Source organism: Mycobacterium sp. RTGN4 (genome assembly GCF_033804635.1).
Taxonomy (GTDB): Bacteria; Actinomycetota; Actinomycetes; order Mycobacteriales; family Mycobacteriaceae; genus Mycobacterium.
The window spans coordinates 1-57,671 of record NZ_JAPZLB010000015.1; the positions used below are offsets into that span (position 1 = coordinate 1).

Here is a 57,671-nt window from a genome sequence, read left to right on the forward strand (position 1 = left end):
TGGCGTCATTCCGAATGTCGCTGCTCAACAGCAGCATTCGTGAACCCAAGCGAAGCTCGCCCGGATGGGCGGCAACGGCTGGCTGATTCATCAGATGAAAACGGCGGAGTTCTTCATGCATAACGAATGTTATCCATCAACGGTTTGTGGCTTGAGTAGCCAGGTACACCCGGTCCTGGCTCGGATACCGAACTAAGACGCGAGAGTGGGCGTCTGCAAACTCTCCAGGAAGGGGACCTCGGATTGTCGAAAATATGGCCTATGTAGATGATCACCGTCGCGTATCACCCGCAACTGTCGCGGCTGCGGCAAATCCAACATTATCGGTGGTGGTGGTGGCCTCCTGCGACTGCCGTCCACACCCGATCCGCGCGAGGAATGTCGATTTGAGCCAGTATGCGGCGAAATGCCGGGATCTTTGCCCTTGGACCGCCTGTGTGCAGTCCACTGCCCCTACTTGGCCCTACTTGGCCCGCGTGTCGAAGTCCACCGCTTAGCGGTGCAAACATGCGCGAGCATGCTCGACGGTGTCAGCGGCCACTTACACCCTGTCCTGAGATACCCGAGGTCAGGGTCCTGGACATTGCTGGCATTGGCTGGGGGTGAAGGCCATGACGCGGTTCAATGCTGGAACCCGGTATTAACAAGCTGGAAATGCGACTCCTTGACACTGGTCATCAGACCACCTGATCACCGGAGGACCTAAAGATGCACGATGGCTTCATTGCAGGCAACAAGTTGTGGACCGACGAACAGCGCGACCGTGCCGAGAGCGTCGCCGCGCATGCCCAGGATCTGGGCTTACGCCAGATCCGCATTGCGTGGAGCGACCAACACGGCATCTTGCGTGGCAAGACCGTCGAGGTGGGGCACTTCTTGTCTACCTTGCGTGACGGGAAGGATTTCCAGACCGCGACGCTCATCTTCGACACCACCAACAACCCGGTCGTCGCGCCCTTCGGCGCCTCCGCTTTGGGCGATCCGCGGATGACTGGCTTGCCCGACGGCGTCCTGGTGCCGGACCCCCTGACGTTCAAGATCCTGCCCTGGCTCGACCGGACCGGATGGATTTTGTGCGATCTTTACTACCAGTCCGGCGAGCGGGTTCCGTTCGATACCCGTGGCGTCCTGCAGACCCAGCTGCAGCGCCTGGCCGCGGACGGGTTCGAGTACGTCGCCGGCATCGAGCTGGAGTGCTACATCACCCGGCTGGTCGACCCCAAACTGAGCTTCGCCGACTCGGGTTACCCGCCGGAGCCGCCGGAGGTCATCGCCGTCTCGCACGGCTTCCAGTACCTGACCGAGAACCGCGGTGACGAGATGGACCCGATTCTGGGTCTGCTGCGCGACAACCTGGTTGAGCTCGGCTTCCCGTTGGCCACCGTCGAAGACGAATGGGGTCCGAGCCAGGTCGAATTCACCTTCGACCCGATGGTCGGAACAGAGGCCGCCGACGCCGCCGTCTTGATCCGCGGCACGATCAAGCAGTTGTGCCGTCGCAACGGCTATCACGCTACTTTCATGGCTCGGCCGAGCTTCCCCAACGCCTTCTCCAGCGGCTGGCACCTGCATCAGTCACTGCGCAGCCAGGACACGCCGAACGCATTTGCGGCGCAGGACGATGCGTTGCTGTCTCCCACCGGAATGCATTTCATGGGCGGCCTGCTCGAACACGCCTTGTCCTGTTCGGTGCTGACCACACCGACCATCAATGGCTACAAGCGGTTTCGACCGGACTCGTTCGCACCGGATCGGGTCGCGTGGGCCGAGGAAAACCGCGGCGCGTTGATCCGCGTCGCCGGGAGCCGCGGGGACGCCACGACGCACCTGGAGAATCGGATCGGGGAACCCGCCGCAAACCCGTACCTGTACCTGGCTTCCCAGATCGTCAGCGGCCGTGATGGATTGCGCCACAAGGCCGACCCGGGACCCTCTGCCGACGAGCCATACCTGGCCGATGCGCCGAGCCTGCACGCGACGCTGGAGTCGGCGGTCAACAGCTTCGAGGGCAGCGACCTGCTCCGCGACGAATTCGGATCGGCGTTCGTGAACTACCTCAGCGCCATCAAACGGCACGAGGTCGCCCGGTTCAACGCCTACGTCACCGATTGGGAGCAGCGCGAGTACTTCGAGGTCTACTGACGTGGCCGACAACGACATCGCGGTCATCGCCCGTCATCGCACCCCCGACCCGGATCCCGCATCGATGGTGACCGTCGGAGCGGCGCAGCTCGGCGGACCTTGGCTGAACCCGGCGGCCCGACTGGCCAAGGTCATCGCCAGCAGTGAGGCCGCGGCCAGCGAAGGGTGTGACCTGGTCGTGTTCCCGGAGGCGTACCTCAACGGATATCCCTTCTGGCTGCCCCGCACCCAGGGTGCTCGGTTCAACGACCCGGCACAGAAGGCCTGCTATGCCTACTACCTGGATTCAGCGGTCGAGATATCTGGCCCCGAAATCGCCCAGATCGAAGCCATGGCAGGCGATCTCGGTCTGACGATCCTGCTGGGCATGACCGAGCGCGGCGTCGGAAACGGCCGAGGCTCAACCTACTGCACGCTGGTGATCGTCGATCCCAAAGCGGGCTTGGTCGGTCACCATCGCAAGCTGGTGCCCACCTACGACGAACGGCTGGTGTGGGCCAACGGCGACGGTGCAGGCCTGCGTACCCACGCCGTGGGTACGGCCCGTATCGGCGCACTCAACTGCTGGGAGAACTGGATGCCGTCCGCGCGGCAGGCGCTGTACGCCGGTGGTGAGGACGTGCACGTCAGTATTTGGCCTGGCACAACGGATCTGACCACCGACATCACCCGGTTCGTCGCACTGGAGGGGCGCGTGTTCAGCGTGGCCGTGTCGGGCCTGTTACACGCCGACGACGTCCCCGACGACTTCCCGCTCGCCGCGGAGCTACGCGCGCACTCGGCGGCGACGTCGTTCAACGGCGGGTCCGCGGTGGCCGGCCCGGACGGTCGATGGCTGATCGAACCGGTGCCCGACACCGAGGGGCTCATCGTCGCCGAACTCGACCTGCGCGAGGTGTCCCGGGAGCGACTGACGTTCGACCCCACCGGTCATTACAGCCGTCCCGACGTGTTCGTCAGCACCGTGCGCCGCGACCGCCGCACTGCGGTCACCTTCATCGACGACGCTATCGACATCCCGTAACTCCCGTTCCAAACCACCACCACCCGAAGGGAATCCAGCATGGCCATCGAACCGACCATCGAATCCGCGGCCCCACCCGGCGAGGGCAGCCGCACCGCCCTGGCCCCCGCGGCGATGGGGCTGGGTGGGGTGATCTTCATCCTGCTCGCCGGCGCCGCGCCGCTCTACGCCATGCTGTTCAACGTGCCGCTGACCGTAATGGGCAGTGGCTATGCCGGGCCCGCCGCGTTCATCGTCGCGACCGTTGCACTGTTGATCTTCTCGGTCGGCTACATCCGGATGTCGCAGCGGGTGCGCAGCGCGGGCGGTTTCTACAGCTTCGTCACCGCGGGCTTGGGCAAGATCCTCGGGCTGGGCAGCGCCTACGTCATCAGTGTCTGCTACATCGTGTTCTGCGCGGCCATCATCGGCCCGACGGCGTACTTCACCCACGGCAGCCTGCAGCACTGGTTCGACATCGACGTCCCGGCGTGGCTGCTGCTCTTCGTGATCCTGGCGAGCTCTTCGGTCCTCGCCTATTTCCGCGTTGGTCTGACCGCGCGTGTCCTGAGCGTGCTGATGTGCCTGGAACTGTTGGGATTGGCCGTCTTCGTCGTCGCGGTACTGGTCCGTGGCGGCGGCCCCGAGGGCGTGAGTCTGCGTCCGCTCAATCCGCTGGCGCTGTTCGGAAACAGCGATGCCGTGGCGGTGTTCGGCGCGGCCGCAGTCGGAGTGGCACTGTTCGGCGCGTTCTGGTCCTGGGTCGGATTCGAGATGGCCCCGAACTACGCTGAGGAGAGTCGCGATCCGGCCAGGGTCGCACGGCTCGCCATGTACGGCAGCGTGATCGGACTCGGCGTGATCTACACGGTCGTGGCGTTCTGCTTCGTCAACGGCTGGGGCGTCGCCGGAGTCGCCGAGGCGGTCAAAGCGCAGTTCGACGGCCAGTACGATTCGGCGTTCTATCCGCTGACCGATCACTTCGGCACCCAGGCCCTCACCGAGTACTTCCGGGTGCTGACCATCACCAGCGGCTTCGCGGCACAACTGGCCTTCTACAACACCGCCGCCCGCTACCTGTTCAGCCTCGGTCGCGAACGCGTCCTGCCCGCATGGCTGGCCGGAACCCATCCACGGCACGGCAGCCCGCACCGCGCGAGTCTGGTCGTCACGGTCGTCGTCGCGGTCTACATGCTGTGCTTCGTCCTCGCTGACAGCTCCGATGCCGCGGCACTGACCAAGCTGGGCACCTGGAGTCCGCTACTGGGTGTTCTCGGGCTGCTGGCCATTCAGGCCCTGGTGTGTGTCGCCATCATCCGCTACTTCCGAGTCAAGGCGCCCGAAGCATTCAGCCCATGGGCGACGCTGATCGCGCCGTTGCTGGGCGCCGCGGCGATGGTTGCCGCCGTCGTCATCCTGCTGATCAACCGCACCACACTTTCGGGCGCGGGTGACGCCATGTTCGTGCGGGCGCTGCCCTGGGTGATCGGCGGGCTCTTCGTGATCGGCGTCGTCACCGCGGCGGTGTTCCGGCAACGCGCACCGCAGCGCTACGCGGCCATCGGCGCCTTCACCAGCTTCCACGACTGAGCGGGTCGTCGGTCCGGCGGCCTGGTTCGCCGTCGGCCCGAGGCATCAGCGGTAATGTGGGCGGAAAGACCGACTACCTGCGCGACGGGACGTACATGCCGAGCTCTGCTGCAAAACGCGCGCCGCTCCGCCCGGTGAGCCGCAAGCCCATCTACGAGCAGGTCAGCGATCAACTGCGAGAGTTCATCGACGTCAACCAGTTGCAGCCCGGCGACCGACTGATGACCGAACGCGAGCTGGCTCAACAATTGTCGGTCGGTCGATCCTCCATCCGCGAGGCGGTCACTGCGTTGCGCGCGCAGGGCATCGTCGACGTTCGGCACGGCGAGGGAATCTATCTGCTGCGCCGACCCGAGGACCTGATCTCCTCACTGGCCGCCGAGCTCATCGAAACGCACGCCGATCACCCCTATATATGGGAGACGCGGCAGGCGCTGGAAACCCAGTGCGCACGGATCGCCGCGGCGCGGGCCCGTCAGCCTGACCTCGACGAGATGGAGGCCGCCCTAAGGCTCATGGCCGCCGAGATTGCCGATGGTAAGCCCGGCCTGGATGGCGACCGGCGCTTCCACATGGGTGTCGCCGCGGCCTCACACAACCCCATCCTCATCGAGCTGCTCAACGGCATTCGCGGGTCGCTGGACCGGACCTCGGAAACGTCGCTGACCCGGACCGGGCAGCCGCCACGCTCCCTCGACGACCACCGGGCCATCCTGGCCGCCATCGCGGCGGGCACTCCGGCCGAGGCCGCCGACGAGATGTTGCGCCACCTGGTGAGCACCTGCGACGGTTTGTTGGAGGATCGGCATCGCCCCACCAACGGCTAATCCGCGACGGGTGCAGTGTCCGCACCCGAACGGCGTCTCGCGACTCGAACGTGGACACCTCCGGCGCCCGAAGGCCGTCCTGGGGACGGCAACTGCCAGGGGTACAGCTTTGAGCGGAACGTAGCCGTGAGCCCGGTCGCAAAGTTCCCGCTCAACTCCCTCTTTCATGAGTTTGGGCATGTGATGCGCGGGCACACCACTGACAGTGCGGAGGGCGAGAGCCCCTGCAGCCGTGGGGTCGCGAGTTCCAGGCAGAGCCGGTGGCCTACCTCTGCGCACACGAACTCGAGTTGAGCGCCATCCCCTCTCCGGCACGACCGTATAGGCGGCCCGATCATCGGCTTGCTAGCAAGCAGATGATTGCCAGCGTACTCCGGAACCCAAACCCGCGATCTGATGAAGTGTTTCGAAGGGCCGCGCCCCGCGATCGTGGCGGCGCGAGTGGACGGCTTTCCGTGTCGCCGCACGGGTCCATTCACGTTCGTGGTCAACCGCTTCTACAAGGCGTCGCCGGGCCACATCGAGGATGTGTGTACTCCACCAGGATCGTGGGCTACTCGTTGGACTTTGCAGGGATCCAGATCGCGCGACGATGGTCGCTGCGCGGCGCTGCGAGGTTTGGCAAAGCACGCCTGGGTGGGCTTGCCGGGTGCTACACAGGCGCCTGGTAGTGCGCCGCGGAGTTGCGCAGCTGCCAGATCTGGCCGGGACACAAGATGCCGACGGCGTTGGAAACCACGTAGTTGGCCGCCTGTTCGTCGTTGGGCATGACGTCGAACTTCACGTCCGCCATGACGCTGCCATATGGCTCACCTAGGCCGACCTTGTCGCAGATCCCATAGCCATAGCCGATTGCATCGTTGTTGGGAAAGTCGAAGTGCCGCCGCACGATGACGTCGTAGGTGTATTCCACTTCGGGTCCAGGAACTGCGTGCGCCGACGGCGCCTGCACGACGCTGCCGAGGGCCGTGGCCATGGCCGCCGCGGCGATGGCCGCGTTACGCTGCTTCATGTAGCACTCCTACTAGCTGGTTGTGTCGTTTGTCGTCGGAGGCAGTTGGCGATCAGCCACTTCCGGAGTGGTCACATCGTCTGGCCGTAAGACGCTGAGGCAAAGGAGATGTGCGAGGCGGCAGCATCGAGGTGTGCGCCCGTCGGCGAAGCCATCTGTGCGAAGTGGGGGCGCACCCGTCGTGGACGTTCGTCGTGTGGCGTGGGCCTGGTATCTGGTCGGACGTCTGGTGACCCGAGTGGGTCGGGCATCCGCAACCCTGCCATCAGGGTCCGCAGACGTGGTTCGCTGTCGCTGCCAAAGTATCCAGAAACCCAGGCCCACAACGGCGGCGAGAGTTCTGTTGGTATCTCGACATCGTGTTGGGCGAAGACATCCAGGAGCTCGTTGATGGCCTCGACCTGATCTCCGGCACCGATCTTCACGCACAGCCAGATCTGCGCGTCGGGTGAGAGCGCCGCCCTAGCCACGTCGACGAGCGACCACACGAGGAAGGTCTCTTCTGCTCTGTTCATTAGCCGCCGCTCCGATTGGTGACGGCCATGGACGAAGACAGTTCGTCGGCAGAACGGTGTCGGGCGCCTGATCGCGCGAGGAGTGCCTGGGCGGTGTAGGTGTGGGCGCCTTCGAGGTCGTCGCGGATGGCTTCCTGGGCGGCCGGGGGCAGGGTGTGCAGGATCTGGCGCACCCGCTCCTGGCGGCGGCGCACAGCGTCGCGCTCGGGGATGCCCGGGGTGACCGTCAGCTGCGGGGGCACACCCACGATCTCCTCGACACCACCGTCGTGGTGACCGGCGTCGACCAAGGCCTGCTCCTCGGCCATCGTCGACTCGTCCTTCTCCTCCGACATACCGATGGGCCCGATGCGGCGGCCGTTGAGGAACTGGCGCACCACCGGCTCATCACTGGTCAACAGCACCTCACGCGGGCCGAACATGACCAGATGCTTGCGGAACAGCATGCCGATGTTGTCGGGCACCGTACGGGCGATGTTGATGTTGTGCGTCACGATCAGGATCGTGCAGTCAATCTGAGCGTTGATATCGATCAGCAACTGGCTCAGATAGGCGGTACGCACCGGATCCAGGCCCGAGTCGGGCTCATCGCACAGGATGATCTTCGGGTCAAGCACCAGCGAGCGCGCCAGCCCGGCGCGCTTGCGCATACCGCCGGAAATCTCACCGGGGAACTTGGTCTCATCCCCGCCCAAGCCCACCATCTCGAGCTTCTCCATGACGATGTTGCGGATTTCACTTTCCTTCTTCTTCGTGTGCTCACGAAGCGGGAAAGCGGTGTTGTCGAACAGGCTCATCGAGCCGAACAGCGCACCGTCCTGGAACATGACGCCGAACAGCGTGCGGATCTCGTAGAGCTCCTTGGCCGAGCACTCGATGATGTTGGTGCCATCGACGATGATCTTGCCCCGCTCCGGGCGGAGCAGACCGATCAGCGACTTCAAAAACACCGACTTACCGGTACCCGACGGGCCCAGCAGAACGCTGACCTCACCCGCGGGGATGTCAAAGGTGACGTTTTCCCAGATTCGCTGGGAACCGAAGGACTTCGTCAGCCCTTCAACCTGAATGCCGATACCCATTCACAACCCTTGCTGCTAGTGAAATTGGTCGATCAACGGATGGAGGCGGCCAGGTCACCGGACATCGCGGCCAGTTGCGGTCCCCAACTGCTCCAGCCGTGGTCCCCGCTCGTCGGGAAGTCGAAGTGCCCGTTGCTACCTCCGTCGCCGCGGTAGGCCGCATAGAACGACCGGTTGCTGCCCTGGGCTTGGTCGGGGTAGCCGATCATCGTCGCCGGGTCACTGGCGGTCAGCGTCTGTGGCGAGAACACCCATAGCCGAGTGCCGTTGTCGACCAACAGCTGTGCGTGCACCATTGGGTCGTGCCACTTCCACCGACCCAGCTGCGCGGCTCCCCACATGGCCTGGGTGTTGACCCCGCCGTACTGGGCCATGCCGGCGGCGATGGCGCCGTTGAGCGCGGTATAAGACGGGCTCAAGAACCCCGACATCGACCCCGCATAGCGGTAGCGGTCGGGGTGAAACTCGGCTAGCGTCAACGCAGCGGTGCCGCCCTGCGACGCGCCCACCACCGCGTGCCCGCCCGGAGCTAGTCCCCGGTTGGCGGCCAACCAGTCCGGCAACTCACTCGACAGGAACGTCTCCCACTGCTTGGAACCATCGGCCTCCCAGTCGGTGTAGAGGCTCCAGGCTCCGCCCGCTGGGGCAACAACCGAGATGCCCTTGCCAGCAAGGGTATTCATTGCATTGCCTCCGGACACCCAGTTGCTGACGGAGTCGCCAGCATTGAAGGCGTCGAGTAGCACCACCGCATGGGGGCCGCCCGATTGGAATGCAACGGGGATGTCGCGACCCATGGATGCGGAAGGAATCATTAAGTACTCGACGCCGGCCGCTCGGGCCGTGGCCGCATTCCACAAACACGCGGTGAGCACCGCGGCCAATGCTGCGCGAAGAATTATGGTGGTCAACCTCATCGCGAATCGATCCTTCGTCGGGACTCTGCTGGACGGTCCGCGCGTCCCTGGCGCGCTTGGACACTGGGGATTGTTAGATCGGGGGGTAGGCCGGCGGCGGATAAACACCGCGAAGCGCCCAGGGCAACCAGCTGAAGAAGTATTCGAGCTCGTCACTAGCGTCGTAGTCGGGGTTCGGATCCATGTGGATCGGTCCTCTCGGGCTGGCGTCGACGTTGCACTGCTTTTGCGTCAATCCTGGTGTTAGTTCCGCGGTTTGGGCCTCCTCGTGGGCGCTTTGCGTGCGGGTCGGATCATGTTGAGCGACAGACGCAGTCATCGTGCCGGTGTACCGTAGACGGCCACCACCACGCTGCGGTCGAGGCTGTTCGCCGACCACACCCCGATCGCGGTGTGCGCGCAGTCGGCCATGATGGCGTAGTACGCCGGGTTGTAGTACCACTGGTGTAGGACTTCGAGGCCACTGATGGCCAGGGCCGGATTGATCGCGACGGTCTCGGCGACGTCACCGTTGAAACCCGCGGCCTGCGCCCGGCTTTGCGGCGTCGAGCCGTCGGAGCCGGTGTCTCCGTCGAGGTCGTGATTGTTGAGCACGTCATCGGTGTGCCGTTCGGCCGCGCGCTGCAGCTGCGGGTTGACTTTGACGTCGGTGGTGCAACCGGCTTGGTGCTGCAACGTGTAGACGTTGATGGCGACACCGCTGTTGAGGCGTGAGTTGTCGGCGTGCGCGACGGGGCTGCACAGGACGGCGGCGACGCTCAGTGTGGTGACGGCGGTTAGCGCCGCGCAGGTGCGAAGTCGGCTCTCGCTCATGGGATTCCCTCGTCGTTCGGTCGTGGCGCTCGGTCGATCGTCGTGATACTTTCCGCTGCCCGGAGCAGCCGGGCGCGTCCGGGGTCTAGACGGGTTCGAATTGCGAGACGAGCCATCGGTCACCGACCTTGTCGAGGGTCACGCGCACACTGGACAGTGAAGCCGTGGGGGCTCCGGCGCCGATGGTGGTCGTCTGGTCGACGAAGACCAGCACGACGGCGTGCTGCGCGGTCGCCGATATCGACGCGGCGGCCGGCACGGTGGCCACCGCAGAGATTTGCTTCGCCTTCGAACCGGGGATGACGACATCGTTGATCAACGTCGTGTAGTCGCCACGAAAAGAACCGGTCAAGCGATCGGCTGCGGCGGTGAGATCCTTGTCGACGGTGTCCGGTTGGTATGCCAACATCGCGATCGTCGATTCGGTCGCCACTTGCACGGACTGCGCGGCGGCCTGGCGCGACAGCTGAGCCGACCCGGCTTTCCACTTGAGATAGCCTGCTCCGACGGCTAAGACCAGGGCTAGCCCCGGTAACAGGGCAAAAGCAATGGCGCGCGTCCACGAGATCCGACCGAACCGCGACCGCGTCGACGTCGTGGCACCGGCGTCGGCAGTGTCGCCAGTGGTGTCGCCGCGACGCGGCGTGTCGTCGATGGCCTCGGCCGCAACGGCGGAACCTCCGTCCTCGGTCGTCGCATCCGACGGCGAGTCGTCGGCAACCTGGTCGATGTCCAGGGACATGGTGAATTCCGTTCAGTTGGTGATCATTCCATTGACGATGTGATGTCAGTCGGTCTTGGTCATGGCACGAACTGCACGTCGGATACCTTGATAGCGTTATCGGCATTCTGAACGTCGATGAGCATCCGCCAGGCGCGCGGTTGTTGCTCTTGTGCACCCACATTCGACGTCTTCACCGATACGGTAACCAGCACTCTGGCGGTATCTCCGTCCTGCGACTCGAGGCCTGCGGCGGTGACGGTGCCCTCCGACTTTGACTGTGCCTGTTTGACCACGTCGACGAAGGGCTTCGACCGGTCTTGGAAGTCCTTGCGGAACGTTCCCGTCGACGCATCCAAGATCCGCTGTATGTCGGCGTCGACCCTGGTGTAGTCGATGGAGGTCAGGTCGACGGCGCCTTGCCGCGCGGCGTCGATCATCGCGGCGCGGGTTGCCTGTGCTCGGCGGTCCGCGATCACACGGTACCCCAGCCACCCGGCTACCGACCCCAATGCGATCACGATGACCACGCCGACGGTGATCGCAGTGGCCGTGGTCGACGGGCGTCTGCGCCCGGTCGCCTCGTCGGCGGGAGCCGGTGTGTTGTCGGATTCGGCTCCGGCGACGGATTTGGTTGCCGCAGTGGCTGACTCGTGCTCGCCGACGACGTCTTCGGTGTCGACGCTGCTTGTTTCGCTCAGTTCGGCGGTGTCAGCATGCTTTGCCATGTCTTCCCTCGATTGTTGGGAGCCAGGTTCGACTGGGTGTAGACGGGGCCGTCGGGGTCTTGGTGGCTGCCGGACGCGGGGGCGTAGTACGCTCTCGCGGCTTCCTCTCCATCTCGTCGATCACCGCGGATGCCGGTACCGCCCGCGGGCGCGTTGACCCACCGGTCGTTCGCAAGCTCGATCATCATGACGTCCTCGTGTTTCGATGGCATAGAACGGCCGATGCAGCGACGGATCCGCTTAGCTGACAGGATTGTTGGCGTGTAGCTGTGCCAGGGCTGCCGCAGTCTCGGCTCATCGGCATACGCAGTCGAATCGGCGATGACTCTCGCGTGGCCCATCGTCGGCGTGCTCGTAGGTGCATTTGTTTCCTCCGACTTCCCGGCATCAAGATGGGGTGACTGTGACGAGCAGCGAACTGGCCGCCACCGTGCGCGGGGTCACTTACGACTGCCGATACCGTTCTTGACACGCTGGAAGCATAACTTGCTTGCAAGCAAGTAGCTAGAGTCGGTGGGCAGACGATCGGGAGAGCGTTCCGCGCGCGGGTTTCCTGGACAATACCGCCGATTTTCGGAATTACTTGCGCGCAGGCAGATAAGCCGAGTAGCTTGCGCTTATGCAAGTTGAGATGCAGTCGGCAATGATCCGTCGAAGGTGAGGCTCCTCACACTGCGTTACCTGTATCCCGCGGCTACCTCGATGGCTTCACCAGAACGACGGGCCACCCTCCTGATCTGAACAACTGCTTCCCCCAACTCAGCTGTCACGTACGTTCTCAAATCCAAGAGAGGCACTAGTCGATGCTCACGTTCACGTGCTGTGGCAACGCCTTCGGATCGTTCTTCTCGGCTATCGGGCTGTGCTCACGCGGTTGTCGGCGATGATTGCAGGGCACGACGCGGGCGCACACCGAGGACTTTGGGCCACCGGCCTCATCACTGTCATCGTGGTGTTCGTCGCTGCCTGCTTCCTGTCATTTCGCGGTACCTTCGTGCGTTCAGTGCCTGTCACTGTCACCTCGGACCGAGCCGGACTTGTGATGGAGGCAGGCGGCAAGGTGAAAATGCGCGGCATCGAAGTCGGCAGAGTGTCGACTATTGATGCGCGTCCTGGTGGCGTTGAGTTAAAACTCGCTTTGCAACCTGACGCCGTCAGACTCATGCCGGCCAACATCCAAGCCCAGATCCGCACCACAACACTGTTCGGTTCCAAGTACGTCGATCTCGTGATACCTGAGAAGCCGGAGTCACAGCAATTGCGCGCGGGCTCAGTGATTCGCTCCCGCAATGTGACTACGGAGGTGAACACCGTGTTCGAGAACTTGACGACACTGCTCCGACAGGTCGAACCGGCCAAGCTCAACGCCGTTGTCTCTGCAGCCGCTGATGCAGTCAGAGGCAAAGGAGATCGCATTGGGCAGGCTACGACAGACGCGCTTGACGTCACCAGGGCGCTCAGTGATCGTACTGACGCTTTGCGCAACAGTCTCAATTCTTTGACCGGCGCGACCGACGCTTACGGCGCGGCCGCCGGCGATATCGTTAGCACACTGTCGGCCCTGTCAACGACATCGAACACGATCTCCAGCCAAGCTGACGACCTTCAGGCGGCGCTGTTGAGCGCAATTGGATTGTCCAACAGTGGTATAGAGCTCCTCGGGCCGACGAAGGACAACTTCGTCAACGCCTTCAGTAAGCTCACCACGACCACCGATCTGTTGCATAAGTACAGCCCGACCTACACCTGTCTGCTACAAGGTGCGTATTGGATCCTGTATGACGCCGGGGGCAACTCAACTAACGGGCGCAGCGCCATCACCGATGCCGGACTCGCTGGACTGGCCCAAGACCCATACCGCTATCCGGAGAATCTCCCGATAGTCGGCGCCAAGGGCGGACCCGACGGCAAACCAAGTTGCGGTGCGCTACCGCGCCCGGATCTCAACATGCCCGTGCGATACCTCGTCACAAACACCGGGTTCGGCACGGGAATGGACATCCGCCCAAATCCCGGCATCGCCCATCCGTGGCTGATGAACTTCTTTCCCGCTACAAAAGCCATTCCCGAGCCGCCGAAGATCTACGGTGCTGGTCCACCCGCCATCGGACCGGTTCCCTACCCGGGGGCGCCGCCTTATGGAGCCCCGCTATTCGGCCCGGACGGAACACCGCTGTGGGCACCTCCGCCCGCCGGAGCAGGTCCGCCGCCTGTACCGGGAGTCCCAATACCTCCAGCCCCGTACGGTCCTGGCCCGGAACTCCCTGGCCCGACCGAGTCGGCCGCCCCCGAAACGATCGCCCCCAATGACGGAGCTGGGCAATGAAGTCCAGTACGGCAAACGCGGCGTGGCGGTTTGCCATCGTCGCAGTGATTTGCCTGCTCGTCGGCTTCGGCATGGTCGCTGTCTTCGGGCAGATGCGGTTTGCCCAGGCGCGGACCTACAGCGCCGAATTCACCAGCGTGAGCGGATTGCGTAGCGGCAATTTCGTGCGCATCGCCGGTGTCGAAGTAGGCAAGGTAAAAAGCATTGCCATCAAGGACAATCGGACAGCCGTCGTCGAATTCGATACCGTAGATGAGGCGGTGCTCACCGAAGGTACGAAGGCTGTCGTGCGTTACCAGAACCTCTCGGGTGAACGCTATTTGGCGCTGCAGGAGGGTGCGGGTAGCACCAAGATTCTTCCCTCAGGCGCTACCATTCCATTGGACCGCACAGCCCCGGCACTCGATCTTGACGCCTTGATCGGCGGTTTCAAACCGTTGTTCCGCGCCCTGAATCCCGAGCAGATCAATTCACTTACCGGACAATTGATCCAAGCGCTGCAAGGGGAAGGTCCCACGATCAATGACTTCCTCAGTCAGGCGGCCACATTCACCAACACGCTTGCAGATCGTGACGAACTGATCGGCCAGGTAATCACGAATCTCAACGTCGTCATGGCTTCAGTGGCTGATCAGAGCAAGCAGGTTGACAGCGCGGTCGTATCACTGTCCAATCTGGTTGATTCGCTTTCGGCGCGCCAGGTCGACGTGACCAACTCGCTGGCGCACCTCAACGGTACCGCTGCGACGCTCGCCGATCTTCTAGTCAAGGCGCGTCCCCCGCTGGCCGATGTCGTAGGCCAAACCGACCGCGCGGCCGGACTGGTGGTTGCCGACCACGACTATTTCACCCACATGCTCGACGGTCTACTTCCTAGCTATACGGCCTTGGCGCGCCAAGGCTTGTACGGAGACTTCTTCAGCTTGTACTTGTGCGAAGGCCTGCTCAAGGTGAACGGCAAGGGCGGTCAGCCCGTGTACGTCCGACTCTTCAACCAGACGACGGGGCGGTGCGCACCGAAGTGATGAAGCCAATTTCGCAGTACAACCCCAAGATCGTCGGCGCGGTGGGTTCTCTCGTCGTCGGGCTGGGCGTCGTGGTGGCATTGCAGTACGACCGATTGCCGATTTTCAACTCAGGCCACACGTACCAGGCATATTTTGCCGAGGCCGGCGGATTGAGCGGCGGCTCGCCCGTCCAGGTCGCCGGTTATCGCGTAGGCCAGGTGTCCGACGTCAAGCTGGACGGGCCGCGAGTCCTTGTCAGCTTCAGCGTGGACAAGGGAATACAGCTCGGCGACCGCACCGAAGCGGCCATCAAGACCGAGACCCTGCTCGGCTCCCGCCTGTTGGAAGTGTCACCGCTCGGCGAGGGCCGCCTGTCCGGCCCGATTCCATTGGGCCGCACCACCTCTCCGTACGAACTGCCAGAAGCTCTTGGCTCTCTATCCAAGTCAATCGAGACTCTGGACACTGCGAAGTTTGACGAGGCGCTCACCACCTTGTCGCAGACTTTCAAGGACACTCCGGTCAACTTGCGACTGGCCGTGGCCGGTATCTCCAGATTCTCCGAAAGTGTGAACAAACGCGACATGGAGCTGCGCCATCTACTTTCCGATGCCAAGACGGTGACCGGGGTGTTGCGGGGGCGCAGCGACGAAATCGTGAAGCTAACTATTCAAAGCAATTCGCTGCTTTCACAGTTGCAGACCCAAAGCGCCGCCCTGAGCGATATCTCCTCGAATGTATCTGCGATGGCACAACAGGTCTCCGGGATCATCAACGACAATAAAGACCAACTTCGCCCCGCGCTTGAAAAGCTGAATGGGGTGCTGACCATGATCGACGACCGAAAAGAAGAGCTGAAGAAGTCCATCTACCTGGTGAGCAAGTTTTCGCTGTCTCTCGGCGAGTCGCTTGCCAGTGGGCCGTTCTTCAAGGAATACATCACAAACTTGGTTCCCGGCCAGTTCATGCAGCCATTCATTGATGCGGCTTTCTCTGATCTTGGTCTGGACCCCAGTGTGCTGCTGCCCTCTCAGCTAACCGATCCCCAGGTCGGACAAACCGCGACGCCGGCTCTACCAATTCCATTCCCGCGCACCGGACAGGGCGGTGAACCGAGGACGACGATGCCCGACGCGATCACCGGTAATCCGGGTGATCCGCGATATCCCTACCGCGAAGAGCCTGCGCAGCCTACGCCCGGCGGGCCCCCTCCGGGGCCGCCCGCAGGCTATGACCCGGCGGCGCCGACGTCGACGTCCTTGACCCCCACACTCACCGAGGTGACGACACCTCAACCCGTGCCACCGATCCCGGGGAGTCCCAATGAGTAGATCCGCGCTCCGACGGGCAGTGGCCACAACGCTTGCCGGCTTGCTTGCCGCGAGTGCATTCGTCGCGGCAAGCGTATCCGACCGTATGGATCGGGTGCACGTGACCGCATACTTTTCCAGCGCCAACGGCCTCTACCCGGGTGATCAAGTGCGCATCCTCGGGGTACCGGTAGGTGAAATCACAAGCATCACACCAGAATCAGACGGATCGAAGGTGACTTTCTGGTTCGACCGCCGCTTCAAGGTTCCTGCCAACGCCGAAGCCGCGGTTCTGTCGCCGGCGCTGGTCAGTGCACGCGTCATCCAGTTATCACCGCCCTATACCGGCGGCGACACTATGACGGAGAACGCCGTCATTCCAAACCAACGCACTGCTGTCCCCGTTGAATACGATGAGCTGAGAACGCAACTCGCCAAGCTGAGCGAGAGTCTGCAACCAACCGGACCCGGAGGTCTCTCCGCCGCAGGTTCGATGATCAACACCACGGCAAACAACCTGCGCGGGCAGGGGGCCAATATTCGGGGCGCCCTCACCGAACTATCTCAGGCTTTGTCCGCACTCGGAGACCATAGCGACGACATCTCAGGCACCGTAAAAGACCTGTCGGTCTTGGTATCGGCTCTGAGGTCCAGTTCCGATGTGCTTCAGCAGCTTAACGGCAATCTTGCATCAGTTACAGGCTTGCTCGCGCAGAATCCCAACGCCGTCGGTGCGATGTTGCGCGATCTGGACGTCGCGGTGCGCGACGTTGACGGATTCGTCGCCGACAACCGGGCAGCGCTGGGGACCACCTTCGATCGGCTGTCCTCACTGTCCACGATGCTGCACGAGCGTCTACCCGAGCTGAAACAAACCCTTCACGTCACGCCGAATACGCTGTCCAACTTCGTCAATGCTTATCGCCCTGCTACAGCCTCGGTCGCTGGCACATTCGCGCTTACCAACTTCGCCAACCCGCTGCAGTTCATCTGCAGCGGGATTCAAGCGGCGTCGCGGCTCAATTACGAGCAGTCGGCGAAGCTGTGTGCGCAGTACATGGCGCCCATCATCAAGAACCGCGAATACAACTTTCCACCGCTCGGTACCACCATTGGACTTCTTCAAATCCCTACAGTCGGCGCGATGGCACGACCGAATGAAATTACCTATAGCGAAGACTGGATGCGGCCCGACTACCGGCCGACATCGACTCCCGGGCCTAACACTGAGGCACTCGCTCCGCCAGGCGCAGCGGAGGCTCTGCCAGGTGCAGCGGCTTCCTTGGCGGACGAACCCGTGACCCCCAACCCACAAGACGGCTTGCGCGGCTTGATGACACCGCCCGGAGCGGGCTCATGATCGCGCGACGACCGCTACGAGTTGTCATCGGCGCGCTGATTGTCCTGACGACACTCTCCGGCTGTGGATGGCACGGACTGAACTCCCTTCCACTGCCAGGCACAGCCGGAACGGGGCCCGGCTCGTTCGAGGTCAAGGCGCAGATTCCGGATATCACCAACATAGAACGCAATTCACGAGTTCGGGTCGGCGATGTCACCGTCGGAAACGTCACCGACGTCCAGCTCGAGGGATGGCATGCCCTGGTCACCATGCGCCTTGACGGCGATGTGCGACTGCCGGCCAATTCAACTGTCAAGGTGGGCCAGACCAGCCTGCTGGGATCGATGCACATCGAACTTGCCCCACCGACCGAGGCCGCACCCGAAGGACGCTTAACCGACGGAGCACTGATCCCGCTGTCCTCCTCGGGCAGCTACCCGACTACCGAGCAGACGTTGGCTTCGGTATCGCTCCTTCTCAACGGCGGTGGGCTAGGGCAGATCGGCGACATCACCGACGCGCTAAGTACCGCACTAAGTGTCAACCGTGATCAAGACGTGCGGCAGTTGATTGAACAACTCAAGATTCTTACCACTCACCTCAACGATCAAACGCAAGAGATCATCGGAACTGCCGAAAGTCTGAACAAACTCGCGGGTCAGTTCGCGGCTCAAAAGCCAGTCATCGACGAGGCGTTGCAAGCCATACCCCGAGCCGCCGCCGTCCTCGCCGATCAACGGGAAAAGATTGTCGAGACGCTCGACAAAACGGGACAACTGGCTGCCCTGACCAACGCTGCGATCAGTCCCACCAAAGACGCGTTGGTGCAACAACTCAACGACCTGGCTCCAGTCGTAAAGTCGCTGGCCGATGCCGGTCCTGCCCTCACTCGAGCACTAAGCCTGCTCGCGACTTTGCCCATTCCTCAGGAGAAGCTGCGCAAGCTGATGCGCGGTGACTACCAGAACACGACGCTGATTTTGGATCTGACGCTGAGCCGAATCGACGGCACGCTCCTCACCGGCACCAGGTTCGAAGGCGCGCTGACAGAACTAGAGATGCAGTGGGGCCGCACAATTGGCCAGGTGCCCAGCCCATATACGGCCGGAAACCCGTTAATCGTGCCCTATCACTTCAACCAGGGTCGGTGACATGCATCTACAGCGACGGATCAAGGTTCAGTTCGCAGTTTTCGTGATCATCGCGACCGTCTCCGTGGCCATTCTTGCTTTTGGATACGGCCGGGTCGGTGCGAGCTGGTTCGGGGCGGGACAGTACACAGTCACTGTCGATCTGCCCGAGTCGGCTGGGCTCTACAGCCGCGCCAACGTCACCTACCAAGGCACCACGGTCGGACGGGTGCAAGACGTCAAGCTGGGCGCATCCGGCGTTGAGGCAGTGCTGTCATTGGACACCGACTCTGACATCCCGGCAGACGTCATCGCCGAGGTACACAGCCAGACGGCCATCGGCGAGCAGTTTGTCGCGTTGGTACCCGCACACACCACCAACCGGTCCCTCAGTGAGGGCGACCAGATTCCCACGAACCGAACTACGGTCCCACCTGACATCAACGATCAGCTGAACCTGACTAATACGGCGCTACAGGCGATCCCGAAAGGCGACCTCAAAACTGTCATCGACGAGAGCTACATCGCCCTCGGAGGCCTCGGACCAGAACTTGGCAGAATGGTCGACGGAGCGAACAACCTGGCCATCGATGCCAAAGGGAGCCTCGCCGAGATGACAAACGTCATCGACAATTCCGGGCCGATTCTGGACTCGCAAGCCGACAGCTCGAACGACATCACGAATTGGGCGGCTCACCTCGCCAGGATCACGGAGCAGGTTCGCAGCCAAAACGACGCGACATCAAGCCTCCTCAAGAATGCGAGCCCGACCGCCGAACAGGCACGCGCTCTGCTTGACAGGGTCAAACCAACAATTCCGATCTTGCTGTCCAACCTCGTCAGCTTCGCGGACGTGGGCATTGTCTATAACGCGAACCTCGAACAAATGCTAGTGCTGTTGCCGCAGGCAGTAGCCCAGCTCGGCGCGAGCTATGTCACAAACATGAACACCAAATCGGACTACAAGGGAACGACGCAGCAGGTCGTACTCAATTTGAACACGCCACCGCCGTGCCTGACCGGCTACCTTCCGCCATCCCAACGGCGCTCTCCGGCGCTGGAGGACTACCCCGAGCGTCCGGCCGGTGACTTCTACTGCAGGATCCCCCAAGATTCGCCGATTGCTGTTCGCGGTGCCCGAAACATCCCGTGCGCCAACAAACCTTGGAAGCGGGCACCATTGGTGTGGATGTGTGAAAGCGACGTCGAATACGAACCCCTCAATGACGGAAACAATTGGAAAGGTGACCCGAACGCGACGTCGTCGGGTCAGAGCGTGCCTCAGCTCGCGCCCGGGCAAGGACCCGCTGTCGAGCAGACCCCCCCGTCGCCCGACGGTTTGCCACCTGCCTCAACGCCCGCGGGCGCACTGGCCATTGCTGACTACAACCCGGTGGACGGTACCTATACCGGACCGGACGGCAACGTGTACACCCAAACCGATCTGGCAGCCAACGCCGCGCCGCGGACGCTCGAATCAATGCTGCTGCCCCCCGTCGCCGGCCAGTAAGGAACCCAACTTGTGAACTCTCGACAGTTCGTCAGCGCTGCGGCCGCCAAGCCCCTCATCGGCGTTGGCGAGTTCTTCGCCATGGCCGCAGACACTGTCCTGGCAATGTTGCGACCGCCATTCGCCTGGCGTGAACTACTACAGCAGGCCTGGTTCATATCGAGGGTCTCGATCGTCCCCACGATCATGATGGCCGTGCCGTTCACCGTCATGACGGTGTTCGTCATCAATCTGCTGCTTGTTGAAATCGGCGCCCAAGACGCCGCAGGCAGCGGCGCGGCCTTGGGTGCTGTGACCCAAATCGGTCCGATGGTCACGGTATTGGTCGTCGCGGGCGCGGGGGCAACGGCCATGTGCGCAGACCTCGGCGCCCGGACGATCCGCGAGGAGATCGACGCGATGCGCGTGTTGGGTATCGACCCGATCCAGCGACTCGTTGTCCCACGAGTAGTTGCTGCCACGCTCGTCGCATTGCTGCTTTCACCGATGGTGACGGCGGTCGGATTGCTAGGCGGCTTTACATTTTCGGTGTTCTTGCAGAACGCCACTCCTGGCGCCTTCGTCGCCGGCTTAACCCTCTTGGTGGGACTGCCTGAAATCGTGATCTCGCTGGTGAAATCGGCTCTCTTCGGGTTCACAGCGGGCATGATCGCCTGCTATATGGGGCTGTCGGTGAGCCGTGGCCCAGCGGGAGTCGGCAACGCTGTCAACGAGACGGTGGTGTTCTCGTTCGTCGGACTATTCGTGATCAACGTCGTTGTAACGGCTATCGGCGTCAAGGCAACCGCATGACCGTCTCAGTACCCAGCACCCTATTCATGCAAGCTCGGCGGACTCTCGAGAAAGTCGCCGATGCCCGGACTCGGCTTGGCGACCAAGCGTTCTTCTACGCCAAGACACTGGCATCCGTCGGCGACGTCGTTCGAAACTATCGTGTCGAGCTGATCCGCATCATCGCACAAATGAGCCTGGGCACCGGCGCATTGGCGCTCATCGGCGGAACGATCGCGATCGTCGGGTTTCTTACGCTTTCAGCAGGTGCTCTCATCGCGGTTCAGGGATATCACTCGCTCTCCAATATCGGCATCGAGGCGCTGACTGGTTTTGTGTCCGCCTACCTCAATGTCCGGCTGATCGCCCCGCTGATCGCGGGCGTTGGACTTGCCGCCACCATCGGCGCGGGGGCCACTGCGCAGTTGGGGGCGATGCGGATCAACGAGGAGATTGACGCGCTTGAAGTGATCGGCATCCGAAGCATCGCCTACCTCGCGTCGAGCCGGCTTATTGCGGGCGTGATAGTGGTGGTGCCCCTGTACAGCGTCGCGGTTCTGATGTCGTTCTTCGCGGCAAGATTCGGTACCACGGCAGTATATGGGCAGTCCCGCGGAGTCTACGACCACTACTTCGACACATTCCTGAACCCAATGGACCTGGTGTGGTCGTGTGTCACCGCGGTGGTGATGGCCGTCGTCATCATGTTGGTTCACACCTACTATGGGTTCACCGCAGCGGGGGGGCCAGCGGGTGTCGGGGAGGCAGTGGGGCGGGCGGTGCGTGCGTCGCTGGTCACGTCCGCCTTCGTCGTCCTCGGATTGACCCTCGCGATCTACGGCCATTCACCCGACATCAACCTGTCGGGTTAGCAACGGGTCTCACCAACTCCAAGACCTAGCATCGGCGGTCTGTTGTACCCTTCGGAAGTCCAAGATCGCGCGCGCACTTTGCCCGACGTCGTGACCGACGATGAAGTGACGAATATCTACGGGCCCGCAATGCGACTGTGTGAGGACGCGCACTCGGGTACGCCCAATTTTGGTTATAGGCGTGTCAAACCCGCTGTCCTTTAACAGGATCGGATCCGGGCGATCGGGGCCGTCTAAAGCGACTCGATCGAGTAGTGTCGCTAATCAGTCTGCTCCGTGCGACGCGGCGACATTGAAGCCAACGTTATTGGGTCCTTTGACGAAGCGAAGATCGTAAGTCGGCACCCTCGTGCGGCGGCCGACTGAGACCGGCCAATGAGGGTAGCTATCGCCTGCGTGGGCGGACGAGTGACGTGCTTGCTTGCGCGTTAGCAAGTAGCTTGGTAACTTGACGGGGTGCGGGCGAGCCAAGCGCATCCTTGGCCACGGCCGACATGTTCTGGAAGGTCGGCTGATCCAGCCTGTGCCTGCGCCTGGGCCGCGAAGCATCCCGAGTCATGTTCAAAGACAGCCAAACCGAGAGGGAAACATGACGTTGGCACTGAGAGGTCGCAGCGGCAAGGGGCTAATCGATGTCCACGCGCACTACAGCGTTCCTGTGCCAGCGGAGATGAATGACACGTTCGACCGAATGGCCAGGGAGCAGTTCTTCCTGCACCGCCCTGCGCTGAGCGAGTGGACCGCTCGGGAGGCCATCGATTTCATGGGTGGCTACGGTATTCAGTTTCAGCTGCTGTCCTTCCCGGGTGAGTTGGGATTGCCTATCGCGCAGCGGGTCAATGACTTTGGTGCTGAGGTTGTCTCCGGCAATGGTGACCGTTTCGGATTGCTTGCGAATGTTCCCGCCGGAGACCCGGTTGCGGCGGTTGTTGAGATTAGACGCGCGGCCGAGGAACTGCATGCAGACGGTTTCGTCATGGTCACCAATTACGCCGGTAGGTACTTGGGTGATCCGATATTTGAGCCTGTGCTGCGTGAACTCGATGAGCGCTCCGCGACGGTCTTCCTACACCCGGTGGCTCCGAACTGCTTCGCGGACCTTGCGTGCGGGCGTCCGGGACCGGTCCTCGAGTTCCCGACGGACACTGCCCGCTCTGTGGTCGACGCTGTGTATGCGCGAGTGTTTCAACGTTTCCCGAACGTCAAGTTCATTCTCGCACACGGTGGGGGCGCACTTGCGACGCTCGCTGATCGGATTGCCACTACGGGACTGAGTTCGTGGGTTCCGAACCCGCACAACGTCACTGCTGAAGACGTCTACAGTCAAATAGCGAGTCTGTATTACGACACGGCGCTTGCGGGCTCGCCGTTCTCACTCTTACCACTGCTGCACGCGACCACCGCGGATCACATTGTCTTCGGCACGGACTATCCGCCGGCAGGGGACGCGGGAATCGCTCACCACGTTGAGCAGTTGTCGACTACGACGTTGTTGACCAACGAGCAGATCGCGGACTTCCACGACACCGCACTGACACTGTTTCCGGCGGTGCTTCGGCGGCTGACGTCCTGCTGAACCAGCAAGCCTTGGGCTGCTCAACGTGCACCACTGTGCGACACCACAGATGGATAGCGGATGTCCTGCCCACACGCGCTAGGCGACCACCGCGTCGCTCACGGATAACAGATACATGCTTGCACGCCAGTAGTCCGACTCTATGCTTGCGATGCAAGGTTCCCCACATCACCGGGCTCACCGGCAGCGGCCATCATCACGGTGTGGCGTGGCTGTCCGCTCGTTTCACCCGGTCGTGACAGCGGCACGTCGTCTCACTCGCCTCGCTGAGTACCGCGATTCGGTCAGCGGAGCTCGCCCGACGGCTGACTCACGCTATACTTGGCCTACTTGCGCGCAAGCAGTGATTTCTACCGACAATAGGAGGGGACTTGTCGGTCTCGCCGGTTTATGACGACGATCCGCAACAGGGCGATCTGGGTATCGGCCGACGCGAGCAGATCCTGAATGCCGCCCAGAAGCTTTTTGCACTTCGGGGCTATCGAGAAACCAACCTCAACGACGTCGCGCTGGGATTGGGTTTTCGCCGGCAGGCCGTGTATCACTACTTCCGATCGAAAGACGAAATCCTCTACGAATTGATGTTGCGCGCCGGTCACGCCGTTGACCGGTCCTCGCAGTCGGCGTTATCCGAGCAACTTCCACCGGAAGAGGCGTTGCACCGCATCGTGCGCAACCATGTTCTGGAACTGCTGAACAACATCGAGGTCTTCCGTATCCAGTTCAGCGAACTGCCGAAATTGAGCGGTGAACGGGCGGATCAGCTTCGGGCCGAGCAGGCGGCCTATGTCAAACGGATCGCCGACGTGATCGTGGCGGGCCAGCGCTGCGGGGTCTTTCGGGAGGTGCCGCCGATGGCTCACGCACTACTCATCGTCGGGATGTGCAACTGGACGACGGAATGGTTCAGTGATGGCCGATCGCAGGTGGGGGGCCAAGAGGTCGCCGAGTACGCCGCAAGGCTAGCGGTCTCGGGCATCAGTATGTCGCCCGGCGGTCCCACGCCGAAACATAACGCTGCTTGCTAGCAAGCAAGGTCATGACTTAGTGTCTTGTTACTGCGGCGGCCCCGCTGCTGTCCGATAGATCAAGCGGAGATGAAGTTCTCGATGCAACGTCACGTTGACACCCAAGCGTTTGCTGCCCAGGAGGCCGCACTTCCGATCGACCGTCGGGGTCGGCGATGAATCCGCTCACCGGTCCGGGTCCGACCGGTGACATCGATGTCGACGCAGTCGATGTGTGCATCGTCGGTGGCGGACCGGTGGGCCTGGCGATGGCCGTTGACTTGGGTACCCGAGGTGTTCGGGTTCTGCTGGTCGACGAAGGAGATGGCAGTGTCAACTACCCGACTGCGGAGTCGATCGACACCCGCTCCATGGAGTGGCTTCGCCAGCTCGGTATCAGTGATGCATTGCAGCGCAGCGGTTTTCCCGACGACTATCCCCGCGATATCGCGTTCGTGACACGCCTGGCGGGCGACGAGCTGGTGCGCTTTGACCGCCCCACCAACGGGCAACGACATTTGCCCACCGGGGGCGTCAGTCCGGAAGGGCCCGCGTGGTGGCCCAAGTTCTGGTTCGACACGGCGCTGCGCGATCGAGCAGCGGAGCTCCCGACGGTGTGCGTGCGCTACCAGTGGCGCTGCGAGAGCGTGGACGTCAACAGTGATGACGAGGTAGGCGTCCGTTTGGCGCAGGTCGGAGGATCGTCGCGCCGGGTCGCGGCCAAGTACGTCGTAGCGTGCGACGGCGCTCGGTCGGGGGTCCGGCGTCAATTGGGCATACCGTCGGAGGGTTCACAAGCCGAAGCGGTATGGGTCGGCGCATTCGTCGAGATTCCCGAGTTGCTCGACCGAATCGACCTTGCGCCGGCGGCGCAGTACTACATGCTGAGGCCACGGCGTGCCATCTTCGGCTCACTGAACGGCAAGGACCTCTGGCGAGTCACCTACCCGTTGCGCGACGGGGAGCATCATGACGACGACGAGGTCATCGCCACCATCCACGCATCCATCGGTCAAGACGACGTGTCGGTCGTGCTCCGCGACGCTCGCGAGTGGGCCGGCCACACCGTGGTGAGCAGATCGTACCGCCACGGTCGAGTGTTTCTGGCCGGGGACGCCGCCCATCAAATGTGGCCGTCGGGCGGGCACGGAATGAACACCGGCATCGGCGACGTACACAATTTGTCCTGGAAGCTGGCCGCAGAGATACGAGGGGAGGCGGGACCTGCCCTGCTGGACAGTTACGAAGTCGAACGACGTCCGGTGGCCCTGCGCAACACCCGTCGCGCGCAGCACAACTATCTAGCCGACATCGCCCTTCCGACGGGGGCCGACCTCGAGCTCCAGGATTCGGCTGGCCGCGCAGCCCGCGCTGACGCTGAAGCCTTGGTAACAACCACCCGCAAACCGGAGTGGAGCTCCCTCGGCGTGCAACTGGGGTACCGCTACGAGCGTTCCCCCGTGATCGTCCCAGACGGAACTGTCGAGCCGGTCGACGAGCCCACCGTCTATGTCCCGTATTGCCGTCCGGGACATCGGGCTCCCCACGTCATGCTGCCGGACGGACGATCGACGCTGGATCTTTTCGGTGCCGGATTCGTGCTGTTGAGTACCAGCGGGTCGGAGGTACCCGGCGTGTGGGCCGCTACTTTTGAAAGCGTCGGAGCACGGTTGAATGTGGTCGATGTTTCCACTCCTGAAGCACGCGTGCACTATTCGGCCGATCTGGTGCTGGTGCGGCCCGATGGGTTTGTGGCGTGGATGGGGCCTGCGAATGCGGACGACGTTCACGCCGTGGCGGCCCGCGTCCTTGGCTGGGGCGTCCCAAACCGATGACTCTCACGGACACCCCGTATCGGTGGAGGTGTGTTCAATCAACCAGGGGTGGTTTCCAGTATTCACTGCACCATTGGGACCGTTGTGGTGGTTGGCAACTGGGTGAACACTTCGGGTCCGGTCGTCGAGAAACGCTCGACGGCGGTCATCGAGTTCGCGTTCGACCTGTGCGAGCTCGCGACTGTGCCGTGAGAGATCGGTGGCCTTCGGAAAGTAGTGGCTCAGAACCGCCTGTTGTGCGCGTAATCGCCACCCACCAAAGTCTCCAACGTCGGCGGACGTGAGGACGCGGTGTGTCGGCGCGTGTCGGGTGCCGGTCTAACCCGAAGCTCTCACAGGGCGCGGGTTAGCAGGCTCACGGACCGTGGCCGAACGTCTTAGCGACTGGATGGTTTGGCTTTCTGCGGCGATGGTCGGCGGGCGGGGGCAGCCGCGCTGTTAGATCTCGTGACCGTTTTCAGTGTTCGCTTAGCCGGTACCGGGGCTTTGGCCGTCGCTGTGCGCCGCCGTGTCGAGGCAGGTTTGTCGATCAAACCCGAGATGGCCATCTGGGCGGCGTATTCAGCCACCTCTTCGATGGTCAGATGAGCCTGGTCGGCCCGGTACCAATCGGTGGTCCAGTTGCACATCCCCACGACGAGAAGAGCCTGAGTCATCGCAGATCCGCGGAAGAACGTTCCGGCCTTCTGTCCCCGCTTGATGACGTCTGCGATCCCACGTACGTAGGCCGACGTCGCATCGCGGAGCACCTCAGCGCGCTTGCCGGTAAGTTTGTTGAGTTCGCTGAACTGCACCCGGAAGATGTCGGCACGCGATAAGACCACGATTACGTGACTGCGCACGACGTCTGCCAGCGCCACCTCAGGGGACACCTTGGCATCAAAGAGCGCTTGCGACGACTGGGTCATCGCCTCACCTGCTGCGGCGACGAGCTCGTAAAGGATCTCTTCCTTCGACGGAAAGTAGTGGTATACGGCCTGCCGACGGAAGCCGAGTTCTTCGGCGATCTGATTCAGATTGGTCTCACGAAACCCCTGCTCGGCGAAGAGCTTCGTGGCAGCAGCCAGGATCGCTGCGCGCCGACCCTCGTCCTTGTGCTCGACTGGCCGCGCAGCTCCGGAGCCTCGTTTGGATCCGACGTTGCTCACCATCATCGCTTTCCTTCCGCCTGTTAGTCGCACAGTTTACTTACCGGCATGCAAAGTTTCATCAACCACACCACTTCGCTGGTGTTACGGCATCGAAGTCTCTGGTTGGGCCGGCGACGACGACCGTGGAAACCCGATCGATAGCCGCGGTCGCGGGCGCGCCGCTCCACCGGAGACGCCGCTCTGCACAGGTGAACGGGCGATGCCGTTGCGGGCTCGACGGTCGACGACAGAACGGAGTCGACGCCGACTTCGTTGGATCGATCATCGCGTGTCATCTGAGGCGCGGTATGGCTTAACCCGCTTGGGTGTCTCTCCATAACTCTGTCGCGAAGCGCTATGGCGGTGGGTTCACCCGGCCGATGGGTCGCCGGCCAGGCGCGCGATGTCCTCAATGATCCGTGTGCTGGCGGCGGGATCCACGATGGTGTCGTCGCGGCCCAAGATTCGTGACAGCAGCAGGCCGCCGCGGTCCTCTGGCCGAGTCGATGACAGTGGCGTCCCCAGAAGCATGTGCACGTGTCGGACGCCCTCGCCCAAGCTGTAGGTATAGGTGCGGTCCGCCTGGGTGACTTGTAGCAACCAAGCGGAGGCCTCACGAAGGAGCGGACCAAGCTCTCTGGCTTCGTCGATGTTGAGTTCGGCGAGGGACTCGACGTGCCGAACCGTCTGTAAGGCAAGCCATCCTGGGACAGCTATGCCGGGATGCCCCGTAACGGACCAATTCTCACCGCGACGAATCCGTCCCCCTGGCGGCGCAACGGGATCAGACAATCTGTCGCACAGTGGACATGTAGAACTCATCTAAGCCTCACCATTAGTGATCAGCGGCGCGGAGCTGCAAACCGTACGAGGGTGACGCCAGCCAACCGCGGCATGCGGTCGTACGGCTGCCCGGCCTACGTCGATCGCGCAGGTCGACCCGATCCTGCCACATGGCTTGCGAGCAAGCAAGGTCGCGGGCTCCCCGCGGGAACTTCGTTAACGATGGCAATGCCGGAGCCGGTCCAGTGGCGTGCCCAGTTGTCAATACGTTCGCGAGATTTCTCTGGGGAGCAGACTGATCAGCGGATCACGTGATGAAGGTGTCCCGGTTCTCGAAACGCACCCGTTGTGTTTTATGTCATGGATGGTACTTTGCTCATCAGAACCAGCTTACTAGCCCGCAAGCAAGGACCAACTCGTCGAGCGGCGAAGTAGCACATCATCGCCGACCGCCCGATGCGCCGACTCCGCAAGCATCGTCTCGGTCGCGAGACACGCTCGACCTCAACCAGATCGGCCGACTACCACATGTATCCGGGAACCCACGCACAAACCCGCCCCGATCGGTCCGCCATCGTCATGGCTGTCAGCGGAAGGGTAGTGACCTATCGCGAGCTCGACGAGAACTCCGCTCGACTCGCCGCCGCGCTCCACGATCTGGGGCTGCGACGCGGTGACACGATTGCACTGTTGTCGGACAACGCTGCCGAGGCCTTTGAGGTGTACTGGGCTGCCATCCGCTCGGGTCTGTATTTCACCGCGGTGAACTGGCATCTGAGCCCGGACGAAGCCGCGTACATCCTGCAGGACAGCGACGCTCAGGTATTGATCGTGTCAGCGGGCGTGCGCGAACTGGCTGAGCAGGTCGCGAACACTTCCTCGAACCTCAAGCATCACTATGCGTTCGGTGGCGAGGTCACCGGATACGAACCCTACGCTGAACTGCTGGCCCTACCTCGACGGCGGCTCGCCACGCAGCCGCGCGGCGCCGAGATGCTGTACTCGTCGGGGACCACCGGCCGCCCCAAAGGCGTCAGGCAATCATTACCCGCCACGCAGGTCGACGATCCAGGTGACTCCTTCCTGGCACTGATAGAACACGTATTCGGTCTCAACGATCAGACCGTCTACCTATCGCCGGCTCCGATCTATCACGCCGCACCGCTGCGCTGGTGTGCAGGAATTCACGGCCTCGGCGGCACCGTGGTGCTCCTGGACCGATTCGACGCCGAACGAGCACTGGAAGCCATCGACCGCTATCACGTCACTGCCGCGCAGCTGGTGCCGACGATGTTCATCCGAATGTTGCAGCTGCCCGCCGATGTCCGCCAGCGATTTGATCTGTCGTCGCTGAAGTTGGCGATTCACGCCGGCGCACCCTGCCCGCCGGATGTCAAAGACGCGATGATCCAGTGGTGGGGGCCCATTCTCGTTGAGTACTACGCGGCTACTGAGGGCCACGGGATCACCCTGATCACAAGCGCCGAATGGCAGGCGAAACGGGGTTCTGTGGGCCGTAGCGCGCTAGGGCCTCTGCACATCTGCGATGACGACGGCAACGAGTTGGCCGCCGGTGACATCGGAACGGTGTACTTCGAGCAAGCCGACGCGGCGTTCGAATACCACAACGACCCCGAGAAGACAGCCTCATCCCGGCACCCCGAGCATTCCAACTGGGTGACGGTGGGTGATATCGGATATGTCGACGTCGATGGCTTCCTGTATCTGACGGATCGCAAGGCGTTCATGATCATCTCGGGTGGAGTCAATATCTATCCGCAGGAGGTCGAGAACGTTCTGGCCCTGCATCCCAAGATTTTCGACGTGGCCGTCATCGGCATCCCCGATCCGGAAATGGGGGAGCGGGTCAAAGCCGTCGTGCAGTTGCGCGACGGCGTTGTTGGGTCACCGGCGCTGGCTGCGGAGCTCATCGAATACGTGCGTGACCGGATCGCCCACTACAAGGCACCCCAGTCGATCGACTTCGTTGACGACTTGCCGCGGTTACCTACGGGAAAGCTCGCCAAGCGGGTTCTGCTCGATCGATACCTCAAGACAGGAGCGTGAGTTGTCCGTTCACTCAACCGATCACGAGACGGAACACCGGCAAGACGGTCTGCTGGCGGACCTGCGCGACGTCTTCGCCACGGGTCGCACGCACAGTCTGCAGTGGCGCATCGCGCAACTGGCGGGAATCGAACGCCTGATCATCGAGCAGGAGTCGTCGATCCTGGCCGCTCTTGCTGAAGATCTTGGTCGTTCGGCGATCGAGGCGTGGCTGGGCGACGGTGCATCGACCAAGGGCGAGGCGATTTACGCCCGCAAGCGGGTGAAACGGTGGATGCGCCGACAGCGCGTCGGCATTCCTTTCACACAGCAACCTGGCCGGGCCTGGGTGCAATACGATCCGCTCGGTGTCGTGCTGGTCATCGGGCCGTGGAACTATCCGCTGTACCTGACGCTGTCTCCGTTGGTGGCGGCGGTAGCTGCTGGGAACTGCGTGGTCGTCAAACCCTCGGAGCTCGCTCCGGCCAGCTCGCGTCTGCTGGCCCGGCTCATCCCGCAGTACCTTGACCCCGAGGCCGTCAGGGTGGTGGAAGGAAGTGCTGATACCACCCAGCAGTTGTTGGCTGCGGGTTTCGACCATGCCTTGTTCACCGGCGGTACCGACGTGGGCCGTAAGGTGATGGCCGCCGCCGCGGCAACGTTGACTCCGGTGACGCTCGAGCTGGGTGGCAAGAGCCCGGTTGTCGTGGCCGCCGATGCCGACCTGGATGTCGCTGCCCGGCGCATCGCGTCCTTCAAACTGATCAATTCGGGGCAGACCTGTATAGCGCCTGATTACGTGCTGGCGCACGAATCGATCGCAAGAACTCTCGCCGACAAGATCGGCGAGAGCATCACCGAGTTCCGCTCCGCCGAAGCCGCACCTACCCTTCCGATTGTCAATGATCGTCAGTACGCCCGATTGGTATCGTTGATCGAGACTGCGACCGGTGACGTCGTCATAGGTGGTAAGTCCGATGCCGCCATCCGCGGGATCGAGCCCACCGTGATTTGGAATCCGTCGCCGACCGACGCTGTGATGTCGGAAGAGATCTTCGGACCTATCCTTCCGGTGCTCAGCGTTCCCTCGATGGACGCGGCAGTTCGCTTCGTCAATAGTCGGCCGAAACCGTTGGCGCTGTATGTGTTTACGTCGAGAAGTGGTGGGCGAGACCTAGTCGACCGGATGCCGTCCGGGGGCGCGGTCATCAACCACGTGGGGATCCACTGCCTGGTGCCGCAGCTGCCGTTCGGCGGCGTCGGCGCCAGTGGGATCGGCGCATACCACGGACGCTGGGGGTTCGAAACCATGAGCCATCGTCGCGCGGTGGTATCCAAGCCGGCGCGTCCCGACCCACGGATCATGTACCCGCCGTTCACCGATCGTGCGGTCAAACTGATCCGCCGGTTGACGTGAATCAGTACCGAACGGACCTGGCGGCCTGCCCCGACCGCGCCTAACCGACCGAACTGCCTGCGCACCAAAGTGTTTCATGCTCGGCCCGACGGGACTACCGCGCTGACCGCGTCAGCATCCTCCGCTGGCATTCCAGGTGGCGCAGGTCCCGTTGAGGACACCGACGCTCGCACGGCTACGGCATCAGGACGGGTTTGATGGTCTTGCCGCTCAACGAGTCCTGCTCGGCGTTATTGATTGCCTCCAGTGGATACTGGCGAATCAAGCGATCAACCGGAAAAAGGCCGCGCTGCCAGTACGAAATGAGCTGCGGCACGAACACCTGCGGTACGGCGTCGCCTTCCAGGACGTAGGTCAGACTGCGGCCCATCAGGCGTTCGGGCTGCACGGTCACTGGATCACTCCCGGCGGCGACCAGGGCAAGGCGGCCTCGTGGGCCCAACAACGAGATGGCCGCGTCAACGACTTGCGCCGCGCCGGTTGTGTCCAAGCAGCAATCTGCACCGTATGTGTCGGCGCCCATCTTGGCGACTGCATCGGGATCTGCGCCGTCGATCACGGTTGTCGCGCCCAGTTCAAGCGCGAGTGTTCGGCGGTCCGGATCGAGGTCCACTGCGATGATCTCGGAGGCGCCGACGAGCTTGGCGGCCATCACTGCGGCCATCCCAACAGCACCGACGCCGAACACTGCGAGGCGTTGTCCGCTGCGCAGATTCACTGTGTTCAACACTGCGCCGGCCCCGGTTTGAATTCCACACCCGAGGGGGCACAGCACCTCCAGCGGCAATGAGGGGTCGACTTTGACGAGGTTGCGTTCGGTGACGATCGCGTGCGTCGCGAAGGAGGACTGGCCGAACCATCGGGAGGAAACCGCGACGCCGTCCTCGGTCGCGGCCGCCGTCGTCCCGTCCATCCGGCGGCCCGTCAGGTTGCGGAGCACGAATTCGGTGCAGTAGGCGGGTTGTCCGGTCAGGCATTGCGGGCACCATCCGCAGTGATCGAAACTCATGACGACGTGGTCGCCGACCGCGAAGCGGGTGACGTCGCGCCCCACCGCCTCGACGATTCCGGAGCCTTCATGACCGAAAACGATTGGTAGGGGGATCGGTAGGCCATGTCTCACGACGAGATCGGTATGGCACATTCCGACCGCGGAGACCTTGACCAAGAGTTCGCCCGGCCGTGGTTCATCGAGGTCCAGCGCTTCGACCGAGAACGGCTTGTCGTGCTCGTGGAGTACAGCAGCAGTTATCTTCATGCGCTGCGTACCTTCACTGCCCTGATCGCATCCCACCGGTGGCCTTCTCCTTCGATCTTCAATCGAGTAGTCGCTTTCTCGCGTTGGGCTCCGCGCGGTGCCAGCGCAGCATGACGGTTGGTGCGGCGAGCAGGCAATCGGGCGAGCGTGGTTGTGCAGATGCACGCATCTTGTCCCATTACTTGCCTGCAGGCAAGGGTGCGTGGGGTCCGAATGTGAAGAAACTTTACTTGCGTGTCAGCAAGGTGCGATACTGGCTGCGTGGACGCTTCGACTCAACAGCAACCCAGCACTTCTGCGAACAGTACCGCCGGACAGCACGACAGTCGTTCCGATGACGACGTCGTGCTGCAGCATCGCGATAGCGGCGTGTTGACGCTGACACTGAACCGTCCCGCACGTCGCAACGCCTGGACCGTCGAGATGGGGGAGCGCTACGCGGCGCTACTGGCTGAAGCCGAGCAGGATGATGAGGTACGCGTTGTCGTGATCACCGGAGCCGAATCGGCATTCTGCTCCGGGGCAGATCTGGGTGAGATCACATCGAAAGACGTTCCCTTCGAGCCATTCACCCGAGACATCGAGGCCACATTGCGATTCAGCAAGCCCCTGGTGGCCGCCATCAACGGCCCCGCGGTGGGACTCGGCTTAGTACAGGCCTTGTCGTGCGACGTACGGTTCATCGCAGCCGATGCGTGGGTGTCGACCGCATTCGCCCGCCGAGGCTTCGTGGCCGAATTCGGCATCGCGGCCTTCTTGTGCCGGCAAATCGGTGTCGGACACGCCAGCGACCTACTGATATCCGGACGCAAGGTGAGCGCGACCGAAGCGCACCGGATTGGTCTAGCGCAGTTCATCGTCGACTCGAGTCATGCGCCGACCGCGGCATGGGACTACGCCCGTGACATCGCCGAGCATTGCTCACCGCCGGCCGTGGCAGTGATCAAACAGCAGCTGCGCGATGAAGAAAACCTAGAATTTTGGACCGCGCTTCGCCTTGCGAAAGCACGACAGGAACTGTTCTTGACCACCCCTGGCTTCGCCGAAACCATGCAAACCCTTAAGCAGTCGGGCCAGTTTCGGCTAGCGTCCGCCACACCGAAATGATCGACTCACGTTGAATCGCCTGCCTCTGACGGCAATGCCGTGGCCCATCCGGTCGAACGTGAACGTGCTTGAGATCCAGCACATGCGAATGTAGCGTCGCCATAGTCCCAGGCTGGAGCCTAGTTCCGGCCAAGGGGGTATCCAGTAAACCCAGACGGCCCCGCGCCGAAGTGAGGACGATTCGACGATGGCCGATGTAATCGTCACCCGACGCGGTGGGATCGCTGTCGTCAGCCTGAACCGTCCAGACAAATTCAATGCACTGAGAATGTCGATGTGGGAAGAACTTGTCGTTGCCGGGGAGGCGCTTGGGCGTGATCGCAATGTACGCGCGGTTGTGCTGCGCGGTGAGGGCTCCTCCTTTAGCACCGGTATGGATACCTCGACGTTCGAGGAGATGCGCACGACCCGTTCAATAACTGTCGACGAGACGGCCAGCACGCGACTCGGCCGGCTTCGCGACCCCGTCCTGCGCGAGCCAGGGCGTATCACCAATCTCGCTCAGCAGTCCGCCTATGTGTGGACCGAGCTTCCCCAGCCCGTCATCTGCGCGATCCGCGGCTATGCACTCGGGGCCGGTCTACAGGTCGCCCTCGGCGCCGATATCCGGATCGTGAGCCCCGATGCAAAGCTGGGCCTCCTGGAAATCAATTGGGGGATGGTGCCCGATACCGGCGGGACGGCGAGCCTGGTGCGGCTAGTTGGAGCCGACGTGGCCAAGGAGCTGATCTGGACGGCTCGTCGAGTCGATGGTGTGGAAGCCGTACGCCTGGGATTGGCCACCCGGGTGGCCGAAGACCCCGACGTCGCGGCCATGTCGTTGGCGGCCGAGATCGCCAAGCGCAGTCCCGACGCGATCCGAGCGGGCAAGCGCTTGATCCGCGAGGCGCAGGAGACCGGCTATGCCCCAGCTTTCCTTGCCGAGTCTCATGCCCTTGCCGCATTGGCTGGCAGCCCCAACCAGCTAGAGGCCGTTGCCGCAGCAGTGGAGCGCAGGACCGCTGAGTTCATCGACTCGGTGGAGGAGTAACCACAAGCGTCGCAACACGTCTGCTTCAACGCCGCTCGAGGACCTAAGGGATCGGACCCCGTGCTGTTGCGGATAGATCGCACGTGAATGGAGCTTTATGGCAGCGTGTGGCTTGGGGGCGCGTCCATGCTTGCGGGTAACGCCGTGCGGAGGCGTCGCCCTCCGTTGCTGCGACTGTCCGGCATTGTGAAAACGGCCAGACCATTGCGCGGCCGGAGCGCTATGCGATAGCTTGCATGCGGGCAAGTAAAGTGTGAAGGTGTGACGTCGAAGGTGCCGGACCTCGCTGGATGACGGCGGGTGCTCTTACCTCAACGGCCCTCGCGCCGGCTCGCTCGGGAACTGGTCACCAAGCCCTTATACCCTTGGGGGAAGTCATGCATGAGATCGTCAACGAGTCGGCCAATGTGCTGGCGGACCCGATGTCCTACACCGACGAAACGCGGCTGCACGAGGCACTGAGAACGGTGCGCAGCCAAACACCGATCGCTTGGGTGGATCGCGAGCCGTATCGTCCCTTCTGGGCGGTGTCAAAACACGCCGACGTCATGGAGATCGAACGGGCCCACACCGTCTTCGTCAACGAACCCCGCTCCATTCTGGTTGCCGCCGAGTTCGAAGACTTCACGCGGGCCCAGGCCGCCGCGGGGATCGGTCTACGCACTCTGATCAATCTCGACGGCGTGGAGCACCGTGTCATGCGAGCAATTGGAGCTGACTGGTTCCGTCCCAAAGCCATTCGCACCATGCAGCTTCGCATCAATGATCTGGCCAAGCGTCATGTCGACGACATGGCTGCTCTGGGTGGAACGTGCGACTTCGTTCAAGAGGTCGCCGTGAACTATCCGGCGTTCGTCATTCTGTCGCTGCTGGGACTGCCGGAATCTGACCTGCCGCTGATGATCCGCCTCACCCAGGAGTTGTTCGGTCAGTCCGATACGGAATTCAGTGTCGGCGATGTTGAGAAGTCGTTCGGCACCGTGGTGGAGTTCTTCGAGTACTTCGCCGCGCTCACCGCCGCTCGGCGTCGTAACCCCACCGATGACATGGCATCGGCCATCGCGAATGCGCGCGTGGACGGCGAACTGTTATCGGATGTCGCAGCGTTCTCGTACTACACCATCCTTGCCACCGCCGGACATGACACGACCAGCGCGACGATCGCCGGCGGCCTACTGGCGTTGATAGAGAACCCCGCTGAGCGACGACGGCTCGCCGAGACCCCAGAGCTGATGCCGCTCGCCACCGAGGAGATGATTCGGTGGGTGTCTCCGGTCAAGGCGTTCATGCGACGCGCGACGCAGAGCACAGTCATCCGCGGCGTGCCGATCGCCGAGGGGGAAGACGTGCTGCTGTCCTATGTCTCGGCGAACCGCGACGAGGATGTCTTTGTCGATCCACTCCGCTTCGATGTCGGCCGAGAGCCTAACCGCCACCTGGGCTTTGGATTCGGGGTGCACTTCTGTCTAGGGGCCGGGCTGGCCCGTATGGAGATCGCCAGCTTCTTTCGAGAGCTGGTTCCACGGCTTGAGTCGATACAACTCAGCGGATCTCCTGAGTGCATGGCCACAACCTTCGTCGGCGGGTTGAAGCATCTGCCGATCGAGTACACGTTGCGTTAGCCGATCGCCGAATCAGCGTTGGGTGGGGCGCACCGCCGCGCTGAACGAAAGGGACCATATGTAGCGGTCGCCGCCCCCATCATCGACGGTGTCGCTGGGCCGCTACGCGCGGACGGTGGTCAACTACGGCGGGATCTACCAGGGTGATCCCGAGTCCCATGACGTGCTGACTGCACGGAACAACCGCGAGGTAACGGTGGTCGCTCCACGAAATGCCGCAGGGGGCAGGGTCGGTGTGTAGGCAGTCCGATCAGTAGGCCTCCTCCATACTGGGATCGCCTTGGTTAGGTGGTGGCCTGCTCTGTCGCCCCGTGCTCCGATGCGCTGTACCAGCGGCCCAACACATCAGCGACGTGGTGGAAGTCGTTGGCCAGCGGACCGGGAGACCCAGGTACGGATCGCGAGAACCGCGGTGCGGCTGCGGTTTGCACAACGCCGCCGACGTCGACATGGCTACCCCGCTGCACCAGATGCGGGTGCCTCGTTGCCTCCTCGAAGGACAGCACCGGGGTCACGCAGGCATCGGTGTCAGCGAACACCTCAGCCCAGTGATCACGGCCGTGGGTGAGGAATCGCTCGGAGAATAGGGCGCGAAGATGCGACCATTGCGATCGATCGTTCTGCCCCTGCGACAGCGCGGCGTCCAGTTCGAGTCCGCGCAGCAGTTCGGCGAAGAACTGCGGCTCGATCGCGCCGACCGCCACATAGCGCTCGTCGCTGCACACGTAGGTGTCGTAGAACGGGGCCCCGCTGTCGAGCACATTGTCGGCAGGGGTGTCGCTCCATGCGCCACCCGCGCGAAACGACCAGAACTGTTGCAGCAGAGCGGTGACGCCGTCGACCATCGCCGCATCGACAACTTGGCCCTGCCCGGACCGATCCCGCTCCCACAGCGCGGAGAGGATGCCGAACAGGAGGAACATCGATCCGCCGCCGTAGTCGCCGACCAGGTTCAACGGCACTGTGGGCCGGGCGCCCGCAGTGCGGATGGCGTTGAGCGCGCCGGTCACCGAGATGTAGTTGATGTCGTGCCCCGCGCGCCGTGACCACGGGCCGCCTTGGCCCCAGCCCGTCATCCGGGCATAGACCAAACGGGGGTTGCGCGCGGCCGTATCCGCCGGAGAGAGACCCAGTTTCTCGGTGACACCGGGCCGGAATCCCTCAATGAGGACATCGGCGTGCGAGATCAGATCGAGGACATCGTCACGTTGTGCTGGATCGGACAGATCGGCCTGTACGAAGGTGCGACCCCGAAGGGTGTGGTCCGCACCGAAAATTCCCGTCCCCGGTGGCAACTCCGACGGTCGGTCGATCCGGACCACGTCGGCGCCCAGATCGGCCAGCAACATGGCCGCCAGCGGCCCCGGCCCGATACCTCCGAGCTCGACGACGCGCAATCCTGCCAGTGGACCAGCCATTGGTGCACCCTTTCGCGGTGTTATCGCTCTGACGCCGTCTTCACCCATACGTCTATTTTGCATGCTAGCAAGCAAAGCGTGGCAGATCCTCCCTTGCCACAACGACATCCCGGCAACGGGGGAAGCGCGATGCGCACATTGCGCGGTCGGAGCGCTATGCGGTACCTTGCGTGCGAGCAAGTAAAATCAGGGCGACGTCGACGAGAGTGGATCCGACGCCGCCGGTCGTCAAGAGGAGCCCGACGTGAACCAGCCTGTCTTCGTCATCGGTGTCGGAATGACCAAGTTCGAGAAGCCTCTGCGGCGCGCTTGGACATACCCCGAAATGGTTGCCGAGGCGGTGAACGCTGCGCTCGACGACGCCGGCGTGCACTACGACGAGATCGGCATCGCATTCGGCGGCACCAGCCTTGGTGCCCTCGCCCAGCGCAGCCTCTACACGGTAGGCACGACAGGAGTGCCCATCATGACCGTCACCAATGCCTGTGCGAGCGGGTCGTCGGCGCTGTATCTGGCGCGCCAGGCGGTCAAGGCCGGCGCGCCGGTGGCGCTGGCCGTTGGCTGGGAGAAGATGAAACCCGGATCGCTCGGCACGGGAGTCGAAGAGGATGGGCCAGGGTTCCTGGACCTTCATCTCGACACGATGGCCGACGCGACGGGTGCCCCGCTCGACGCCCACGCACCCCCGACCGTGCAGATGTTCGGCAATGCCGGACGAGAGCACATGGCGCGCTACGGTTCGACCCCGGAACACTTTGCGTGGATCGGATGGAAGAACCACAAGCACTCCGTCAACAACCCACGATCGCAATTCCAGGACGAGTACACCCTTGAGCAGATTGCGCAGGCGCGGATGATCTGGAACCCGCTGACCAAACTCCAATGCTCGCCAACTTCCGACGGCGCTGCAAGTGCGATCGTGGCTAGCGAGCGCTTCGTCGAGGAGCACGATCTGTGGGATCAGGCGATCGAGCTGGCCGGTCACCACATCGCCACCGATGCCGCCGATTCGTTCTCCCACAAATCCAGCATCGACGTCGTCGGCGCCCAGGTGAGCCGCCGTGCGGCAGCGGTCGCACTCGAGCAGGCGCAGGTATCCATCGGCGACGTGGACGTGATCGAACTGCACGATTGCTTCTCGACCAACGAGCTGCTCACCTACGAGGCGCTCGGAATGGCCCCTGAAGGCGAGGGTCACAAGCTCGTCGAGACCAGTGACACAACCTATGGCGGCAGGTGGGTGGTCAACCCGTCTGGCGGCCTGATTTCAAAGGGCCATCCGATCGGAGCCACCGGTGTCGCCCAATGCGCCGAATTGACCTGGCAGCTACGCGGCCACGCCGGCGATCGCCAGGTGCCAAACGCGCGGATCGGCCTGCAGCACAACATCGGCCTTGGGAGCGCCTGCGCTGTCGCAATCTACCGCCGCCCGCGCTGACGTGACCGGATCGGTGGCGGCCGGCGAGAGCACCGAACCCGAGCTCGTCCTTACTGACGACCAGCGCGAGTTGGCCAAGACATTGCGCCAGTTCCTGCAATCGACGTGGGACCCGCAGCGGCTGACCGAAGCTGGTTTTGCGGCGCCGGAGCTGGCCCGCCAGTGCTGGAACGCGTTGGACCAGGCCATTGGTGTCGCCGGAGTCACGGTGCCGCAGAAGTGCTCGGGAGCGGGCGCTGGTGTCGGCGAAATGTGTGTCATTGCCGAAGAACTCGGCCGGGCGCTGCATCCCAGTCCATGGTTGAGCCTGCAGGGATTCGCGATACCCCTGTTGGCCGCCGACGTCGAGCACCCGGCGCGCGCTGCTCTGCTGGAGGCGGTGGCCACAAATCAGCGGATCATCACCGCGGCATGGACGGGATCCACCCTGGAAATACGCCGCTACGCCGATGGCACCCCTGTCGTGTCAGGGGTGGTGAACCGGGTGGTTGACGCCGACGCCGCCGGCAGCGTCTTGGTACTTGTCGGCAAGAAGGACCAAATGCAGCTGTTGGCCATCGACCTTGACGCTCCGGGCGTGACACGGCATCCCCGCAGCACCCTGGACCTTGCGCGCAGCCAGGCTACCGTCACGCTGGTCGACTGCAAGGCCGTCGATCTTGGCCCCGTAGACGACGTGGACGTCGCGCGCGGGTGGACACTTGCCCGCATCGCGGCCGCGGCAGAACTGCTCGGCGTGGCGGACCACGCAATGGAGACAGCGGTGGACTACGCCAAACAGCGCAGTCAATTCGGCCGCCTCATCGGCTCGTATCAGGCCGTCAAGCACCGTTGCGCCAGGCTGCTCATCGACGTCGAGCAGGCGCGGTCGCTGCTGCGGTACGCAGCCTGGTGTGCCGACTCCGGCCACGCCGACCTCGAGGTCGCCGCGGGTGAAGCCTGGTGGATGTGCAGCACGACGGCCGTGCAAGGTACCGCTGACCTCATCCGGGTGCTCGGTGGCACGGGGTTCACCTGGGAACACACCGCGCACTTGTACTTTCGACGCGCGCGGGCCACCACTGCTCTCTTCGGAGACCCACACTCGACGCTCGATGATCTAGGACGAGGACTCCAGCGGTGACCGAAATCGACGATTTGCCGAGCCGGCTCAACGACTTTTTTGCTGCGCATAGCGTCCCGGAATCGACTGCCTCGGAAGACGTTGCCGCAGCGCGGGCTTTCCAACACGCCCTGTTCGATGCGGGCCTGGCGGGCCTGAGCTGGCCGACCGAACTCGGTGGTCAAGGTCTGCCCAACGAGTCCGAGCAGATCTTTACCTCTGTGGCGCAGGGATTTCGGGTTCCAATCGCACCGCTGACCCTCACGTTGAAAGTATGCGGGCCCGCGGTGGTCGAATTCGGAACCCCCGAACAGCACCACCGGCACGTGTCCGCGACCTTGCGCGGCGAACAGGTCTGGTGCCAGCTGTGGTCCGAGCCGGAGGCAGGTTCGGACCTGGCCGGCGTGCGGACACGGGCTATCAGGGAATCGGACGGGGGATGGCTGATCGAGGGACAGAAGATCTGGACCTCGGGAGGGCATTACGCCGATTACGCGCTGCTGTTGTGCCGCACCGATCCTGACGCACCCAAGCACAAGGGGCTCAGCATGATGATCGTCGACATGCGCCACCCCGGCATAACGATACGACCCTTGCGACAGATGACGGGAGACGCCGAGTTCAACGAGGTCTTCCTCGACCAGCTGCGGGTGCCCGCCGATGCAGTGCTTGGCGAACCCGGTCAGGGTTGGCGGATCACCACGTGGATGATGGGCCGCGAACGGATCTCGGTCGGAACGGAAATGCGTAACTCGCGCACCCTGGCGTGGTCGGATGTCCACGCGATGGCGGTATCGGCCGGCCGGGCCGAGGATCCGCTGGTGCGCGCCCGGTTGGCCCTTCTGCATATCCACCAACAGGGCGCTCACCTGTTGAGTTTGCGACTGGCTCAAGAGATCCGGGCGGGCGCCGGCAACGCGTTGTTGGGGTCAGCCATCAAAGTGGCTGAGGCAGCGGTTATTCGAGAAGGCGCCGAGCTGGCGATTCAGATCCTGGGTGCCGACGCCGCGGCGTGGGACCCCGATGATGCCAGCCAGAGCCGCGCAGCCGAGGCGGTCCTGATGAGCCCGGCGTTCGCCATCGGCGGCGGCACCGATGAGATACAGCTCAACACCCTCGGCGAACACGTCTTGGGGTTGCCCCGCTAGCGGCGATCGGTCGTTGACCCCACGCTGGTGACGGCGCACGCGCCACCGCACCTGCGACGATACCGCAGACGACCCGCAACTCTTGATACCAATTGACTATTTGGATTGACCGGGGCGATGCCGATCGAGGCTTTGGCCAAGCCCCGGGCGGATTCTCATCACCATTTCATGCCCATGTCAGACACGGTGGCCGAGTATCGATTCGGGCTAATAAGCGCCGGCGCCGGATGGAAATGCCCCCACGGGAGGGAACCAGCGGCCGCAACGACAGTATCCGAACGCGTGAATCACTCTGTCGCACTGCGGCGGAAGCACGCCGCTGCCGACCGGTCGAGTGGCCGTCTGGCGCCGAACCGGCACCGGGTCGGCGTCACTCGGCGGCCGCCGCTGCTACCAGCGCGATCGTGACGGGTTGGCGGCGGCACTCGCCACCGCGATCGCACCCTGCGTGGGATCGCCGCCGTTCTTGACAATTTGCTTGCGAGCATGCAAGCTAGCCGCGAATGCGATCACGGACAGGAAAGGCACTTATGACGGACGAAAATGCGGGCAGACTTGCGGGCAGAGTTGTCATCGTGACCGGAGCTGGCCGCGGAATCGGTGCCGGGTACGCCATTCAGGCGGCTGCCGCCGGAGCCAAGGTGGTCGTCAACGACCTTGGCGGAGGAATTCACGGCGAGTCAGGTGAGGCCGCCGGTAAGAGCCCTGCCGAACAGGTCGTCGACACGATTACCGCGGCCGGGGGTGAAGCGGTCGCCAATCACGCCGACATCGCCGATAGCGATGGCGCCGCAGCACTGATCGAGGAAACCGTCCAGCATTTCGGCGATCTCGACGTGGTGATCAACAACGCCGGCATTCTGCGGGACCGGATGCTGGTCTCCATGTCGCCGGAGGAGTGGGACGCCGTGGTGCGGGTGCATTTGCGCGGGCACTACGCCACCAGCCATCACGCCGCCGCGTACTGGCGCAACAGGTCTCGTGAAGCCGGTCGCGCGCGCGATGCGGCGTTGATTCACACCACGAGTGTCTCCGGTCTACACGGCAATGTCGGTCAGTTCAACTACTCGGCGGCCAAGGCTGGAATTGCCAGCATGGCGATCAATGGCCACCTCGAGCTCAATGAGCGCTACCAGGTGCGCAGCTATGCGATCGCGCCCAGCGCCCGGACCCGGCTGACGCTAAGTTCCCCGGGAGCCGCTGACGGTGTGGCCGCACCTGAGGATGGATTCGACTTCTTCGATCCCGCGAATGTGGCGCCCTTCGTGCTCTGGCTGGCTACGGCGGATTGCCCGGCGCCTTCTGGATCGGTCTTTGGCGTCGAAGGCGACCTCGTACGGCGGTATCAGCCGTGGACGATCGCCGCGACGATCTACAACGACGGAAAGCCTTGGAGCTTCGCCGATCTCGACAGCGCCTACAAGCCGCTCGCTGAGGCCCCCTCCCCGCGGGGCCTCCTGGAAGCCATCGAATTGAGCAGCGCCCACATCGCACAATTGGCCGCCGGCGGCGCGTCATGAGCGGCGCAGCGGCAGAGTTGGGGGAGCTAGCGGCCTCGCTGGACGAACTGAGTGGGGAGCTCTACGTTCCGTCGCGTCGCTATGCCGCCGACGGTTCGTTGCGACCGTGCACACCCACCACGGTGCCCGCTGTTGGCGTCCTGGTCAGCTGGACCAAATTCGAGGGTCAACACTACGGACTGGTCGATCTCGACGCGTCGCCGCGCGTCCAGGCCTTCCTTGCCGAAGGACCCCACGAGGTTGGAGCCCGTTACCACGGGCACCAGGACAGCGACGGAACACTGAGGTTCGTCCGTGACTGAAACCGTCCACGTTGTCGGCGTCGGGATGACGCGCTTCGCGAATCATGGCCCCGGCGTGGGCATCAAGCTCGGGGCAGAGGCTTCTGTCGCGGCACTCAACGATGCCGGTATCACGTTCGCCGAGGTCGACATGCTGATCGCGGGATCGGCCAACCCGCACTCGCCGCGGGGGGTTTTCCTAGCGCGTGAATTGGGCCTGACCGGCAAACCGGTTCAGCATCTCTCCAACGCCTCGGCGACCGGGCTGGCGGCAATGCACGAGGCGATCGCCACGCTGGAGGCTGGCCGCGCCGAGGTGGTGCTCGTATGCGGTTTGGACTCGCCGGAGACGGCCGTGTCTAGTCAGGACGTCATCGCCGGTGAAGGACATCACCCCCCGGCGGTGTCGTTCGCGCTATGGGCCCGCGAGCGGATGGCCACTTATGGCACCACCGAGAAGCACTTGGCGATGGTCGCGGCCAAGAACTGGAACTATGCTCGCACCAACCCATTCGCAGCCCGCCAGGCAGCCGAACCGGTCACCGTGGACCGCGTCCTGGGGTCGCGAATGGTGGCAGAACCATTCACCTCGATGATGTGTACACCGTGGGGTGACGGCGCCGCCGCGGCTGTGTTGTGTACAGAGTCGGCTTTGCGACGCTTCGACGCCTCACGCGCTGTGCGGATCGCTGCCAGCGCCTTCCAGTCTGACCGCTTCGGTCCTCGCCAAGTTTTGGAAGGGGCCATCGTCGGCCCACCAGAGCTGACCCGCAGCACTGTGGCCGAGGCGCTGAAACAGGCCCAGCTTGGTGTAGCCGACATCGATATCGTTCAGCTGCACGACGCCTTCGCCATCGAAGAGATTCTGTACTACGAACTGCTCGGATTCTGTGCTCCCGGCGAAGCCGAGGGACTGCTTGAGCAAGGCGCATTCGGACCGAACTCGCGCAAAGAATTCGGTCTGCCGGAGGTCTCCACCGACGGCGGGCTGATCGGGCGTGGCCACCCTGGGGGGCCCACCGGCCTGGCACAGATCTGGGAGACCGTGCGGCGGCTGCGCCAACCCGGTGGTGACCGGGTAGGACTATGCCATCTCCTCGGCGGAGGGTCGATATGCATCGCGCAGATCCTGACGCGAGACGCCGCCTAGTCCAATGTTCGTCACCGCCGGGCCCACAATGCCCCGCGGTCCAGTCCACTCGGAGGGCAATTGTGAAGCTAGACCCTAATCTCGTCGGCCTGGAGTTGTCGCCCCAGGCGTCAACGTGGACCAAGCGCGATTGTGCGCTCTATGCGCTGGGAATTGGTGCGGGACACGATGATCCCGCAGGTGAATTGGATTTCACCACCGATGGTAGTGGCGGGCGCTCCCAGCGGGTCTACCCGACGTTCGGCGTGTTGGCCGGCACCGCTGCCGGCGTCGGTGAACTCATCGCCGCGCTCGGAGACGCCGTCGACTTCACGCAGATGCTGCATGGTGAGCAACGTCTGGATCAGCTCGCCACACTGCCCGCGGACGCTGCGGTCACGGCGAAGTCGCAGATTTCGGCAATCTGGGACAAGAGCAGCGCGACCGTGGTCGAGACGACGTCGGACGTCGCCGATGCCGACACCGGCGAAGTGTATTGCCGGTCTACTCAGTCGATGTTCTTCCGAGGCGTCGGAGGATGGGGTGGCGAGCGCGGTCCGTCTACGCCGAAGTGGTCGCCGCCGCCGGCGGATCCCGACCGCGTCTTCACCGCCCGCACCCGCGCTGACCAAGCGCTGCTGTATCGGCTTTCTGGTGACCACAACCCGTTGCACGTGGACCCTGAAGTAGCCAAAGCCGCCGGGTTCGACCGGCCCATTCTGCATGGCTTGTGCGTGTATGGCATCGCCGGGCGTTTGTTGCTTGCCGGCTACTGCGACGCGGATCCGTCGCGCTTCAAGTCGCTCAGCGGTCGATTCAGTGCCACGACTGTGCCAGGTGACACTTTGACGGTCGACACCTGGCAGTCGAGTCCTGGCATCGTGGACTTCTGCGTCAAGAATGACAGCGGCGCAGTGCTGTTCAGTCAGGGGCGGTTCGAATTCTCCGCGGACTCGGCGTAGATATCACTTGCAGGCTCGCTGCCGATAGATCGGACACGCCGCCAAGTTCTGGACAGCGCGGCGATAAATTGCGCCCGTCGCGGTTATGCAGGCACCCGTTACGACGATATCGCCGCATCGTTCCGACTGTCGAAAGGCGGACTGCGCGACTACATCAACTCCACGCGAAGCGCTACAAACCGTAACGGAACGCTTGATGGGTGGAAATGATCCGCGACAGAGCACGTTGGGCTACCTACGTGCAGGAGCACCCCCTTCTTTCATTGCTGTTTTGGCGATGATGAACTCGTTACTGCCAACGCGGCGGGACGCACATTGTTTCGGCGGTTGCGTGACATCGTTGGAGACCGTCGCCGCAGAGCAGAACAAAGCGACCGCACCAGCTGACCAGATCACTGTGCGCCATCTGGCGATGGTCGTCTGGAGCGTGCGGCACCCAGCCGCAGGAGAGGAGCGACGTGAAAGCCACACCGCCAACCACTTTTCCGACCTCACAATCAGGTCGCTAACGGCCTCTTCTGCGTCGATGCCACGTGCGGATAGTGCGGCGTGAGCTTGTGTGCCATCGACGTGGACGAGCAACGCAGCCCGTCGAGCACCGCTACGAAGCAACAACCGTGTTGCGCAACGCGCCGACGTGCTCTAGCTGCACTTCCACAACCTGACCCGGCTCCAGGTATCGGCCCGTGGTCATCCCGACCCCCGCTGGTGTGCCGGTGAGAACAATATCGCCGGGCTCGAGGGTGGCGTACTGGCTTACCCTTGCCACCAGTTCGGCGAAGTTGAATAACAGGTTTGCCGTCGTAGACGATTGCCGAGTTTCCCCGTCGATGATGGTCGTGATCTGCAGCGGGTCGTCCGGGCCGATAGCGTCAGCGGTCAGCAGCGCAGGCCCCAGCGGTTTAAAGGTGTCAAAGCTCTTGGCGACTCCGACATTGGCGCGGCCGTCATGGCCGCCGCGGCCGAGCTGGACGTCGCGTGCCGATATGTCGTTGGCCACGGTGATACCTGCGACGTAGCGCCAGGCCTCTTGCGCATCAACGGATTTTGCGTGGGCGCCGATCACCAGCGCCACTTCGCCTTCGTAGTCGACTTCGGTGGGAGCGCACGCCGGCAGCACGATGTCATCGAATGGACCCGACGCAGCCGAACCTGCCACCCAGAAAAATCGTGGCACGGTCGGGGCCGCGGCGCCTATTTCCTCGGCGTGGTCAAGGTAGTTCAAGCCGATGATGCAGATCTTTCCAGGGCGGCTCACTGGGGCGAGTACGGTCACTTCTGACGCCGACACGGTGTCGCGTACCGATGCGTGGTGAAGGACGCCGAGGTGGCCGTCCTGAATGAGCTGTCCGAGTGTGCGATCCGAGTCCAGCAGCTGGTACTCGTCGTCTACGACGCGGGCCACGCCACGCGAGGTCTGGGCGATCAACATGACAGGATCTGTTGCGGCGCCGCGGATATCGAGCTCGGTTGTGCGATCGGTTCGCCTGAGGGCCACCAAGTTCCGGCGATAATCACTGCTTGATCGCCTGGGCTAGCGGAACGCCCTGGTCTCGGCGCGCGAGGCAGGCCTCGGGGTCGATGCTGTGCCCGTCGGGGTTGCGTTTGAACTGCTCACTGGACATGAATTCGCGCATCTCGGCCTCGGTGGGGAAGTTCATGCCCGACAACTCCACGCGATTTCCATCCGGGTCGCGGTAGTAGAGGCTGGTGGCGATACCGTGATTGGAGGCTTCGATGGGATGCAGACCGGAATCCTTGAGGGTGCTGTACTGCTCGAACAGTGCTTCCAGATCTGGGTAGCGGATCTGCAGGTGATGAAGGCCGACCGCTCTGCGCTCCGTACCGCCAACGTCGGCGCACTCGAACACGGCAACCCGCTGGGTGTATGGATAGTCGCTGGGAAGGTTGAAGAAGGCGATGCGAGTGGGCACGTCCGGATCAGTTGTGCCCACCCCGCTTTCGGGGGTCATGTCCAGGGTCGGTGGTTGGCGCAACACCTGCTGGTAAAAGCTGCACAGGCGGTGGTAATGCGGTGTACGCAGCACCACCTCTGACAGGCCGATGCGAAACTTCTTCTGTGTGTCCGGCATGGATGTCCGATCCTGGCTGAGGATGCACGGGACGTGTCTGCGCTCCGTGAAACGGTCTGAGTGGCAATCTAGCGACTTGCTGGCGCGCAAGCAACCGTGAAGCAGGGAAAACGGATGGTGCGGCGGGATCGGCGCGTCGCTTGTTGGCAGGCCCGCAGCGGGAGTTCCGAGGACGGAAAGCCTGGACCGCCTGCGCCAACGTTGCCCTTGCTTGCGAGTCGGCAAGGTAGCATGGTGTCGGTGCCGCGCGCACCCACAACCTTGCCGGCAACGATGCGGTCGGCGCGCTGCCCCGACGACTGCCGGCACGTCCATGAAACGGATAAGGAACCCACAGATGACCGCGATTGCCACTCGCCTCACACTCAGCGATGTGGTCCGCGCACGCGCCCACGGCAATCCCGACCAGCCCGCAGTCCTGGACCCGCTGGTGTCGCTGAGCAACGCTGACTGGGACTACTGGGCAGATCTAGTGAGCACGGCCATGCGCGCAGCAGGTGTCGGGTCATCGGAGCGGGTCTGTTACCTAGGGCGCAATCGTGCAACGTATCCGATCCTGGCGGCCGCGGCGGCACGTGTCGGGGCAGCCCTCGTCAGCATGAATTGGCGACTATCAGCGGAGGAATTGCGCCACGTGCTCGACGACTCACGTCCCTGCCTCATCGTCGCCGAGCGGGAATTTCACGCGACACTCACCGACGCACTGGCGAATTCCAGGGTGGCGCCAAAGATCGTATGGATCGACGGTGGGGCCGGTCTGGCCGATCTCCGCACCTGGACGGCCAGCGTGAAGTCCGCTCCCTCCGCGCCCCACCACGTCGCTGCGGGAGTCGACACGGTAGGACTCATCAACTACACCTCGGGTACCACCGGACAGCCCAAGGGCGTGGTCGTCACCACGTCGCAACTGCGGGCGAGCGTGACGGGCCCACAATTAGTGCATTGTGACGTCGACACCCGGTTTCTGGTCATGTCGCCGGTGTTTCATGTCGCAGGCTCCGTGTTGGTGGCGGCCGTTGCCTGGCTTGGCGGGGCGATCGTGCTCGTGCCTGATGCCGATCCGCTCGAAATAGCGACGGCGGTCGCGCGGTTCGGAGTTACCGACGCCATGCTGGTCCCTGCGCTCATCAGTGCCGTCATGAAAGACGAACGAATCGCGCCGCAGGCCTTCTCCGGGCTGCGCACCCTTAGCTACGGTGCTTCACCGATCTCGCAGCCCACTCTGGAGAAGATGACGAAGTGGTTCGGTGATGTCGACTTCGTCCAAGGTTACGGACTCAGTGAAACGGTCGGCCCCATTTGCACGTTGACAGCCGACGATCACCGTCGTGGGGGACGGATCCTGCAATCGGCGGGTCGGCCTCTGCCCGGTGTTGAGGTCAAGGTGGTCGATCCGCAGACCAAGGTCGAGGTGGCCGCTGGTGAGGTGGGGGAGATCTGGATACGCAGTGATCAGAATTGCGCCGGATACTGGTGTCGGCCAACGGCCACCGCTGAGCTCTTCGTCAAAGGTTGGTTGCGTACCGGTGACCTCGGCCGGATCGACGAAGGATACGTCTACCTGTGCGGTCGACTGAAGGACCTGATCATCACCGGGGGCGAGAACGTCTACGCCAGCGAGGTCGAGGCCGTGCTTGCTCGGCAGCCGGGGGTCGCCGAGTGCTGCGTCGTTGGCGTGCCGGACGAGCGGTGGGGTGAGACGATCGTGGCCGCGGTGGTCGCCGAAACCGGCTGTGCCGTCGATGCTGCGACCCTGATCGCGGCCTGCCGGAGCCGCCTCGCGCGATACAAGTGCCCCACTGAGATTCGGTTCGTGTCCGAACTGCCCCGCAACGCCACCGGCAAGGTGTTGAGCCGCCTTGTACGCGAGACCTGGTTTTTCTCAGACTGATTCGGCGTGATCAGGGCGTGACCGAGGTCAGGGCGCGAAGCTCATGGCTTCGGGTCCGCGCTCAGGATTGCGAAGCCGTTGAGCACGGTTTGGATGTGCCGCGCGTCGAGGCGGTCGAGCCGTTCGGCAAGCGGGGGCCGGATCCGGTCGCCGATCGCGGCGGTGGGACGCCGGCCTTCCTCGGTGAGTTCCAACCGGCGCAACCGGTTCCCTTATGCGGACCTTGCCGACGCGCAAGCAAGCTGGTAGCGTCCGGAGCGGTTCGCCCAACGAATGGAGACGGAATGCTGACTGGCGCTGAGTACCTGACATCGATGAAGGACGGCCGTCAGCTGTATGTCGACGGCGCACTGGTCGAGGACCCGGTCAATCATCCGCTTCTGGCCTCGGCCTACAAGTTCGTGGCGTCGACATACGACAAGATGTGGGACCCGAATAAGGCGGTCGGCCCGTACTACACGATCCCCCAAGATGTCGGCGAGCTACGCACGCTGATGGAGGGGGTCAGCGACTGGGACGACCTGGCCTCAGTCACCGCCAGTGGCCTGATGGCACTGGTGACCACTGCGGCGCGGATGCCGGCGGACGACCCGGCCTACGCGCCATACATCGAGCGGATCAAGGAGTTTCACCGCTACTGCGTGGAAAACGACCTGCGGTGTGTGCAGGCGATCACCGACGCCAAGGGCGATCGCCAACTGCCGCCAAGCCGTCAAGCCGATCCCGACTCCTATACCCGCATCGTGGAACGCCGCCCCGATGGCATCGTGATCAACGGTGCCAAGTTGCACATCACCGGCGCCGCGATGGCACACGAAATGATCGTCATGCCGACCAAACGCATGAAGGCCGATGAATCGGACTGGGCGGTGGCCTGCGCGGTGCCCGTCAACGCCGAAGGCGTGAAGATCGTCAACACCACCTTCGCACCGCGCGGCGAGCAGCAGGACTATTGGCCAGTTTCCAGCGTCCACAACCTGGCCGAAGGTTTCATCATCTTCGACAACGTCTTCGTGCCCAACGAACGCGTGTTCCTCGCCGGCGAAGTGGAACACTCCGCGACCTTCGCGCACGCACTGGGACTGTGGGAACGCGTCAGCGGCGGCATGCACATGGCCGACGCCGCCGACACCTTGGTCGGCTTCGCCCAACTCATCGCTGAGGCGAACGGTGTCGCGAAGATTGCGCACATCAAAGACAAGATCGCCGAAATGGTGATTACTGCAACGTTGATCCGCGGGGGTCTGGAGGCCGCCATCGCCAACGCGGAAACAACCCCGGAAGGATGGGTCCATCCCAACGAGCTCTACACCAACGCCGTCAAACACTACGGTGGCGCTCAGTGGACTTTGATGTGCCGGCACCTGCACGACATTGCCGGCGGCGCGGTTCTCACCGCACCGACCCCCGATGACCTCGCCAACAGCGAGGTCGGACCGCTGCTGCACAAGTACATGGTCGGCCGTGACGGCGTCGACGCCGACTATCGATCACGACTGTTTCACGCAATCCGCGACTACACCGCAGACGCGTTAGGCGGCTGGTGGTACGTGACGCTGCTTCAGTCCGGCGGTGGCTTGTTCGCCCAACGCATGGTTTCGGTGAAGCACTACCCGATGGCAGGGGCCAAACGGCTCGCGCTGCGCACCGCGCACTTCAGCGACGAAACCGTCGCAGGCGTCCAGTGAGCCGACCTGCCACCGGTGCGGCGGTGTTGGGCCAGACCGCAGACGAGTTCACGGCAGAGGCACAAGCGTTCCTGCAAGCCAACGCGCCACGACGACCCGCCGAGAAACAGCGCCAGTGGGGGCGCGGCAGCGACGCGGTCATCATCTTTCAGCGGGAACCGCTGGGCAAGGCCAGTGAACAACTTCGCGCGGCGCGGCAGTGGGTGCAGACCCGATTCGACCACGGCTTCGGCTGGATCACCGGACCTGCCGAGTTCGGCGGCCGCGAGCTCGACAGTTCCTTTCAGCTGCTCTACAACGAGATGGAAGCCCAATACGTCGTGCCCGACTTCGCCAACGATCTCGGCATGGTCGGCATCAACCTCGTCGTGCCAACCATCTACGCACACGGCACCGACGAGCAACGCGAGGCTTATCTGCGTCCAATTTTGCGTGGCGAGCTCATCGGTTGCCAGCTGTTCAGTGAACCGGGAGCCGGCTCGGATCTGGCGGCTCTGCAGACCCGTGCCGTCCGCGACGGCGACGATTGGATCGTCAACGGGCAAAAGGTGTGGACGTCTCTGGCGCACTGCAGCGAGCTCGGCGAGCTGCTCTGCCGCACCGATCCTGCGGCCGCCAAACACAACGGCATCACTGCGTTCCTGTTGGACATGAATACCCCGGGCGTCGATGTGCGGCCACTGCGACAGATGACAGGCGGGGCGGAGTTCAACGAAGTGTTCTTCAATGACGTACGCATCCCCGACGCGCACCGGCTCGGACCGGTGAACGGCGGCTGGAAGGTGGGCCTGACCACGCTGCTGACCGAGCGCTCCGCTGTGGGCAGTGATGACGTCATCGCGGCCGAAGGAGCACTCAACGTGCAATGGCTGATCGCGATGCTCGACGCGTTGGATCTGCTTCAGGATCCCCACGCACGCCGCGGGCTCGCTGAGCTCTACGTCAAACGAGCGAGTACCGAGCGGCTGCGCGAGCAGCTGAACCGAGCGGCGCGCGATGGGCGTACGCCCGGACCGGAGGCATCAGCGCTCAAACTGCTCAACACTCGCAACGTCAACGATGCAGTGCAGTACGTATCTGAAGTACTGGGGCCCAAACTTATTGCCGACAACGGCCAGTGGGGCACCTATGCCTGGAGCGAGCTGTTACTCAGTGTCCCAGCGCTCAGGCTGGTCGGAGGGACAGACGAAGTCATGAGGAACATCATCGGGGAACGTGTCCTGGGGCTACCGAAAGAGCCCTCCGTGGCGGAGGCAAGGCGATGACCATAGCCGATGTGGGGATGCTCGACGATCTTCGCGACGCCACCCGGGGCTTCCTGGCCAAGCACGGTGATGAGCAGGCGGTGCGCGCAGGTTTCCAGGGGCCCACCGACCGTTCGTTGTGGACGGCGATGACCAGCAACCTCGGCGTGCAGTCGATCGGAATCCCCGAACGATTCGGCGGCGACGGCGGCGGGTTGCCCGAGCTGCGGGTTGTACTGGAGGAAACGGGACGGGCGTTGGCACCGGCGCCGTTCCTGTCCACCGCGGTACTGGTGCCGTCGGCATTGCTGGCCTCGGGCGACGATGCAGCGTGCGCAGACTATCTACCCAGTCTCGCTGCGGGCACGTCCACCGCGACTCTCGCCGCGGTGGAAACCGCGGGAAGCTGGGACGCGACCGGCTGGGCCACCGTCGCCGAACCGGGACGCGACGGCTGGCGACTCTCAGGGCGTAAGGCCTTTGTGCTCGACGGGTCCGATGCCGACCTCGTTCTCGTGTTCGCACGCACCTCACAAGGGCTGTCGCTGTTCGCAGTCGAGCCCGCAGCTGAAGGCGTCGTGCGCACCACGATGGACAGCCTGGATTTGTCCCGGCCGCTCGCTCAGATCACTTTCGCGGATACCCCGGCCCGGCTAATCGGGGAGGACGGGGCCGCGGACGTCATTCTCGCCCGGCTGCTCGACACTGCGCGTATCGCGTTGGCCGCCGAAGCGCTCGGCGGGGCCGACCACTGCCTGCAGCTGAGCGTCGACTACGCCCGGACCCGCGTGCAGTTTGGCCGCCCAATCGGCTCGTTTCAGGCCATCAAACATCAGTGCGCCGACATGTTCCTGGAACTGGAAGCCGCCCGGGCCGCCCTCACCGCAGCGGCGTCGGCCAGCACGCATCGCCCGCTCGATGTACCGCTATTGGCCGCGGTCGCGTTCGCGAGCAGTGCGCGGGCGTATTTCCAAATCGCCGACAGCACCATTCACGTGCATGGCGGCATCGGGTTCACCTGGGAGCATCCGGCTCACCTGTACTACCGCAGGGCGAAGTCCATCGAGCTGTTCCTCGGCGGCCCCATCTTTGATGCCGAAGCAGTCCTGGCCGCTCTCGGAGTGTGAATCCCGGCACCGCGGCGATCCGGTCAGCCGGTCCCGCCGTGGTGAGTTCGCCGCCTCGATGACCGAACGGCCCCAAGGAGAACGATGAATGTCACGATCATCGACGACACCGCCCAACTACTCGCCCCGAGGACGCTCGATGCTGCTTAGCACCCAGTTGGCGTACGCAGGCGATGTCCGGGCGGCGGCAGATGAGATCGCCTCGTGGGAGAGCGCAGGATTGGACGTCGTCTGGGTCGCCGAGGCCTACGGCTTCGACGCGCCGAGCGTGATGGGATATCTGGCTGCGCGCACCGAACGGATGCAGATCGGCTCTGCGATACTCCCGATCTACTCGCGGACACCCGCGTTGATCGCGCAGACGGCAGCCGGGGTCGACCATCTCACGGGTGGGCGGGCGATCCTCGGGATCGGGAGCTCCGGGCCACAAGTCGTGGAGGGATGGCACGCCGTCCCCTTCGATCGACCGCTGGCGCGCACCCGAGAGATCATCGACATCTGCCGCCGGGTGTGGCGGCGCGAACGACTCGTCAACGACGGGCTGTACAACATCCCGCTTCCGGCGGACCGCGGAACGGGCCGGGGTAAACCATTGAAGCTGATCAATCATCCTGTACGGGTGAATATTCCGATCTACGTCGCGTCACTCGGTACGCGCAACGTCGAGATGACGGCCGAGCTGGCCGACGGCTGGATCCCGAACATGTTCCTTCCCGAACGCGCGGCCGACGTGTGGGGCGATGCGCTCACGTCGGGAGGTGAGAAGCGTTCAGGCGAGCTCGCGTCTCTACAGGTCGTCGCCGGCGGCCTAGTTGCGATCGGTGAGGACGTCGAACACCTGCGTGACCTCGGCCGCGGAGAGTACGCGCTCTACATCGGCGGGATGGGCGCGCGAGATCGCAACTTCTACTTCAACATTGCCTGCAGCTATGGCTATGCCGATGCGGCAGAGCGGATCCGAGAGGCGTTTCTCGCAGGACGTAAGGAAGAGGCCGAGGCCGCGGTGCCAAGCGAGCTCCTCGAGCTCACCTCGTTGATCGGGACCGCCGGCTACGTGAAGGAACGGATTGAAGCGTATCGGGAGGCAGGCGTGACAATACTGAACGTTCGTCCCGTCGGCGGCGACCCTGTCGGCGAGCTGGCACAGCTTCGCGCTTGGCTCTGATGGCGGGTTGCGTGGGCACTGACCCCGTTTCTCCCTTGCGTCCCGTACGAACCATCCGCGGCACGCTGGCGAATTTGCGGCCGAGCATCTGCTTGGGAGGCATTCTGGGGCAGCGTGCTTGCGTGTCGGGAACCTACCGAGTCGCTTGCTGGGACCCGCAACCGGGACGCCCGGGGAACGCGTAGCCGCGTGAAACACGTTGAGGGAAAACTGATGTACGCTGCGCTCCAATTTGCTTGCTCGAATGCAACTCCGGGGCACTACAGTAACTGAACGGTCCACAGCGCGGCTAGGGGAGTGGGATGCACAGCCATTGCGCGGTATTTTCAAGGGAGATTCATGAGACGTTTGGTTTTTGAAACAGAGCACGAGCAACTACGGGAAACCGCACGGCACTTCGTCGAACGTGAGGTCGCTCCCTACACTGCGAAGTGGGAGGGCCAGCGCATCGTTGATCGGTCTGCTTATCTAGTCGCAGGCAAGTATGGCCTCATCGGCTTCAACATGCCCGAGAAGTTTGGCGGCGGCGGCCAGGACGACTTCCGCTTCAACGCCGTTGTGGTCGAGGAATTGTCGCGGTTCGGAGCCAGCGCACCGTCACTGAGCCTGCAGAACGACATCGTCGGACCCTATTTGAAGAATTTGGCCACCGAGGAGCAACAGCAGCGTTGGCTGCCAGGCTTCATCACCGGCGAGCTCATCGGTGCGATCGCAATGAGCGAGCCCGGCGCGGGAAGCGACTTGGCCGGCATCCGCACCTCTGCAGTCCGCGAAGGCGACGATTGGATCCTCAACGGCTCCAAGACATTCATCTCAGCGGGGATCAATTCCGACCTGGTGATCGTTGTGGCCCGAACCGATCCGGACGCCGGCCACAAAGGATTCACCCTGTTTGTCGTCGAGCGCGGTATGGACGGCTTCACGCGTGGTCGTAAGTTGGACAAACTGGGCCAGCACGCCCAAGACACTGCCGAGTTGCACTTCGACCACGTTCGGGTGCCGAGCGAAAATATCCTCGGCAAGGTGGGCCGGGGCTTTTATCACTTGATGCACAATCTGCCTTCTGAGCGGTTGTCGATCGCGATCGCCGCAGTTGCCATTGCGCGCGAAAGCTGGCGCGAGACATTGCAATACGCGAAGGACCGGAAGGCCTTCGGCCAGCCGATCGGCACCTTCCAGCACAATCGCTTCCTTTTCGCAGAGATGGACACCGAACTGGAGATCGCTGAGCAGTACATCGACCGGTGTTTGCAAGCCATCGTTGACGGCGAGCTGACCGCGGTTGAGGCAGCCAAGGCCAAATGGTGGACGACCGAACTCGCCAAGCGGGTCATCGACAACTGCGTACAACTCCACGGTGGGTACGGCTACATGAATGAATACAAAATCACCAGGGATTACGCCGACGCGCGGATCATGACAATCTTCGGAGGGACAACCGAGATCATGAAGGACATCATCGGGCGCGATCTCGGCCTCTAGCCCTCGAAATGGCTCAGCGCATGCACGAATCGCCTTGACCTAAACTGAGATCCGCGGTCGCCGTGCACGATGCAGCCGGCCACCGCACCACGCCGTGTCACTGCGCTACGAGCGCGGTCGTGGCCAACCGGGACTTCATCCGGGAGTCGATCGAGTACCCCACGTTGCGGCTAGAGAACACCGTTCGACCGGTACACGCCTGCTCCCCGTCCAGGACGAGATCTCCTACGTGTCTTTGACAGTGGCTCTCGGGTAGGGCGACGACTTACTCGATTGCCGAGAAATTCCTGTTGCGCCGGGGTTCAGGCGGTCAGCCGAGGTAAGAGGCTGTAAGCGTTCCCGTGCATGACCTGCGCGAGCAGTTCAGGCCGAGTTGCGAAGTACGCATCTACGTTGTGCGTGTACCAACCTGCGGTTTGCGGGCTGACGGCAGGGAAGTCGGTGCCAAACAGAATGTGGTCTGGCTCAACGAAGTTCTCGAGTGCCACCAGATTGGTTTCGAACCCTGATAGGGCGGTTTCGTAGTAGAACGTGCGAAAGTCGTTGATGATTTCGTCCGGACTCAGTTCGCAGTCGAGGTGGAACGCGCACAACGCGGCGACCCGAGCAGCGAGATATGGCGTGCTGCCGCCAGAATGGGAAAGAATGATCTTCACGTTCGGATACTGCCGTTTGCGCCCGCTGGTCACCAGATCAGCTGCGCCTTTGTAGGTTTCGTTCGGAACTTCGCTAACCGGGATGGGCAAGAACTGGCTCGGGGCCCGGTTGCTACCTGGTGTCTGCTCACCGTGCAGGAACACCAGCGCGCCGCGACGATCGAGTTCGGCCCACAGCGGTTCGAAGATCGGGTCGCCCAGGGATCGGGCCTGATCCCCGACGCCGTAGACGTTGGTCAGGGTGACTCCGTCGGCCCCCAAAACGTCGAGCGCATACGTCAGCTCTTCCAGCGCGGCGTCGGTGTCCGTCGGGGTAGGCAGATGCGCAAACAGGCCGAACCGTCCTGGGTAGTCGTCCGCTGTCTGACGGGTCAGGGTATTCAACTCGCGGGCGAAGTGACGGCGTTTGTTCTCTGGGAGCCGTGATTCCACGTCGTTGGGTATGGACAGGATCGCGGTACCGATCTGCAGCCTATCCATGAACTCCACGCTGACCTGCGGTGTCCAACTGCCCGCGTCCTTGACGAATTTCCAGCCGGAATCGCCGCCCGTGGCGCCGAACGCCCCCGAGGTGAACATGCCGGCCGGCATGAAGTGGTGGTGAAAATCGATACGGCCGGGTTTGGTGGTGGTGTCGTCAGCCATACCTATACTCAACCCGCAATAGTTGATGTTTGTCAATAATCATCCAATGTTAGATTTCCTCCATGGTTGACACCGACGCTCCGGAGCTGCAGCTCCTCGACGCGCTCTACCGACTCAACAAATTGGTCTTGGCTGACACCCGCGTGCACGTCGCCGCGACCGCACACCTGGACCTCGCGGACTTTCTGGTGCTGCGCACGGTAAAACTGGGTGTCGATACTCCAAGTGATCTCGTAAGCGATCTTGGTCTTAA

At 63.1% G+C, this 57,671-nt stretch carries 49 protein-coding genes and 2 pseudogenes (1 of these 51 running past the window's edge); 34 read left to right on the plus strand and 17 right to left on the minus strand.

Going from position 1 to position 57,671, the window contains the following annotated elements:
* Positions 1-708 precede the first annotated feature (708 nt).
* The 4 genes from SLQ30_RS26035 (at position 709) to SLQ30_RS26050 (ending at position 5,562) form a co-directional block, all read left to right on the plus strand.
* Positions 709-2,142, plus strand: a complete 1,434-nt coding sequence (locus tag SLQ30_RS26035) for a glutamine synthetase family protein (protein WP_319449833.1) — start codon at positions 709-711, stop codon at positions 2,140-2,142.
* A gap of 1 nt (position 2,143) precedes the next feature.
* A complete protein-coding gene (locus SLQ30_RS26040) occupies positions 2,144-3,166 on the plus strand; it encodes a carbon-nitrogen hydrolase family protein (RefSeq protein WP_319449832.1) in 1,023 nt (340 codons plus the stop codon).
* 39 nt (positions 3,167-3,205) lie between these two features.
* A complete protein-coding gene (locus SLQ30_RS26045) occupies positions 3,206-4,735 on the plus strand; it encodes an APC family permease (RefSeq protein ID WP_319449831.1) in 1,530 nt (509 codons plus the stop codon).
* A 134-nt stretch (positions 4,736-4,869) separates the two neighbouring features.
* Entirely contained in the window at positions 4,870-5,562 is a 693-nt protein-coding gene (locus SLQ30_RS26050; RefSeq protein WP_319449830.1) for a FadR/GntR family transcriptional regulator, read from the plus strand.
* A 652-nt stretch (positions 5,563-6,214) separates the two neighbouring features.
* Here the strand turns inward: SLQ30_RS26050 and SLQ30_RS26055 are convergent.
* From SLQ30_RS26055 to SLQ30_RS26085, 8 genes and pseudogenes are all read right to left on the minus strand, one after another.
* Positions 6,215-6,574, minus strand: coding sequence for a DUF732 domain-containing protein (locus SLQ30_RS26055; protein ID WP_319449829.1), 360 nt, complete (start codon positions 6,572-6,574; stop codon positions 6,215-6,217).
* Between the two features lie 71 nt (positions 6,575-6,645).
* Positions 6,646-7,089, minus strand: coding sequence for a hypothetical protein (locus SLQ30_RS26060; protein WP_319449828.1), 444 nt, complete (start codon positions 7,087-7,089; stop codon positions 6,646-6,648).
* Positions 7,089-8,171 (minus strand): ABC transporter ATP-binding protein, encoded by a 1,083-nt coding sequence (locus SLQ30_RS26065; RefSeq protein ID WP_319449827.1) that lies wholly within the window; start codon positions 8,169-8,171, stop codon positions 7,089-7,091. The genes SLQ30_RS26060 and SLQ30_RS26065 overlap by 1 nt, the downstream gene beginning before the upstream one ends.
* Positions 8,172-8,203: 32 nt before the next feature.
* Positions 8,204-9,088 (minus strand): alpha/beta hydrolase family protein, encoded by an 885-nt coding sequence (locus SLQ30_RS26070; RefSeq protein ID WP_319449826.1) that lies wholly within the window; start codon positions 9,086-9,088, stop codon positions 8,204-8,206.
* Between the two features lie 73 nt (positions 9,089-9,161).
* A pseudogene (locus SLQ30_RS33175) lies at positions 9,162-9,269 on the minus strand (hypothetical protein); the annotation flags it as partial.
* Between the two features lie 134 nt (positions 9,270-9,403).
* Entirely contained in the window at positions 9,404-9,901 is a 498-nt protein-coding gene (locus SLQ30_RS26075) for a CAP domain-containing protein (RefSeq protein ID WP_413468185.1), read from the minus strand.
* Positions 9,902-9,986: 85 nt separating this feature from the next.
* Positions 9,987-10,643 carry a hypothetical protein gene (locus SLQ30_RS26080; RefSeq protein ID WP_319449825.1) on the minus strand — a complete coding sequence of 219 codons (657 nt, stop codon included), beginning with the start codon at positions 10,641-10,643 and terminating at the stop codon, positions 9,987-9,989.
* Positions 10,644-10,702: 59 nt separating this feature from the next.
* Entirely contained in the window at positions 10,703-11,350 is a 648-nt protein-coding gene (locus SLQ30_RS26085; RefSeq protein WP_319449824.1) for a mammalian cell entry protein, read from the minus strand.
* 883 nt (positions 11,351-12,233) lie between these two features.
* On the opposite strand from SLQ30_RS26085, the gene SLQ30_RS26090 reads away from it, so the two are divergent.
* The 11 genes from SLQ30_RS26090 (at position 12,234) to SLQ30_RS26140 (ending at position 26,036) form a co-directional block, all read left to right on the plus strand.
* On the plus strand, positions 12,234-13,676 hold the full coding sequence (locus SLQ30_RS26090; protein ID WP_413468190.1) for an MCE family protein: 1,443 nt from the start codon (positions 12,234-12,236) through the stop codon (positions 13,674-13,676).
* Complete coding sequence (locus tag SLQ30_RS26095; RefSeq protein ID WP_319449822.1) at positions 13,673-14,701, plus strand: MCE family protein; 1,029 nt, start codon at positions 13,673-13,675, stop codon at positions 14,699-14,701. Before SLQ30_RS26090 ends, SLQ30_RS26095 begins: the two co-directional genes overlap by 4 nt.
* On the plus strand, positions 14,701-16,014 hold the full coding sequence (locus SLQ30_RS26100; protein ID WP_319449840.1) for an MCE family protein: 1,314 nt from the start codon (positions 14,701-14,703) through the stop codon (positions 16,012-16,014). Before SLQ30_RS26095 ends, SLQ30_RS26100 begins: the two co-directional genes overlap by 1 nt.
* Positions 16,007-17,353 carry an MCE family protein gene (locus tag SLQ30_RS26105; RefSeq protein WP_319449821.1) on the plus strand — a complete coding sequence of 449 codons (1,347 nt, stop codon included), beginning with the start codon at positions 16,007-16,009 and terminating at the stop codon, positions 17,351-17,353. The genes SLQ30_RS26100 and SLQ30_RS26105 overlap by 8 nt, the downstream gene beginning before the upstream one ends.
* Positions 17,350-18,486 carry an MCE family protein gene (locus SLQ30_RS26110; RefSeq protein WP_319449820.1) on the plus strand — a complete coding sequence of 379 codons (1,137 nt, stop codon included), beginning with the start codon at positions 17,350-17,352 and terminating at the stop codon, positions 18,484-18,486. The genes SLQ30_RS26105 and SLQ30_RS26110 overlap by 4 nt, the downstream gene beginning before the upstream one ends.
* 1 nt (position 18,487) lies before the next feature.
* On the plus strand, positions 18,488-19,975 hold the full coding sequence (locus SLQ30_RS26115) for an MCE family protein (RefSeq protein ID WP_413468186.1): 1,488 nt from the start codon (positions 18,488-18,490) through the stop codon (positions 19,973-19,975).
* Between the two features lie 81 nt (positions 19,976-20,056).
* Positions 20,057-20,767: an ABC transporter permease gene (locus tag SLQ30_RS26120; protein ID WP_319449839.1), complete on the plus strand. Its 711-nt coding sequence runs from the start codon at positions 20,057-20,059 to the stop codon at positions 20,765-20,767.
* Entirely contained in the window at positions 20,764-21,618 is an 855-nt protein-coding gene (locus SLQ30_RS26125) for an ABC transporter permease (RefSeq protein ID WP_319449818.1), read from the plus strand. The genes SLQ30_RS26120 and SLQ30_RS26125 overlap by 4 nt, the downstream gene beginning before the upstream one ends.
* Before the next feature lie 589 nt (positions 21,619-22,207).
* Entirely contained in the window at positions 22,208-23,194 is a 987-nt protein-coding gene (locus SLQ30_RS26130; RefSeq protein ID WP_319449817.1) for an amidohydrolase family protein, read from the plus strand.
* A gap of 371 nt (positions 23,195-23,565) precedes the next feature.
* The gene (locus SLQ30_RS26135; protein ID WP_319449816.1) at positions 23,566-24,222 is read left to right on the plus strand and encodes a TetR/AcrR family transcriptional regulator; all 657 of its coding nucleotides are present in this window, start codon (positions 23,566-23,568) and stop codon (positions 24,220-24,222) included.
* A 155-nt stretch (positions 24,223-24,377) separates the two neighbouring features.
* A complete protein-coding gene (locus tag SLQ30_RS26140) occupies positions 24,378-26,036 on the plus strand; it encodes an FAD-dependent monooxygenase (protein ID WP_319449815.1) in 1,659 nt (552 codons plus the stop codon).
* Positions 26,037-26,413: 377 nt separating this feature from the next.
* On the opposite strand, the gene SLQ30_RS26145 is transcribed toward SLQ30_RS26140, so the two are convergent.
* Together SLQ30_RS26145 and SLQ30_RS26150 are read right to left on the minus strand one after the other, a co-directional pair.
* Positions 26,414-27,187, minus strand: coding sequence for a TetR/AcrR family transcriptional regulator (locus tag SLQ30_RS26145; protein WP_319449814.1), 774 nt, complete (start codon positions 27,185-27,187; stop codon positions 26,414-26,416).
* Positions 27,188-27,535: 348 nt separating this feature from the next.
* Complete coding sequence (locus tag SLQ30_RS26150; protein ID WP_319458343.1) at positions 27,536-27,766, minus strand: hypothetical protein; 231 nt, start codon at positions 27,764-27,766, stop codon at positions 27,536-27,538.
* 711 nt (positions 27,767-28,477) lie between these two features.
* Between SLQ30_RS26150 and SLQ30_RS26155 the strand changes: the two genes are divergently transcribed.
* Together SLQ30_RS26155 and SLQ30_RS26160 are read left to right on the plus strand one after the other, a co-directional pair.
* Positions 28,478-30,016: an acyl-CoA synthetase gene (locus tag SLQ30_RS26155; RefSeq protein ID WP_319449812.1), complete on the plus strand. Its 1,539-nt coding sequence runs from the start codon at positions 28,478-28,480 to the stop codon at positions 30,014-30,016.
* A 1-nt stretch (position 30,017) separates the two neighbouring features.
* Positions 30,018-31,412 (plus strand): aldehyde dehydrogenase family protein, encoded by a 1,395-nt coding sequence (locus SLQ30_RS26160; RefSeq protein ID WP_319449811.1) that lies wholly within the window; start codon positions 30,018-30,020, stop codon positions 31,410-31,412.
* Positions 31,413-31,587: 175 nt separating this feature from the next.
* Here the strand turns inward: SLQ30_RS26160 and SLQ30_RS26165 are convergent, their stop codons facing one another.
* On the minus strand, positions 31,588-32,670 hold the full coding sequence (locus SLQ30_RS26165; RefSeq protein WP_319449810.1) for an NAD(P)-dependent alcohol dehydrogenase: 1,083 nt from the start codon (positions 32,668-32,670) through the stop codon (positions 31,588-31,590).
* Between the two features lie 261 nt (positions 32,671-32,931).
* Here SLQ30_RS26165 and SLQ30_RS26170 point away from each other — a divergent pair, with 261 nt between their 5' ends.
* From SLQ30_RS26170 to SLQ30_RS26180, 3 genes are all read left to right on the plus strand, one after another.
* Positions 32,932-33,777 carry an enoyl-CoA hydratase-related protein gene (locus SLQ30_RS26170; protein ID WP_319449809.1) on the plus strand — a complete coding sequence of 282 codons (846 nt, stop codon included), beginning with the start codon at positions 32,932-32,934 and terminating at the stop codon, positions 33,775-33,777.
* Between the two features lie 187 nt (positions 33,778-33,964).
* Positions 33,965-34,807: a crotonase/enoyl-CoA hydratase family protein gene (locus SLQ30_RS26175; protein WP_319449808.1), complete on the plus strand. Its 843-nt coding sequence runs from the start codon at positions 33,965-33,967 to the stop codon at positions 34,805-34,807.
* A gap of 377 nt (positions 34,808-35,184) precedes the next feature.
* Positions 35,185-36,429, plus strand: coding sequence for a cytochrome P450 (locus SLQ30_RS26180; protein ID WP_319449807.1), 1,245 nt, complete (start codon positions 35,185-35,187; stop codon positions 36,427-36,429).
* Between the two features lie 284 nt (positions 36,430-36,713).
* Here the strand turns inward: SLQ30_RS26180 and SLQ30_RS26185 are convergent, their stop codons facing one another.
* Complete coding sequence (locus SLQ30_RS26185) at positions 36,714-37,847, minus strand: CaiB/BaiF CoA-transferase family protein (RefSeq protein WP_319449806.1); 1,134 nt, start codon at positions 37,845-37,847, stop codon at positions 36,714-36,716.
* Between the two features lie 244 nt (positions 37,848-38,091).
* On the opposite strand from SLQ30_RS26185, the gene SLQ30_RS26190 reads away from it, so the two are divergent.
* The 7 genes from SLQ30_RS26190 to SLQ30_RS26220 all read left to right on the plus strand — a co-directional run bounded on the left by SLQ30_RS26190 (position 38,092) and on the right by SLQ30_RS26220 (position 45,427).
* Complete coding sequence (locus SLQ30_RS26190; RefSeq protein WP_319449805.1) at positions 38,092-39,285, plus strand: thiolase C-terminal domain-containing protein; 1,194 nt, start codon at positions 38,092-38,094, stop codon at positions 39,283-39,285.
* Between the two features lies 1 nt (position 39,286).
* A complete protein-coding gene (locus tag SLQ30_RS26195) occupies positions 39,287-40,408 on the plus strand; it encodes an acyl-CoA dehydrogenase family protein (protein WP_319458344.1) in 1,122 nt (373 codons plus the stop codon).
* Entirely contained in the window at positions 40,405-41,535 is a 1,131-nt protein-coding gene (locus SLQ30_RS26200) for an acyl-CoA dehydrogenase family protein (protein ID WP_319449803.1), read from the plus strand. Before SLQ30_RS26195 ends, SLQ30_RS26200 begins: the two co-directional genes overlap by 4 nt.
* Positions 41,536-42,065: 530 nt before the next feature.
* Positions 42,066-43,055: an SDR family NAD(P)-dependent oxidoreductase gene (locus SLQ30_RS26205; RefSeq protein WP_413468187.1), complete on the plus strand. Its 990-nt coding sequence runs from the start codon at positions 42,066-42,068 to the stop codon at positions 43,053-43,055.
* Positions 43,052-43,357 carry a hypothetical protein gene (locus SLQ30_RS26210; protein ID WP_319449801.1) on the plus strand — a complete coding sequence of 102 codons (306 nt, stop codon included), beginning with the start codon at positions 43,052-43,054 and terminating at the stop codon, positions 43,355-43,357. Before SLQ30_RS26205 ends, SLQ30_RS26210 begins: the two co-directional genes overlap by 4 nt.
* Complete coding sequence (locus tag SLQ30_RS26215) at positions 43,350-44,486, plus strand: thiolase family protein (RefSeq protein WP_319449800.1); 1,137 nt, start codon at positions 43,350-43,352, stop codon at positions 44,484-44,486. Before SLQ30_RS26210 ends, SLQ30_RS26215 begins: the two co-directional genes overlap by 8 nt.
* Positions 44,487-44,548: 62 nt before the next feature.
* Positions 44,549-45,427, plus strand: coding sequence for a MaoC/PaaZ C-terminal domain-containing protein (locus SLQ30_RS26220; protein ID WP_319449799.1), 879 nt, complete (start codon positions 44,549-44,551; stop codon positions 45,425-45,427).
* Between the two features lie 601 nt (positions 45,428-46,028).
* On the opposite strand, the gene SLQ30_RS26225 is transcribed toward SLQ30_RS26220, so the two are convergent.
* Positions 46,029-46,859 carry a fumarylacetoacetate hydrolase family protein gene (locus SLQ30_RS26225; protein WP_319449798.1) on the minus strand — a complete coding sequence of 277 codons (831 nt, stop codon included), beginning with the start codon at positions 46,857-46,859 and terminating at the stop codon, positions 46,029-46,031.
* Between the two features lie 82 nt (positions 46,860-46,941).
* Positions 46,942-47,520, minus strand: coding sequence for a VOC family protein (locus SLQ30_RS26230; protein ID WP_319449797.1), 579 nt, complete (start codon positions 47,518-47,520; stop codon positions 46,942-46,944).
* A 337-nt stretch (positions 47,521-47,857) separates the two neighbouring features.
* On the opposite strand from SLQ30_RS26230, the gene SLQ30_RS26235 reads away from it, so the two are divergent.
* On the plus strand, positions 47,858-49,411 hold the full coding sequence (locus SLQ30_RS26235) for a class I adenylate-forming enzyme family protein (protein WP_319449796.1): 1,554 nt from the start codon (positions 47,858-47,860) through the stop codon (positions 49,409-49,411).
* A 41-nt stretch (positions 49,412-49,452) separates the two neighbouring features.
* Here SLQ30_RS26235 and SLQ30_RS26240 read toward each other — a convergent pair whose 3' ends face one another.
* Positions 49,453-49,605, minus strand: a complete 153-nt coding sequence (locus SLQ30_RS26240) for a hypothetical protein (protein WP_319449795.1) — start codon at positions 49,603-49,605, stop codon at positions 49,453-49,455.
* A 90-nt stretch (positions 49,606-49,695) separates the two neighbouring features.
* Here SLQ30_RS26240 and SLQ30_RS26245 point away from each other — a divergent pair, with 90 nt between their 5' ends.
* The 5 genes from SLQ30_RS26245 (at position 49,696) to SLQ30_RS26265 (ending at position 56,117) form a co-directional block, all read left to right on the plus strand.
* Positions 49,696-51,099, plus strand: a complete 1,404-nt coding sequence (locus SLQ30_RS26245) for a 4-hydroxyphenylacetate 3-hydroxylase N-terminal domain-containing protein (protein ID WP_319449794.1) — start codon at positions 49,696-49,698, stop codon at positions 51,097-51,099.
* Positions 51,096-52,364 (plus strand): acyl-CoA dehydrogenase family protein, encoded by a 1,269-nt coding sequence (locus tag SLQ30_RS26250; RefSeq protein WP_319449793.1) that lies wholly within the window; start codon positions 51,096-51,098, stop codon positions 52,362-52,364. The genes SLQ30_RS26245 and SLQ30_RS26250 overlap by 4 nt, the downstream gene beginning before the upstream one ends.
* Positions 52,361-53,470, plus strand: coding sequence for an acyl-CoA dehydrogenase family protein (locus SLQ30_RS26255; protein WP_319449792.1), 1,110 nt, complete (start codon positions 52,361-52,363; stop codon positions 53,468-53,470). The genes SLQ30_RS26250 and SLQ30_RS26255 overlap by 4 nt, the downstream gene beginning before the upstream one ends.
* A gap of 139 nt (positions 53,471-53,609) precedes the next feature.
* Complete coding sequence (locus tag SLQ30_RS26260) at positions 53,610-54,635, plus strand: LLM class F420-dependent oxidoreductase (RefSeq protein WP_319449791.1); 1,026 nt, start codon at positions 53,610-53,612, stop codon at positions 54,633-54,635.
* Positions 54,636-54,974: 339 nt separating this feature from the next.
* Positions 54,975-56,117: an acyl-CoA dehydrogenase family protein gene (locus tag SLQ30_RS26265; protein ID WP_319449790.1), complete on the plus strand. Its 1,143-nt coding sequence runs from the start codon at positions 54,975-54,977 to the stop codon at positions 56,115-56,117.
* A gap of 8 nt (positions 56,118-56,125) precedes the next feature.
* Here SLQ30_RS26265 and SLQ30_RS26270 read toward each other — a convergent pair.
* Positions 56,126-56,298: pseudogene (locus SLQ30_RS26270) on the minus strand (DDE-type integrase/transposase/recombinase); the annotation flags it as partial.
* Between the two features lie 121 nt (positions 56,299-56,419).
* Positions 56,420-57,418, minus strand: coding sequence for an amidohydrolase family protein (locus tag SLQ30_RS26275; protein ID WP_319449789.1), 999 nt, complete (start codon positions 57,416-57,418; stop codon positions 56,420-56,422).
* A 62-nt stretch (positions 57,419-57,480) separates the two neighbouring features.
* Here SLQ30_RS26275 and SLQ30_RS26280 point away from each other — a divergent pair, with 62 nt between their 5' ends.
* Positions 57,481-57,671 carry the beginning of a MarR family winged helix-turn-helix transcriptional regulator gene (locus SLQ30_RS26280; RefSeq protein WP_319449788.1) on the plus strand. The gene runs 244 nt beyond the window's last position, so the window shows 191 of its 435 coding nt (coding positions 1-191); the start codon lies at positions 57,481-57,483; its stop codon lies off the right edge, out of view.

Coding starts and splice junctions, on each gene's coding strand:
- SLQ30_RS26035 (WP_319449833.1), top strand. CDS start 709: ATGCACGATGGCTTCATTGCAGGCAACAAGTTGTGGACCGACGAACAG.
- SLQ30_RS26045 (WP_319449831.1), top strand. CDS start 3,206: ATGGCCATCGAACCGACCATCGAATCCGCGGCCCCACCCGGCGAGGGC.
- SLQ30_RS26055 (WP_319449829.1), bottom strand. CDS start 6,574: ATGAAGCAGCGTAACGCGGCCATCGCCGCGGCGGCCATGGCCACGGCC.
- SLQ30_RS26060 (WP_319449828.1), bottom strand. CDS start 7,089: ATGAACAGAGCAGAAGAGACCTTCCTCGTGTGGTCGCTCGTCGACGTG.
- SLQ30_RS26065 (WP_319449827.1), bottom strand. CDS start 8,171: ATGGGTATCGGCATTCAGGTTGAAGGGCTGACGAAGTCCTTCGGTTCC.
- SLQ30_RS26070 (WP_319449826.1), bottom strand. CDS start 9,088: ATGAGGTTGACCACCATAATTCTTCGCGCAGCATTGGCCGCGGTGCTC.
- SLQ30_RS26075 (WP_413468185.1), bottom strand. CDS start 9,901: ATGAGCGAGAGCCGACTTCGCACCTGCGCGGCGCTAACCGCCGTCACC.
- SLQ30_RS26080 (WP_319449825.1), bottom strand. CDS start 10,643: ATGTCCCTGGACATCGACCAGGTTGCCGACGACTCGCCGTCGGATGCG.
- SLQ30_RS26085 (WP_319449824.1), bottom strand. CDS start 11,350: ATGGCAAAGCATGCTGACACCGCCGAACTGAGCGAAACAAGCAGCGTC.
- SLQ30_RS26090 (WP_413468190.1), top strand. CDS start 12,234: ATGATTGCAGGGCACGACGCGGGCGCACACCGAGGACTTTGGGCCACC.
- SLQ30_RS26095 (WP_319449822.1), top strand. CDS start 13,673: ATGAAGTCCAGTACGGCAAACGCGGCGTGGCGGTTTGCCATCGTCGCA.
- SLQ30_RS26100 (WP_319449840.1), top strand. CDS start 14,701: ATGAAGCCAATTTCGCAGTACAACCCCAAGATCGTCGGCGCGGTGGGT.
- SLQ30_RS26105 (WP_319449821.1), top strand. CDS start 16,007: ATGAGTAGATCCGCGCTCCGACGGGCAGTGGCCACAACGCTTGCCGGC.
- SLQ30_RS26110 (WP_319449820.1), top strand. CDS start 17,350: ATGATCGCGCGACGACCGCTACGAGTTGTCATCGGCGCGCTGATTGTC.
- SLQ30_RS26115 (WP_413468186.1), top strand. CDS start 18,488: ATGCATCTACAGCGACGGATCAAGGTTCAGTTCGCAGTTTTCGTGATC.
- SLQ30_RS26120 (WP_319449839.1), top strand. CDS start 20,057: ATGGCCGCAGACACTGTCCTGGCAATGTTGCGACCGCCATTCGCCTGG.
- SLQ30_RS26125 (WP_319449818.1), top strand. CDS start 20,764: ATGACCGTCTCAGTACCCAGCACCCTATTCATGCAAGCTCGGCGGACT.
- SLQ30_RS26130 (WP_319449817.1), top strand. CDS start 22,208: ATGACGTTGGCACTGAGAGGTCGCAGCGGCAAGGGGCTAATCGATGTC.
- SLQ30_RS26140 (WP_319449815.1), top strand. CDS start 24,378: ATGAATCCGCTCACCGGTCCGGGTCCGACCGGTGACATCGATGTCGAC.
- SLQ30_RS26145 (WP_319449814.1), bottom strand. CDS start 27,187: ATGGTGAGCAACGTCGGATCCAAACGAGGCTCCGGAGCTGCGCGGCCA.
- SLQ30_RS26155 (WP_319449812.1), top strand. CDS start 28,478: ATGTATCCGGGAACCCACGCACAAACCCGCCCCGATCGGTCCGCCATC.
- SLQ30_RS26165 (WP_319449810.1), bottom strand. CDS start 32,670: ATGAAGATAACTGCTGCTGTACTCCACGAGCACGACAAGCCGTTCTCG.
- SLQ30_RS26175 (WP_319449808.1), top strand. CDS start 33,965: ATGGCCGATGTAATCGTCACCCGACGCGGTGGGATCGCTGTCGTCAGC.
- SLQ30_RS26180 (WP_319449807.1), top strand. CDS start 35,185: ATGCATGAGATCGTCAACGAGTCGGCCAATGTGCTGGCGGACCCGATG.
- SLQ30_RS26185 (WP_319449806.1), bottom strand. CDS start 37,847: ATGGCTGGTCCACTGGCAGGATTGCGCGTCGTCGAGCTCGGAGGTATC.
- SLQ30_RS26205 (WP_413468187.1), top strand. CDS start 42,066: ATGACGGACGAAAATGCGGGCAGACTTGCGGGCAGAGTTGTCATCGTG.
- SLQ30_RS26210 (WP_319449801.1), top strand. CDS start 43,052: ATGAGCGGCGCAGCGGCAGAGTTGGGGGAGCTAGCGGCCTCGCTGGAC.
- SLQ30_RS26225 (WP_319449798.1), bottom strand. CDS start 46,859: ATGTTGATCGCCCAGACCTCGCGTGGCGTGGCCCGCGTCGTAGACGAC.
- SLQ30_RS26230 (WP_319449797.1), bottom strand. CDS start 47,520: ATGCCGGACACACAGAAGAAGTTTCGCATCGGCCTGTCAGAGGTGGTG.
- SLQ30_RS26235 (WP_319449796.1), top strand. CDS start 47,858: ATGACCGCGATTGCCACTCGCCTCACACTCAGCGATGTGGTCCGCGCA.
- SLQ30_RS26245 (WP_319449794.1), top strand. CDS start 49,696: ATGCTGACTGGCGCTGAGTACCTGACATCGATGAAGGACGGCCGTCAG.
- SLQ30_RS26255 (WP_319449792.1), top strand. CDS start 52,361: ATGACCATAGCCGATGTGGGGATGCTCGACGATCTTCGCGACGCCACC.
- SLQ30_RS26260 (WP_319449791.1), top strand. CDS start 53,610: ATGCTGCTTAGCACCCAGTTGGCGTACGCAGGCGATGTCCGGGCGGCG.
- SLQ30_RS26265 (WP_319449790.1), top strand. CDS start 54,975: ATGAGACGTTTGGTTTTTGAAACAGAGCACGAGCAACTACGGGAAACC.
- SLQ30_RS26275 (WP_319449789.1), bottom strand. CDS start 57,418: ATGGCTGACGACACCACCACCAAACCCGGCCGTATCGATTTTCACCAC.